Below are 55,031 nucleotides of genomic sequence, written 5' to 3'. Positions count from 1 at the left end.
AATGGAGAACAGTGTCGGGGTGAAGTTGCCAGAACCTACATCTCGTGCCTTAAACGACAGTTTGTACCCCAATGCGAATGGGCTGTTATTTTCAGCCACGGATACCAAGCCTTGGAAGAAACCAGCATAAGATATTCCCGTATTTCCCGACACCCCAATACGCAGGGCTTCTGCCTCTTGTTTCGCTGCCATTGAGTCCGCTTTTGGCGCACCTGCAAGGTACGACACAGAAGAAGTGATACCGTCCTGCGCACGCACTTCGACAAGACTATCAAAACTGGTGCCATTCAGTACCCCTGGAACTGAAGCAGGGCCCGTGCCACGGGAGCGCGGCGAACGGTAGGCGCTGCTAACTTCTGGCCCAACCGAGCTATCCCAGATTAGCGTACCTGTAACAGAACTGACAGCTGCTGGTGCAGCGTAAGTCACGGTCTGCATGCCCATCATTTGTAATGATGCCTGTGCATAAGATCCCGCTAAAAAGAAGAGATACACTGAAATTTCACCATTGGCTTCCTTGTAAGCAACAAAACGGACGTTGCTCGCCACAAAACGAGTAGTGTTCCAGTCTACCGACAAACCAGTAGCATCGTTACGGCTACCCAGAACAATAGTCATGGCTGTAAGTTCCGAGCCCAGCCAATTACCGATCATGGCGTCGATACGTAAGGATGCATATGTACTGAGGCCATTCCCCAGCATCGTTGCGAGCTTGAACAGACGCTGGCCTTGGCCACCTTGCATGAAGGTGTATCCATACTTGTTGACTGCTCCCACCGAAAGAGGTGAGGCAAGCGGCAAGCTCGGATCAAGCCAGGCTGGGTCAAATAAACCATTTGCATTCCCGACGGGCGATTTCCCGGGTGTCGGCACGATCGCGCCCTGGACGGTGACGCCGGCGATGGCCGCTTTTGCCGCCGCGTCGAGGTAGGATTTTTGAACGTTGACGGCTTTGATTAGCTCCGTGGTGGCTTGTGTCAGTTTACTGACGTCTTCTTCGAGGGACATGGTGGCTCCGGCTTGCGCGCAATAATAGGGAGCCGATTGTAACAATTTATTGTAATGTGCAATACAAAGTTGTAATGCTTTGCGCGTAAAAATGCGCGATAAACCCGCCATGGGGGCGTCTTGGGTAGGAAGGTGGGAGTCAGGCTGGCGAAAGGGCTTGCCTGCTAGATGGGTGCGGGCACAGCAGATCGCTGCACGGCGGCTGCGTGCAGCGATCTGAAGAGGATCATAAATAGTGCGGCGTGCGCGCCGCTGGCATTAACGAATGCGGATGAAGCGTGGTCCGGATTGCCTGTCGTCGTAGATATGCAAAATGGTCACGATCTCATCGACCGTATTGAGCTCGTAGACGACGATGTAATGCAAAGGATTCATCAACAGCTCACGGCTGCCAGGAATGCGGCCGACTCTTCCCATGCCGGGAAAGCTCGCCAGCGCGCCGACTTGCTTGTCGAATTCCTCATCGATGCCGAACGCGGCAACGGGGTCGCGCCGAGCGATGTAGAAGACAATTTTGTTTTTGTCTTCGACAGCCTCATCGAGCCATTCGATGGCCCAATCAGCCATCGACAGGCGCAGTCAGCATGTCCATCAGGCGGGCACGCGATTGCGCGAAGGCTTCGCCGTGCGATACGCGGGCGGCGCCTGGCTGACGCGCGCGCGCCATGCGTTCTTGAATTGTGGTGCGGATGTTCTCGTCATGGATACGCGATTCGATATCTTCAATTTCGCGTTCCAGTTCGTCGCCGGTTGGGCGGCGCAAAGTAGCGGTATTCATAGTGGTTGTCCTCCTGTGTACTGATGTCCATTGTAGCCCTAATCGACAACATGTTCAAAAAATGTGCAATTTAATAGTGCTGGCGCATAGTCAGGGCGATGCGTTGGCGCCACGCGCGGCTAGTTGAGGCGGCGGGCGACGCGTGCCAGGCGGCGAGGCCTGATGTACGTGGACGCTGTGCCCTCCCCTGCTCACAGCATATCGGCCGGCCATCTGGCGGCCGAATTTGGCTTAACGGGTGATTACTCTCCTAATCACCTGTTTACCATCGGGCCGGAAAACTGCGTAAAATTGACCGCATGGAAACTTCCCTTCGCCCTTGCCCCGCACCATTCCATAACGTAACATAACAAAAAATAACATAACATAACGTAACAATCACCTTCAAGGAATGGTATGGGCCGGGAATCGAGCATCACCTATGTACAAGTCGCCGCCATCGCCGACGCCATGAAAGCGGCCGGTGCCAATCCCACCTCGCGCGCCGTGCGTGAACGGCTGGGCAACATCGGCAGCATGGGCACCATCAATAAATTGTTGCAGACCTGGAAAACGGGTGAAGAGCATGCGGTCAACGCCTCCCTCACCCTGCCGGCGCCATTGCAGCGCGCCATCCTCGAATTCCTCGCGCAAGAACTGGCCGCTAGTACAGCCACGATCGAGGCCGAGCTGGTGGACCAATTGCAGGAAGCCGCCGACCTGGCCACGGAGAACGAGGCCCAGGCGAAGGAGCTCGATGCGAATGCAGAAGCGCTGCACGCCGCGCGTAATGAACTGGCCATCTTGCAGGGGCGCATACTCCAGGTCGAAGCCGAGTCGCTGACGACGCAGACGCAATTGGACAACGAGCGCCGCGCGGCCGAGGCGGTGCGTGCCGAGTTGACGAAGGCGCGTCACCAGTTGGAAGTGGTGCCGCGCATCGAGGCCGAACTGGTGGCGCTGCGCAATGAGGCGGCCAGCGAGCACGCCGGCCGGGTGGCGGCCGAACAGCAGGCAGCGGTATTGACCGCGCGCCTCGATGCCGCTGACACGCGCGCCGGCGACATCGAGGCGCGCGAGAAAACCGCCCTCGCCCGCATCGTTGAGCTGGAGCGGCAATTGAGCGGCGCCACGCGCGAGCTGGCCAACGCCAACTTGTCGGTGCAAGGCTGTCAGGCCCGGCTGGAAAGTGCCTCGCGTGAACTGGAGTCGTCGCGCAAGCTGTCGGCAGACGCGCGCGCCAATGAGCGCAAGGCGACGGAAGAGGCGGCCGAACTGCGCGGCATGCTGCTCAGCGATCGTACTGCCCTGGCCGACGTGCGCGCCCAGTTGGCCAAGGTACTCGCCCAGGGCGATGCTAAAACCTAACTGACCTACCTTGGGGAGGGCTATGGCTACCGAACTGACAACGTCGCAGGACCAGTCTGGAACCCGCCTTGTCACATCGGAGCCAGCTCCCCCTGCCCTCCCCCCTGGTGCCCTGACGCGCGCGGCCGACGATGATGGCATCGTTGCCTTGTGGCTGCGCCGCCCCAACCTTTCCCCGCGTACCGTGCGCAACGCCCGCAAGGAAGCCGAGCGCTTCGTGCTGTGGTTGCGTGCGCACGGCCTGAGTTTGCGCACCACGGCCTACGAGGACCTGCTCGCCTATGCCGCCTTTCTTGCCGACCCGGCGCCGGCGGACGACTGGATCAGGGCCGAGCGCTATCCGCGCAGCGATCCGCGCTGGCGCCCTTTCTGCGGTCCGCTGTCGCCGGCGTCGCAGGTCCAGGCGCTGACCGTGCTCAAGGGTTTATTCAGCTGGGCGCGCGCGGCGCAGTATCTCCCAACCAACCCGGCCAAGCTGCTGGGCAGCATGCGTGTGGTGTCGAATGAAGCCATCGAGCGCTTCCTGCCGCCGGCGGCCATCGCCTTCATGCTGCTGGCCGCCGAGCACATGCCAGCGTCGACGCCGTCAGCGGCATTGCGCCGCGCGCGGGCGCGCTTCCTGGTGCAGGCGTTTTACCTCACGGCCGTGCGCTTGTCCGAGCTGGCCGGCGCCGACATGCGCAGCGTGCGATGCGATGATGCCGGCGCCTGGTGGCTGCACGTTCTGGGCAAAGGGCGCCGCCACGGCAAGGTGCCGGTGCCGGCGGCGTTGCTCGATGAGTACCGTTGCTATCGGCTGGCTTATGGCCTGGCCGCCATGCCGGCGCCTGGCGACACTGTCCCCCTGGTACTGTCGTCGCGCGGTTCGCTGCGGCGCGCCAGTCACAACGCCGTGGCCGCCGCCATGAAGGTCATCATGCGCCGCGCGGTGCAGCTGGCGAACGAACACGGCCAGCATGAAGTCGCGCACCGGCTGGGTCAGGCTTCGACGCACTGGCTGCGCCATTCATCGCTGACGCACCAGCTCGACCGTGGCGTGCCGCTCAAGACGGTCCAACTGAACGGGCGCCATGCGAACATCGGCACGACCGGGCGCTACTTGCACAAGGAAGACGCCACCCGGCACGCCGAGACTGCGGCCGCCATCACGATAGTGCCCTTGCCGGCATCTTGAGCGCCGCGCGTATCAGCGCCAGGTTCGCCGCCGGCCCGCGCGGCAACTGCTTGCTCGCCAGTTCCGCCTGCCACTTCCTTTCGCTCGATGCGCGCTGGCGCGCTTCCATTGCCGTCGCCGCTTCGCGCTGCAACTGGGCGCCGGCAGCTTCCATGGCTGCCTTGATTGCCAGGCCCGGGCCGGTATCGTAGCCGAATGCCGAAATGCGCACCAGCGCCGCATAGGCCGCTTCCATGCTCGTGATCGGCGTGTGCCGGTGTTCTGCCTCGTAGGCGAACAGAAAGGCGGCTTGCAGCGGCAAGGGCACTTGGGCAAAACGCACCTGGTGCGACTGCCAGAATCGGCGCTGTTCACGCGCGCTCCAGTCGATCGCATCGAACAGTCCCGGGATGGCCATGCCGGCGGGCGTGAAGCGCCAGTAGCCTTGCTGATGTAGCTGGCGTTCGCGGTCCATTATTCGATTACCTCCGTCAACTTGCCCTTGGCCACGTCCGCGTACAGCACCTCCAACTGGCGCCCTGCGAGCGTTTCAACCTGGCCGGCGCATGATACCTCAGCCACCCCATCGAAGAAGCGGACCAGCAGGCCGGGTTTGGTAGCGTGGACGAATTTCTTGTGGCGGCACTGCTTGGCGATGGCGAGCATTGCCTTCGCTGGATCTGGTTCGTCACCACGCTCCAGCTGGGCAGCGCGACCCGCGTAATCAACCTTCTTCGGATTCGTCAGCATCGCCTGCAGGTAGCGGAATGCTCGACCCGGGCTGGCTGTACCGATCTTGGCCAGGTAGGGCTTGGCAACCAGAATGACGTGTTCGAGCTGGTAGCCGGCTTTGCGGGCAATGCCCAGCAGCTTGCAAATGCCGGTTGGGCTGATGCCTGTTTCGCCTGGGACGTGTTCAACGGCAGCGGGTAGCTTTGGGGGTTCGCCGTTTCGATTCTCAATCGAAATCTTCCGGAGATCTTTTTTCAAACTAAGATCAACGTATATAGCACCGTCGGACAATTCTGTCTCTTGCTCCAGTTCGGAGGCGGTCTTTTCCTTGGTCGGCAGATGCACCAGGGCGCACAAGTCGGGGGAGAGGCGATAGCGCTTTGCCTCGAACACGCCCCATTCGGATCGACCTTCACTCGCAGGGCTGGCCCATTTGAATTCATGAAACTGGCGCAGTGCACGTTGCACCGTTTTGTAGCTGACGTTCGCTTCCTCGGCCAGTCGATCGAGGCGTGCATGGATGATGCGCGTGCCGTTGGTTGCCGATGCGCGGGACACAAGCGCCTTCAGTACCAGCAGGGTGCTTTTGGTGATCGAGCGAAAAGTAGGGTGCGTTTCAACACGGACCAGGGCCGTTTGAATGGCTGTTGGGAGGTGCAAGTATGGTTTAATAACATCATCTAGGGTTTGAGCGCGCACAAGTATCTCCACATGGGCATAGATGCCACAAAGTGTTTGACGGTCGTACCACATGGGGATAAGATGAAGTTCTCAGGCATCACCTTGTCACCTTGAAGTACGAAATTCGTAGTCCAAAAAGCAAAAAACCCCGGCCTGCAAGCTGGGGTTTTTTCATTAGGGGGCTAGGTTTTCATAGCCGCGCCTCCTTAAACTCAATCATCTGAGAATTATTCCAGTAGAATAATTTATAAGTCATTGATTTTAATGGATATTTTAAGTATTTCATTCTTTGCTTTTTCCTTTTGCTGCGGCCTGGAAATACTCGACCATGGCATCGAGGGTGACGCTCGGGTCCAGCTCTGCCGCACTGACGCGGAAGGTAATAACACGGCCTTCAAGTTTTGCTGTGTACAGCTGGCGCCCTGCTGGGTCTGTAATTACCTTGGGCTTGGTTTTGCCTGGCTTACCAGATAGTAGTTTGGTGCGTGACTGAACCATCTGCAAAACCCACCCGCGAATTGAGTTCTCTTTCGCGTTTTCGTGCTTGATGCGAGCAACCGCCTTGGTAATTAAATCCGTCTCCGATGGGAGCTCAGCTAACAATTCATGAATCGCAGCAGATGCATTCATGCCGAAAAGGTCGAATTGCGATTCAAGTAAATTTAGGATTGGAGTTGGTAACTCAAGCATCGCAAGCCGTTTAGAAACTGACGCCTGTTTCGTCGCAAACATATGGGCGATATCGGCTTGGGTCTTGGCGAAACCTCTCTGTTTTGCGCGCTGATAAAGTTTAGCTTTGGCATAATCACTGTTGCCTTGAGTACCCTCGTTGTGGACCATTACCGATTTTTCGGCTTCAAGGTCGTCTTTCATTCCGACAACGAGTGCTTTAATTTTCGCCCAGCCAAGTGAGCGAGCGGCACGGATGCGACGATGGCCCGCGATCAGTTCAAAGCGACCATTGACCACTCGAACAATAATGTTTTCTTTTTGACCTGCACTGGCCATCGTATGCGCCAGGTCATCAATTCCTTCGCTGTTATAGCGATCGCGAGCTTCATCCTCTGGTTGAAATGGGCTGTCATCAACCATGTCAACATCGATCAGGCGAACGCTTTCATTTTCAACAAGCTCCCATTCTGCCTTCTGGGTAGCGTCAATGGTTAAAGCAGCCACAGGCCTATCCGCTAATGGCTGCAACTGTTGGGGCGCGGCCGCCCCAGATAATGTGTTAGCAAAATGAGGGGGGCTATTGATGTCCGGCGTGGGGGATATCACGCCGGCATTGACCAGGCCGGAAAACTTGACCTGCCTGCGCGCGCTTGCAGGTGGTTTTTCAGCATCTTGCGCCGTATCTGGAGTCAGGGGGGTGTTGCCTGTCATGCTGCTGCTGCCAATTCCGCCGATGGGGCTGCACTCATTTTTACATTGTAGAGTTTGATCAGCGCTTTTGTCACATCGATAATGTCACGGGCGCCTACGCTGTTTGGTTCTTTTTCAAGGACTGGGGCTGACTTAGAGAAGTCGCTCATATCCGTTTCACGTAAAAACCCAGCAAAGTCGCGGATAATGGTGTCGTTGAGATAGGGGGCATATTTTGAGCCCAATTTCTCAAGTGCATCATTGTGTGATTTATAAGTTTGGCGGTATCGATTTGCAATAATATGAAGGCCCAGTTTGGGCCCGGTGCGGCGGATCGATTGATTAATTTCCTCAATGTTGCCTTCAAGCACTTCGAGCGCAAGCACTGACTGAGCTTCTGGAATGACCACGGCCGTAATAATATTGCTCGCTGCCATAAAGGTAGTCGTCAGCAAGGAGGCGCCCGGGGCGGAGTCAATAATGATCACTTCATACTGTTTAAAGAATCCCGATTCTTGCTCCATTAGTCGCTGTAAAAGTGCTTCGCGGCCCATGGTCGAAATCATCCATGAATCATTTGCAAGCGTAATGTCAGCTGGGATAAGGTCAAGCATTCCGCCGGAATATACAGGAACGACCGCGTCATGGATTTGTGTCGGCTGAGCTTTAGATAGGCGCTCTAACAGGGTGCCAATATGGGTCAGCGAACGATTGATATCAAATCCTAGTTGCATGCTCAAGGACCCTTGGGGATCGCCGTCGATCACCAAAGTCTTGTAGCCGCACTGGGCAAAGCAAGTGGCTACGTTAGCGCTGACTGTCGTTTTACCCGTCCCGCCCTTTGACATGCGGAAGTTGATAATTGGCGGCAGCTCTCGGAACGCTTCTGCTACCAGGCCCGGTAAGATTTTTTGACGGATGCGTCGAATCTCAAGGGCGTGATATGTTTTGTGAGCACTGGTCGAGCCCACCGGAATGAGATCGCCGATTGCTTCTTTTGCAAGCTCGCGGAATTTTTTGTCTGGGCCGATGAAGCCAATGAATTCCTTGGCCAGCTTCAGGCGAACCCCGTGGAAGGGGCGCAAAACATTCTCAGGGGGCATTTTCCGCTTTCAAAAAAACTATTGTTTCAGCATATTATTCGTCGCAGTGCCTAATTGCAACTGAAATTCCAGAAAATTAGGCAAAACTTACAATTTTGGGTCAATGTTGTGGAATTGGGGCGCCTTCGGATGATTCGTCCAGCCGGCCTTGACGAGGTTGGCATGCCCACCTGGAGTGGAAGAACTTGCCCCCATAGAGCAAGTGTTCCCCTGGTTTCCCGCAAGCAGGGAAGGGGGTTAAACGCAAAAGCAGGCTTGCGAATAAGGAAGAGTGAGCCAAGGTTTTTTACTGTGCGCCCACTGTGGCAACTGCGTTGGCCTGTTGCCCCTTATCTATCGCGGAGCGAAGAGAGTCATGCCAGGTATCACGGCCGAAAATCCGAAACGCAGGCGCGCCACCATCCGTGCCGCGCATAAAGCCGCCGGCGTGCTCAAGCGGATCCAGGCGAGACGAATCCTCCCGACTTGCCGGCGCCTCGTCCGTTCCTGGCCCTGCCTGCAATGTGTCGAGCACGGCCAAAATATTGAATTCATCTTCCGGCGGGATGCCGGCGATTTCTGCCACCTTGGCATATACCAGCCCCAGGTTGTGCTCTACCGTCGTTTGTCCAATGTCGTTAAATATGCCGCGGATCTGGTCGATGCAGGCATCGGCCTGTACCGGGTCAATGCCGTCTTCCGACACGGTCCCTTCCAAAAGGATGGAGGCCGCCTTATCCATGATGGACTGTTGGAGCCGGTTGCGCTCTTCTGCCTGCTCCAGGTGACGGATGATTTCGGTTGCAGGCGGCAAGTGGCCGGCCCGCAGCAGTTCGATGAGATTTGTCATGAAGTGCAGTCTTTGAGGTAGTTGTCGAAGGTGGCGAGCAAGTCGCGGCGGTAGCCGGCCAGCGTGAGCGCCGTCATGGCGTAGCCTTCACTGGCGACCAGCTCGCGCAGTTCCAGGAGGGCATTAAGGGCGGGGTTGTCAGGCGGGGTGCGTGGCCTGGTGCGCGGCACTTTGCCGCGCACGCTTGCTGTTGCTGGCATGCGCTAAGCCAGCATATCGCTGCGGCAGCCTAGAGGTGCTGGGTACGGATACATGATATTCAGGCCGACGAGGGCGATGCCGACGACAAGCAGCACCTGGGTGTAGAGGCGTTTCATTGCGGGTTCCATTGGTTGAGCGCTGGGTAGGGTGGGTTTCCCCGCGTCGGGGGATGGGAAATGCTGTACGGTCATTGGCTTTGCCTAAAGTGTTGAGCGCCTGGCCGGCGGCTGGGCGCGGCCCATGGCACCAACAGTCAAGGCAACGTCCCCATGCTTCCCTGGCAAGTAAAGCGGCAAGCGGAATGCCTGACCGCCACTACGTGGTGAGCTGCCTTGACTGTTGGCCCTCAAAAAGAGGTGGCCAGAGCAATTTATTGCCAGCAGGATACTACAATTAAAAATTACAATGACGCAAGCGTTTAGCAATAAAATATTGCAATTCTCACCAATAATCACGCTCTGCGGATCAGGTTTTACAACGACTTGGAATAGGTCTTGATGGAAACGATTGGATAGTGCAAAGTAAGCGCCCGTTTCTTTGTATTAACTATTTTGTAGAAAAGGCAAGACTATGCGGCGCAGTATTTTGAATGGGCACAGCCACGGTGCCATCGATATTTCTCGTATGACAGTTGCAGAAGCACGGGCTACTCTGCTTGGTGCTTTTGACAAAGCATCACTGTCATCGAGGTTGTACCTGGTCAACGTGGCATTGACGCTGAACGCTGGCGACGAGGCGGCGCCGGCGGCGCCAGTACGGGAAATTATTGCGAAGAGCGCAACGCCAAAGCTGCGCCTGGTCTAGCGTTAGTGCGTGCCATTGGCCTTGTGTGGCAGGGCTTCCGGGGGTAGTTTCTCGGCATTTATCAGAGAGGCGCGCAATTGCTTGCGGCCCGTTTCACTCAGTTCGCGGACATGAGTGATGAACTCAGCCTCATCGGCTTGAAGGTACATAAGAAAAAACTTGGGTGGAGGCGGCGGCGGTGGTTCATTGGGGGTGCCAAATTTCAAATACTCTGGCGTTACCCCTAAGTAATCGGCGACAACACGCAGGATACGGTCGCGGGGAAACTGACTGCCTGCGAGCCATTTATTTACTGCTTGCGGTGTGCAATTGACATTGCGCGCGAGATCGGATTGATTACCTCCGTTCTTGCGTTCTAAGGCAGCTGCAAGTCTTTTCGAGAACTCGACGGTCGAGTCATTTTCATACTTAGTCATTATGGATAGTTTACAACGATAGTTGTCAGTTTACGCTACAACAATTCGTTGCAGTTTCATGGGTATAACTGTAATATTTCGGTTAACTCATTTACATAGGGAAACAATGCTTGAATCTGGGATAGCAACAGCGGCAAGACTGGCCAAGGCGCAGTCGGCCCAGGAAAAAGGCGTGTCGGCGTTAGACAAGGGGCAGTCTGCGCTGGCGCGATTGTTGGGCTGCACGCCGCAGTGTGTGCAGCGATGGGTAGAGCAAGGTTTTGCCACGCCGAAGCGCTGCAAAGACATCGTGAAGGTACTCGATGGGCGCGTCACGCTGGCTCAACTCAACCCGGCCATTTTCGGCGATTTGAAACTCGCTTAATTTCACAGATATCACTACTACGCATTAAATAGGGACGCAATGATAGACCAAAGCGAAACAAGCGACGCCGATTTGGCATTCAGCCGGGTGCTCAACTTCAACTCGTGCTCAGTATCGCCGGAAATTCTGGAGCAGTCACGCAAGAATAACGCCCATTTCTTGCAGGCCATCGACAAAACAACAGCGGTGGCCATCGCCGAAATGATGGGGGTTCATGAATCCACCATATCGCGCCTCAAGTCGAGCGGAACCCTGTCGCTGGTGTGTTTGGCGATGGCATGTGCGGGGATGAAGGTGGTGCCGGCGGAAGCGATCGTCTACCTACAGCCAGAGCAGTACAAATAAAACATCGGCAGGAAGACTGCCCGCTCTACAGCGTGCGTAAACGCTGGACAAAAAAAAGCCCGGCGGCAACCGGGCTTCTTCTTACATTTCTTAACTACCATGACAAAAAGAACTTTACCACAGCCCGTTGATCGGTGCCAGAAACTCGTCCTTGATCAACTACTGGAAGTGGCTACCCCGCTGACGGCCGCGCAAATCGGCAATGCCGTCCGCGCGTCGCATGCTTTCAAGGCGATGGAGATTCGCGGGGCCCTGCAGGCTTTGGAGGAAACTGGCCACATTGCCAGTGACCTGTCGCCAGGCGCACGGTCGATCGTCTTTTTTATTGCAGGCCGGCCACCGTCGTGCTGCTCCGTTATTCCCGCCACCCAGGCGCCGCCAATCGGCATGCCAGTTCGTACCTGGTTTTCGGACTTGGGAGTGGCGGCATGAACGCGTTTGAACATTTCATTGCTCAGCAGGATGTCATGGCAGCACGCGGTGGAGGCAGGCCGAAGCGCGCCGCCGTCTTTACTGGTGTCCGTGCGGACTCTTCAACGGAGGTTTCCGCCCTGGAGCTGGTCAAGGAAAATCCCGATATTGCCGTCGGCGATATTGCCACTGCCCTTGGCGTTGAATCCGAATCGCTCTATCCCGTACTGCAGCGGCTGCGCCGTAGTGGAAAAATCGTCTCTGCTGGTCGGTGCACGCGCGGAAACAAGTGGAGGGCGGTGTAATGCGCATGGGATACGTGAGTACCACGGACAGGTATCGGGAGCGCACCGCTGCCATGCGCCCGTCCGTTAGAAGTAAGCAGAAATGTGCCTGCGGGAAAGAGGCGCCGGCAAAGCAATTGCACCAGTACGGCAAGTGCGTGGTGTGCGCGCGCCGCCCAACAGCAGCTGCGGGAGGCGTATGAAGCGTTCTTCCATGGCGCTCGGCACGACCGGCCTGACCCGTTCGCCGATGCCCTCCCGCAATACTCCCCTCAAGCGTACCGCGATGGTCGCCAGTTCAACCCCCCTCGTGCGTTCCCCCTTCCCATCGACGGGCGGCCAGCTGGCCCGCACGAGCGCCATGAGCTGGTTAAAGACCGACGGCACGGCAACGGCGCCGCGCATGCGACGGATGCGCACGCGCGGTCCAAAAATGACACCCATCAGGCGTTCAGCCAAGGGCGAGGATTGCACACTGAATTTCGCCGGCATCTGCCGGAACAACACCGACACAACGGTCTGGTGCCATTCCAACCGGCTGATCGACGGGAAGGGGATGGGCATCAAAGCAAAGGACGAGGCCGGGTGCTATGGCTGCGCGCAATGCCACGCGTTCCTCGATGGCGGCTGGGCGTCTTTCCCAGATTGGACCTATGACCTGGTCCAGGATCATTTTGAAGTAGCGCGGGCAAAAAGCCGGCCGATTTTGAAGCACAAAGGATTGATTGCAGATGAGTATAGCAAGTAGAAATAGCGCCCATTGCCGTAAGGATGGGCGACGATGAATCATAGTTTCGATATTGAACATGCTTCAAGCTACGGGGTTATCGAGGCTATTTTGATCGGCAACTTCCAATTCTGGATTGCGAAAAATAAGGCGAACGGCGTCAATTTCCGTGACGACCGGACCTGGACCTACAACAGCGTGGAGGCGTTCTCGCAGCTGTTCCCGTACCTGACAAACAAGCAGATTCGGTACTCCCTGGAAAAGCTCACCAAGCTGGAAGTATTGGTGACAGGCAACTACAACGAGCGTGCTGTCGACCGCACGAAATGGTATGCCTTTTTTGACGAATGCAAATTCCTTCCGGGGCAACTGCATTTGCCGAAATTGGCAAATGGAACTGCCAAACGTGGCAAATCACTAGATACAGATGTAAACAAAGATGTAAACGCAGATGGTGGGCGCGCAGAGGGGAACATCGCAGCGAAGGCAGTCCGCGCTACGCGCCTCCCCCCCACCTTCGTTCTTCCCAAGTCATGGGGGGAATGGGCGCAGGCCAAGTATCCGGACTGGAGCGTCGAGTACATCCGGGAAGTGGGCGAAAAATTCCGCGACCACTGGAGCGGTGTCGGAGGACAGAAGGGAGCCAAGACCAACTGGGATGGCACCTGGCGCAACTGGTGCCGTAACGAAGGCGGCCCGAAGTCCGGCAGCAAGCGGGGCGATCAGGCTTGGCGTGCAACGGACGAAATGAAGCTGGCCAAGGGCCGGGAATTGAACATGGCCCCGCTGGTGGGCGAGTCGATGTATGCATTCGAGCAACGACTGTACGCGGCGATCGACAACGGCGGCGTGCCGCCCGCGCCGCCGCGCATGAGCAGGGTAGGGATTGCTGCCGAAGCACTGCCACCGGCCGGCACACTTCCCGATGACGTGCGCGCCCAGCTGCGCTCGCTGACGGGTAAAGCAGGACCTGTAAAACGAGAAGCAAAACCAACCACTGAGGAGGAACGAACAGCATGAGCACCACATCACAGGATCTGCCGGACACCACCGGAGCTAACCAACTGCTCGACTGCGTCCGCGAACGCATGGGCGTGAAAAACGATGCGGCCCTGTGCCGCGCCTTGGAGGTGGCGCCGGCTGTCATCAGCAAGATTCGTCACGGCAAGCTGCAGGTGACATCGCGCATGATGATCCGCATGCACTTTCGCTCCGGCCTGTCGATCGCTGAAATCTTTGCCCTGCTGGGCTTGGAAGCGAAGTGAACTGCGAGTTCTGCCTCTTCCTGACCGGGCGCTTTGACGCCCATCGGGAGTGCTGCCAGCGACGACTTCTGGCCGGCGCGCCAGCGCATGCCCGTCAAGCAGTGTACGACCGGGTCCGAAATGCGGAGGGGGAAGCAGCATTGGCAGAACTCAAGCAACAGGTTCGGGCCGAGTACCAGCGGCAGCTGGCTTACAAAGCTCGAATTGCCCAGCAGCAGCACGACCAGGTAAAAGCGAAGGGACGCGAGGAATCGGCGGCCCTGCTCAAGAAAATCAAGGAAATGAACATGAAGCCATCTACGCCCCAGCACCACGGCGCCAACCAGGCCCCCAAGGAGTTTGCTTAATGGCTATGCGTGCGCGTGCCATCGCGCCACCGGCGCCGCCGCCGGCGCCGAAGAAACGGGTCCGCCATGGCCTTGCGTGTAACGTCGTCAGCATTTTGTCGAAATCAGCCGCCGTGCAAGAGGAAATTGACCACGCGATGCGCCAGCCGCTGACCGACTTGCACCGCATCGAATCATGCCTGCGCTACTGGACGGCCTTTGTGCAGATCAAGTGCCACCAGGCACCACATGAGGCATGGTCGCCGTTGTGCGAGGCCATCAACATTGGGCTGCTGCTGTGTGAGGACGGGATTGGGGCCGAGTACCAAGAGCTGTTCATCGAAGCTCAAGAGGCCATATTCCGGGCGTCCGCGCGAGGCTTCCGTCTTGGCACTTTCCGGCTTGATGGCCCTGCCATCGCCACGATACCGCAAGCTCTTGTGGTGGCTGACGCCCAGCTTGAGGTGGCACTCCGCGGTGATTTAGCGCGGGCAGAGCGCACCATGATAGAACGCATCAACGAAGGCAACTTTTTCAAAGCCGCGCCCCTTGCGGCTTGACCGACAGACCATTTCACCTCACAAGCACAACATGGCATTTGACGAGAGTTTGAAACGATTACGTGAAGCGGCCCAGGAACATCCTGTGGATGGCCGCCATCGCCATCACTCCCACCCTGACGCCTGCATTGTTCGCCGGCGTGACTTGGATGAGTTGCTGCGGCACTTTGATCGTGTTGACGCTGAATCGCGCATGACTTATCCGCCGCACAGGGCGCAGCTGGCCCAGGCGCTCGCCCACCTAAGCCCAGTGATGGACGAACTGGAGCAAGCACTACACCGCATGGGTCCACCACGATGAAGCTGCCGGAATCCAATTCGCGCGGCGAGGCCATCCTGATCGCCTTCTTGCGCCGAGGGCCGATGACGATTTACCAGGGCGCCGAAGCCCATGGCGAGTTTCCCAACCGCACCCTGCCGATGGGGATCAACCACGCTAAGATGGTCGAGCTGTACACCAGCCTAGTGACGAAAGGTTGCCTGGTGAAGGAGGGGATCATGTACCGGATCACCGACCTTGCCCGCTCGTTGCTCGAGCAGAAGCTGCGCGAACCACAAGCACCAAGTTCGATCGTGCCGGCGCGCGTGCGCAATTTCTTTGCCAAGCCCCTGTTCCTCGGCTATTCCCCCATGTTCCCATGGCGAATCAGCCTGTAGCTGCCGATAATCTAAGTTTTTCAAGAACCGCATTTAGACTGCCCTCCGTTGATAATGGAGGCGGGCTGAATGAAATCGAAGGATCCGGTTGTACAACATTGCTGGGATTGGGTGCGCTGGTGCGAGACGCGCCACTTCTACATCAAGTCCGTGAGCCATGGCGTGCTGGGTGCTGTCGCTTCAGGCGGCGGCTCCGGTCGTGAGCCAAACGCCCGCAATGACCCTGACATGCAATATTTCAACATGGCCGTGCACACGCTGCGCGACGTGGCGAAGTACCAGCGCGAGTGGCTGGCCTTCGAATGCTTCTACCTCAAGCCACATCAGGTGGTGAAACGCACGGCGGACCAGCTGGGCGTCGGCTTGCGTACCTATTACGACCTGGTGCGGCGCTTCGGCCACCGTGCATTCAAGCTCTACCCCAGCCTCAAGCGGGCGCACCAGGATATGCAAGCGAGCACCGCCAAGCACGTTGCCCTTGCCATCGCTGACGAGGACTGACCGCGTCATGCCCGGCCACCATCTCATCCACGCCAATCGCCAACCATGACCTGCACCGTCTTCCTGCGCGGCCGCCTGTACCACTATCGGTTCCGTCTCGCGCCATTGCCCCGCGTCCAACGCAGCACCCGCGAGCGAGATAAGCGGCGCGCGCAGGCCATCGCCAATCTGGCCTACGCTGCTGCGCTGATCCGTGTGAACGGAGGGCACATCATGCCCACGCTCGATGCGCTGATCGCCGAGTGGGAAGAGATACGCGGCCCTGTGGCCAGCGCATCACATCGGCGGGGAATCAGCACGTTCAAGCGCAACCACCTGTACGGCATGGGCCCGCTGCCGATCGACCAGCTCAATACGCTTCGGGTCGAGGTAGCCCGCAATAAGCACCTGGCCACGCGCAAGCCCGCATCTGGCAACCACTGGCTGCGCATTTTGCGGCTGCTGGTGAACTGGGCCGTCAAGCGCAATGTGTTGCCGTCCTTGCCATGGGATATAGCGATGCTGCCTGAGCAAAAAACGCCCCGCAAGATTCTGCCCCTGGCGCTGACCGATGCATGGTTCAGCGCCTTGGATACCGCCACCGGCCGCAATTCCTCCGTCGGCATTGCCGTGCGGCTCATGTACGGACTGGGCCTGCGCGAATCGGAAGCGGCCAGCGCGCGCTGGGAGTGGGTGGATTGGGAGCGTGGCACCTACACGCCCGGTATCACCAAGGGCAAGGAAGCAGTGCCGATCCGTATGCCTGGCTGGCTGGCGGAGTACTTACAGGCTCGCCGCAAGGTAGAAGGGCTGGTAGCGCCATCTCGTCGACGCGGACAACTTCCAGAGGGATATGCGCGTCACGCGATGCGCAAGGCCAATGCGATCACCGGGCTCACCGGTATCACACCGCACCGGCTGCGCGGGACGTGCGCAACCCTGTTGTCCGAGGAAGGCACGCCCATTCAAACCATCCAGGCAATGATGCGGCACAAGGATTCGGCCACCACCATGCGTTATCTGGAAATCAACATGGACACCGCTGGGGCCGCACAGGACCGCATTGAATCGAAGATACGTTTCGGTGGGCGCGAATCGGGCGCGGACCTTCCCGGAGAGCCTGTAGCCACATGAAGAACCCGACAATACGAAATCATCAGTGTCAATTTCCCGGTTGCGCGCCGCTCCTGGGAAATTCGGCAGTTGCGCCGCTGGTTGCACAGCGGTTGCGCAACCAAAATCGCAACCATCAAGTTGATGCGAAGGCAATTGTTCCACGGCCCGGCGACCGCGCACGAATGCTTGCATCGAAAAGCACGAATCATAAGCAATATCAATGGGTTAGCTCTGCGCCAGGGGTTCATGCAGAACAGCTGCAGGGCAGGCCGCGCGGCGCCGTCTTCATCGAAAAATCGGACCTGTTGGAAGACCCTCTAAAAGTTACACAAACCACGGTTACACAAAAAGTTGCACAAGCGCGAACTGTGCAACCTGCCCACTTCACCAACCCCCTTCGACAGGAGATAACAATAATGCAACCAAACCCGCAACCGGACCCTGACGGCGTTCATGCCTCGGCGATTGTCCGCGTAGAAGAGGGCGCGCCTCGCCGCTTCTTTTCCGCACTTGCCGACGGGGGCATGCTCGCCTCGGCCGACAAGCCTACTGTTGGCGACATTGCTGTCTCGCCCAACTTGGGCGGCAGCTTCACCATGACCAAGGAAGCGTTTGACCTCGCCTATGAGGAATGCAACCCGGTCATCAAAGCGCGCACCACCCACAGGAAGCGGCCGCCATGCAAGTAACCCACCACCTAAAGCCGGCGGGGGTCATGGCGACGCCCATCACTTGGGTCAACTACCAGAGCGGCGGGTCGGTCTACGTTCAATTCGCCGATGGGCGGGGCCGTCTCAAGTACGGTAGTGCATCTCCTGGCGACTTCTTCCTCGAACACCCGGGCGGCGAAACAGAACTGATGAGCAAGCATGATTTTGAGCGCCGTTACGAGGTGTGCGACCCTGACCTGCGCCCGCAATTTCACCCAATGCCGCCAGCCGATGTCATCGCCGCCGCTCACCTGGTCGACCGCTACTTCGCCAAGCAAAACATTGACCAATGGGAACTTGGGCCGTGCATGTCCCGCTTCCCACGCGCGGAGCTGCAAATCAAACTGGCGGTAAATGACCACGGCCCGCGTGGGCTGTTTGAGCAAACCATCCTCTATGGCGGCCATGGTTCCGTTGATCGGCATCCAGGGGGACGGTATCGCAATAGGGACGTTGAATGTGCTTGGCAGGGCTGGAACGCACGCCCTATACCTCGCCGCGTTCTCGACAGCAGCACAGCAACGGCGAAGGGGGCCAGCGCATGACGGCCGCCAATCCCCGCGACCTGTGCATCATCGCGTGCGTGTTCTGCCGCGACCCGCAATTCTGGCAGTGGGCCGACTTCAACAGCCCTGCCGTGATCGCTTCCGCCGATGCCGCCAAAGACTTCATCACCACCACCTGCCAGGTGAAGTCGCGCGTGGAACTCGACACCAATGAAGCGGCTGGCCAGCGCTTCCATACCCTGGTGCGCGCGCCATTCCTCGCATGGAAGGAATCCCTGTGACCGCCACGACCATCCTTATCTCCATCGATGAGGCCGCCGCGCGCGGCATCAATCGGCTGCGTATGCCACGTTGGGCGAACAAGCTCGATCACCTCAAGCTCGACATAATTGATGGCCAGCCTGGGCCGTGGACGCACCTGTTTGCACCATTCAACAAAGAATGCAACGGCCACGACCCTGTCGATGTGCTGTTCACCAGGATGGACTACACCGCGCGGGTGTATCTGCCCTACGAGGGCGCGCTACCGGATTCCGATGAGTACAAAGCAGCTCAGGCAGCTTTCGAAGGTGCCATGCGCTAAACGGGAAGCCGCGCCCCGATCTGCGCGGCATCAAAAGAAAGTAATTAATGAAATTTGCACAACGCTATACCAAGGATGTTCCTGCCGGCGACTACACGCCAGCCCATAAAGCTCTCAACTCCTTTGCCATCGCGCGCGACGTTATCGGCGCGCTGCTCATCCTGGTGATGCTGCTGGCTTATTGGCCATTCCGCACCGTGCCTACCGGCTCGCGCGGCGTTGTCACCCAGTTCGGCGCCATCAAAGGTATCCAGAACGAAGGCCTGGTCATTTTGGCGCCATGGGAAAAGCTCGCACTGTTCAGCGTGCGTGCCGAGACGGCCAGCATCGAGAACGCGGATGGCAATACGTCAGATACCCAGCCGGTCAAGGTCAGCATGACCGTGCGCTACAGCATCAAGGTAGCGAAGGTGGCCGAGGTCTACGAGAAGTATAGCCATGACGGCGATCTGTCTTCCTACGTTCAAACTGCCACGCAGGAAGCGTTTAAGGCCGTGACGGCCCGCTACAACGCGCCTGACCTGATCGCCAAGCGCGCGCAAGTATCGGCTGATATCGCAACCGCGCTGTCGGTCAAGTTGGAAATGTACGGCGCCCAGGTGATCAACATCGATATGCGCAATTTCTCGTTCGGCGGCGATTACATGAAGGCGATCAGCGAAAAAGTTACCCAGGAACAGCTGCGTCTGGGCGCCGAAAACAAGTTGCGCACCGTGGAATCGGAACAGAAGCAGAAGGTGGCGATTGCCGAAGCCGAAGCGAGCGCGCTCAAGGCCAAGGCGGATGGCGAAGCGTATGCGAACTTGAAGGTAGCAACCGCCCAAGCCGATGCCCTGCGTATCCAGAACTCCGCTCTGGCCCAAAGCAAGGATGTGCTCGAACTGCGCCGCATTGAAGTCGAGAAGGTCAAGGCCGAGCGCTGGGACGGCGCCTTGCCACAGAACATGTATTCGGGCGCTCCGATCCCTTTCCTCAACATGAGCAAGTAAAAACAGTGCCGTGCGCATTGTGCGCGGCACGTCGAAAGATAACTCCATGACCAAATCCGCATCCTTCCCATTCGTCTGGCCGCACGCGATGATCTACGCCCGCCCGTCGCCGGCGATCTTCACCCGTCAGGGCTTCCATAGCTACTTCGCCAAGGCCCTGTCCGGCTTGGCGTGCCACGGGCAGACCTTCATCGATTGGCGCGGCCTGCGCCTGCCTTGTTACCTCAAGCGCAGCACCACAGCCGTGCGCCAAGCATTCCCCTTCGCCTAACCCCCTGGATTGATAATCATGCGCCTCACTCACTTCGGCATTACCACCGCCTTACTCGTCCTGACCGTTCTTCATGCGGCGGTAAGTTCCATGCAAGCAGCTCACCAGTTGCCCGTGTTCAGCTACCTCAACCTGGCGATCTTTATCCTCCCCGCCGTAGCATTGATGGTGCATGCCTACTTGCTGGTGAAAACGAAAGCAAAAAAGACTCAAGGCGCCCTGATCAAACCTTTGGCAACCTGTGCGGTTGACCCGGAACTGATAGCCATTGGTAAGGCGATGATGGAGCGCGCCGAGCGCACGGATGCGAACCACATGCGCGACGCACTGGCTTATGGCCTGTCCGTCCGCAAGGTGACTATCTCTCCTGGGGGAATGGTCGCTATCGACAACGTTGCGATCAAGGATCTCTTCAAGCAAGCGGATGTAACACCCACAAGCAAATGCGATACGAGTACCGCTGCCGAATTTATCGCCCTTGCGCACGGACAGGCCCGATTGTGGGCGGAGCTCCAGCGGCCTGACAGCGAATCAATAAACCTGGCAATTCCGTCTAAAGCGGTAATTATCGGCACGGACCTGGGGAAGGTGGGCGGCGATCACTCGGCAACTGTCAAGATCGATCGGCAAGGCCATGTTCTTGACCTCCGAACTGTTCCCAGTAAGCGGCAAGGCCATGGCGGTGCACGCAAGCGCGCCAAGGCACGCCGTGCAGAAGTCGCCGCATGAGCAGCCAGTACCGTATCGGCATACCCACGGACGTTCTTGCCGCCGGTTCGATTACGATGGGACAGCCCATCATCCACGACTTCGTGTTTCATCCGGGTCCGAACGAACTGCGCCTCACCGCAAAGGGCATGATGTACCAGGGCGAGCTGGTGGAGGACGCCGGCGCCGCATATGCTGCCCTGATGAAAGTGATGAACGCACTACAGGGTAGTCCACTGCGTGAGGACTGCGCTGTGGGGCCATTCGAGCCGCCAGCACTCATTAACGCTGTCGATGTCCTGCAGACCTCTATTGACCAGGTATGGAGTGAGGCAATGCAGGTGGCATCTCGTCTGGTCATCAAAATGACCGGCATCCCCCTTGATGCGCTGCTGGCTGGCCGTGGCGTGCGGGATCGGATGGTGGACGAAGGCGAGAACATTGCACGGGCTCTCCTCAAACTGCGGCGAGACTCCATATCACCATGCCCGGCATCGAGCGCGCTGAGTATTCATCCGTCCGTGTGGACAGACCCGGCGCTTAACTTGTTGCGGGAGGCGCGCGACACGATTGTGGACTTCGGACCGCGCGGAACGCAGGCCGAAATCATCGCTGACATCGACAAGATGCTGAAACGTGGGGTGCAAGCATGAGGGTATCCCTGCTTACCGATGCGTTGCTCGATTACTGGGTAGGGCGTGCCGAGGGCATCCCGGCCGACCAGCTGCGCATCCAGCTGGTGCCGCGCACCGATATGCTGATCTGCGTGCGCGGCGGCAAGCAGCGGTTCGACCCATCGACCAACCCGGCCGTCAGCTGGCCCATCATCGACCGCATTGGCGTGCGCATCGGCCCCTACCTGGGCGGCTGGGAAGCGACCTACTGCGGATGGCAGGCCGGCGCAACCGGGCTGGAAGCGGCCATGCGGGCCTACGTGGCGGCCGTCTTCGGCGCCGACGTGCCGGATGTGGCCCAGTCAACCTTGGGCGAGAACGTCCCAGCATGCGAAGGAACATTGTGAGCGACATCAAGATCAATACCAGCGTCAGTATCACGGCCAGCATCGAGCTCACCGAGGGCCAGCTGCGCGCACTGGATGCCTTGGCCGGCTACGGGCCTGACAATTTCTTCAAGGCCTTCTACGTGAAGCTGGGCAAGGCCTACATGCAGCCCTTCGAGCGCGATATGCGGGAGCTGTTTTCGCTTATCCGTGCACAGGTGCCGCCGGCACTGGCTGGCATCAAGGAGGCGAGGAAAGCGCTGGGCCTTAAATGATTCCAGCTACTTTTACAATGGGTAGCGCTTTGGCTATGCTGTCAGCCCGAATTGACAAACTTGTGGGCGTGGATTCGCTTCAAACCAGTGTCATGCGTCAGGTGAACAGGCTCGAAAGCGCCAGAGAACAGCTGGCCACCGCGACCGAGATAGCCGGCGCGATGCATGGCGATTACCGGATCGAGATTTTGTATCGCCGCCAGCTAGGGAAGAGCAGCATGGTACCGGTGTTGAAATGATGGGGAACTCTGGTGCCGTTTGGGTGGCCACTCATCTGGCATTGGCTTTTGGCAACTCGTCCCACCTGGTTGTATAGCAGGGCGTCTTATTGCCGGAGCGCATCGCCCAGCGCGGGGCCAGGCCTGCCGACGCGAGCGTCACCGAGTCCCGCCCGAACCGATCGTTCAGCGCATCGAGCGCCGCCATCACCTTGACAGCGGGTTCGCGCGGGCGCGCTTCATCAAACAGCACGCCCTGTAGCATGCTCTTGGGCGACAGGTCCAACAGCATCACGCCAGCCTTCTTGTAGCGGAAGCCTTCGATGAATATCCGTTCCAAGCCATGCAGGGCGGCGCCGGCCAGCACGCGACTATCGTCCGTCGGCACAATCAAGGGCACGGTCAGGCCATTGCTGTACTGCAAGTCCATTTTGCGAAAAGGGTTGGTCTGTATAAAGACGTGGACGGCCCCACAGACCGAATCCTGCGACCGCAGCTTCTCACTGGCGCGCGTGACATAGGACGTCACGGCCTGGCCCAGTTCGTCGATGCTGGCCACCATGGCGCCGAAGGACTTGGAGCTGACGATTTCCTTGCGTGGTGGCGCCACCTCTTCCAGGGCCAGGCAGGAAATGCCCCGAATCTCGTTGCATGTGCGCTCCATCACGACCCCGAACTTAGCACGCATGTCGCGCGGGCTGGCTTCTTTCAGGTCCTGCACCGAATTGATACCCATGGCGCGCAGCTTGTCGCCGATGCGCCGGCCCACGCCCCACACCTCGCCGACGTCGATGCGGGAGAATAGCCAGAACATGCGGGCGGCCGACATCGTGGAAAGATCGCACACGCTGTTGAACAGGGCAAACTTCTTGGCGATGTGGTTGGCCAGCTTTGCTTGCGTCTTCGATGCGCCCACGCCCACGCACACCGGCAGGCTGGTCCACTGGAGTATCTTGGCGCGGATATCCTGGCCCATGGCCGTAGGCGTGTCCCACAGCCCGCCCATGCCGTTCAGGCTCAGGAAGGCCTCATCGATGCTGTAGACCTCGACGTGCGGGCTGTAGGTGCGCAGGATCGTCATGATGCGGTTGCTAAAATCGGCATAGAGCGCGTAATTACTGCTCAACGCCACAATTCCGTGCTGGCGCGCCAGGTCCTGTAATTTATGCCACGGTTCCCCCATGCTCACCCCGAGCGCCTTCACCTCATTCGACCTGGCCACGGCGCATCCGTCATTGTTCGACAGCACCACCACCGGAACATCACGCAGCCGCGGATTCATCGCCCGCTCACATGACACGTAGCAATTATTGACGTCCACCAGGGCGAACAGCTGGGCGCGCGCATCAGCCATGGCTAGACCCGCAACTTGCGCACCACGCCAGTGACGACACCCCACACCTGCAGTTCGTTGCCTTCCACCAAGCGTATCGGCTTGAATGCGGGATTTTCAGGATGCAGTTCGATGACCCCGTGCTGGCGGTACAGGCGCTTGAGCGTATATTCGCCATCGATGACGGCCAGCACGTAGTGGCCGTGCGCAGCTGTAACTGAACGGTCCACCAGCACGATGTCGCCATCCAGGATGCCCACCCCGGACAAACTCATGCCCACCACCTTGAAAAAGAACGATGCTTCCTTGTGCTGGACCATGAAGGTATTCAGGTCCAGGCCCTTTTCCGTATAGTCGGCCGCCGGCGACGGGAATCCAGCGGGAATTTTCTGGCAGAACAGCGGCCGTGATGCCAGCGGCGCGAGTTGCGCGGCGGGCGTGCCGGGCTGGAGTACGCCAGAACTAGCCGGAATGGGGGGGAAGATGGTCATTTTGGTTACTTTATACTGTGTTTTTATACAGTATAGCGGTTTACTTTGGATACCGGAAGGAGCCTGTGCGGGAAAATCCGCGCGATTTTGTTCTGGCGAAACCCGCACAAATGGCCGTAAAATTCGCCTCAATTCGATAGTCTGAATAACTGTCTCTTGCGTAAAGAGGCCTGAAATAGGCACTTTCAAGGGGTCGAAGGATGGTGAATCGCTGCCCGCAAGCTGGGGCAGGGAGTCGCATGCTATATGCGAGCAGGGGACGCAGAGCGTTACGGACACTACCCTTCCGGGGGCGGGCCACTCCCGCTCTATAGGCTGCAAGCCGATATCAGCAATCGGCCATCATCAAATGGCGGTAGTCCGCCACGGAAAGCCCAGTCGATGACAAGTCGCCTGGGCTTTTTTAATGGTCGGTCCACACAGGCGCCGCCCATTCCCCCGAATTCAACGCGGAAACGTACATGTCGAAAAGCAAAGTTACCATCAAGCCGTCTTCCTTGCCGATGGCGTCGCCCCTCGGCTTCATCATCCTGCTGGGATTGCTACTGGACCGCCTGGCCGCGCCGGGCTGGGCTTGGGGCGTGTTGGGCACGGTTGCAGTATTGCTGGCCATCGTGTTCCTCCAGCAGCGCGTGTATGGCGTCGAGCGCGACGTTCCCGGCTTTGGCGATGCGACGGAAGAAATTGATCTTCCAGCCAAAGGCTAAATAATCAACGACTTACGGCGATTGGTAAATTTTCTCAGGTAGGACCGGGCATTTATTTACCAGGCATATCTGCCATTCAACCATTTCACCGTTGTGTCTGATCCTTCAGGCACTGGCCCCGGCGCAGCAATGCGTGCGGGGCCTTCTATTTTGGACTGCCGTGAAAACCACCCGTCAATGCCACCACCAGCCCGATGCGCGGCAGGACGAGCGCCCGCTGACGATCGATGAGGCGCGCCACCCGTTGTTGCCCTGGTTGCCGGCTGACGATGCGCCGGATGACTACGAGGACGTCGAGTACGCCGCCCGCTGGGTGCGATCGCATGCGCCAGTCGCCTCGATCGGGACCTTGCAGGTGCCAAGCACGACTGCGGAGAGGCCACGGCAGAAACAACACAAGAAGGCGCAGTAATCCATGGCAGCAGCAGAAAGAAAGGCGATCGACTGGGACCTGGTCGAGGCGGACTGGCGCGCCGGCGTCAAGACCAAGCAGCAGATGGCCGTGCAGTACGGCGTATCGCGCGCGGCCATGGACAAGCGCTTCACGAAGCTGGGTATCACGCGCAACCTGACCGAGAAGATACGCGCCAAGACGCAATCGATCATCGCGCATGCCGCGATGCCGGACCCGGCACCCGATCTGCCGCCGGCGCAAGAGCGCGATATTGTCGAGGCCAATGCCGCGATGCAGTCGCAGATTATCCTGGCGCACCGCACCGACATTCAGCGCGCCCGAAAGCTGTCGAGCAGTCTGCTTGCTGAGCTGGAATTCCAGACGGACAACAGGGACCTGCTGCACCAGCTGGCGGAAGCCATGTGCCAGCCCGACGAGAAAGGCCAGAACAAGCGCCTGGAGCTATTCGAGAAGGTCATTTCGCTGAGCACGCGCTCTTCCACCATGAAGACGCTGGCCGACTCCCTGCGCAGCTTGGTTGCAATGGAACGCCAGGCGTTCGGCATGGATGATAAGGATAACGAAGACCTCGGCAGTGGCGTAGAGGATGCCATCCGCCGTGTGGCGGCCAAGCATGGCGAGTAGCAACCGCCAGGCGGAATTCGATCGGACGATTGAAGCGCTGCGAAACGATATCGAATTGCACTGCGAAACCTGTATGTACGTGCAGGACAAGGAGGGCAAGAAGGTCCCGTTGCGCTTCAATCGGGCGCAGCGCTACATTCACGCCAAGATCGAGGAACAACGCCAGCGCACCGGCAAAGTGCGCGCGATCATCCTCAAGGGCCGTCAGCAGGGCGCTTCGACTTACATCGGCGCGCGCTTTTACTGCATCAGCAGCATCAATTTCGGCCGCAACGCGTTCATCGTAGCCCACGAGCAGAAGGCGACTGACAACCTGTTCAAGATGGTGAAGCGGTATCACCAGCACAACGTTTTCTCGCCGTCCACCAGTGCGACGAACAGCAAGGAACTGGTCTTCAACCGGCTCGACGGCGGCTACAAGCTCGCCACGGCTGGTTCCAAGGACGTGGGCCGCTCCAACACGGCCCAGCTGCTACACGCCTCGGAATTTGCCTTCTGGGACAACGCCATCATGCACATGGCGGGTCTGGGCAATGCGATTTCGGACATGGACGGCACCGAAATCATTATCGAGTCCACGGCCAATGGTGTCGGCGGCCCCTTCCACCAGATGTGGCAGGACGCAGAAGCCGGTATAGGCGAGTACATCGCCATTTTCGTGCCCTGGTTCTGGCAGGACGAATACCGCGCGGCCGTGCCGGCAGACTTCGAGCTGTCGGCCGCCGACACGAAGTACATGGAGACTTATGGCCTGGATATGGCTCAGATGGCCTGGCGTGCTAACAAGATCATCACCTATGGCCAGTCGATGGCCTGGCTGTTCGATCAGGAGTATCCCGCCACGGCGGCGCTGGCGTTCAAGTCGGCCACCACCGACCCGCTGATCAACCCCACCGACGTCATGGCGGCCATCGCCAGCGACTACCGCGCGATGATGGGTCCGCTGATCATCGGCTGCGACCCAGCCGAATACGGCCCGGACCGCACGGCGATCGCGTTCAGGCGCGGCCGCGTGGTGTTCCGCCTGGAGGTGTACGAGAAAAAGGGGCCGATGGAAGTAGCCGGCATCCTGGCGGCGCACTGGAAGCAATATCAGCCTGACGGCATGCTGGTCGACAAGATCGGCATTGGCAGCGGCATCGTGGACCGGCTCAAGGAGTTGAACATTCCTGTCATTGGGGTGAACAGCGCATCGAAGGCCGAGGATAGTGAAACCTATGCGAATAAGCGTGCGGAAATGTGGTATCGCATGAAGGAATGGGTGGAAGACCAACCCTGCACATTGCCGCCGAACCCGGCACTGGTCGCCGATATGTCGGCGCCCAAGTACAAAACCAGCTCGAACGGTCGCAAGCTGGTCGAATCGAAGGATGAAATGAAGGCGCGCCAGGTCCGGTCCCCCGATCTGGCCGACGCAATCGCACTCACCTTTGCGGAGCACATCGCGCCGATCAGCGCGGCATCCGAACATCGAGGCGGCCAGCAGCATTACCGCTCGCCCACAAGCGCCGGGTATTGAGCAGCGCCCCATTCACAGACAGCCACCCTTGAGGTGGCTTTTTTTATGAGCATCCCCATGACAGACAGCACCGTACCTGAGCAAGGCCAGCTCGGCGCCATGGCCCAAGCCATGCTCAACGCGCAGGCCGCAGCGCAGCGCGAAGCCGAGCGGCGGGAATACGAAAGCGCCGCGCAGGAAGCGCTGATGTCCGAAGAGCCCGGCGCGCCCGCATTTAAAACGCTGGCGGGCTTGGGCGCAGTGTGGCTGGCTGAGTTTGCCCAGGCAGAGCAAGAACGTCGCGAGACAGAGTTGCGGTGGTTACAGGACCTGCGCCAGTATCGCGGCCAGTATGACCCCGATATTGAAGCCGAAATGGACGCGGACCGTTCAAAGGCCTTCGTGCGCAAGACGCGCGTAAAGGTCAAGACGGTCGATTCGCGTGTATTTGATCTGCTGTTCCCAGCCAACGCTGACCGCAACTGGTCGATCGAGCCTACGCCTGTTCCGACGGTTGCGCCGGAAACCGAGGCGAAGATCACGGCCGAGTTGACCCAGGTGTTGCAGCGCAAGCCCGGGGTGGACGAGATCAAGGCCGCCATCAAGCACATGGTGGATGCTGCGGCCAAGGCCATGTCGAAAACGATCGATGACCAGCTCACCGAATCGCGCTACAAGAAGTCGGCCCGCGCCGTAATCCATTCCGGTCATCTGTACGGCACGGGAATTTTGAAGGCGCCGCTGATCGAGCGCAAGGTGCGGACCCGCTTCATCCATAAGGATGGCAAGTGGCAGTCGATCACGGAATCGTATGTCGTGCCATTCGTGGATTATGTGCCGCTGTGGCGCTTCTTCCCGGACATGAGCGCGACCGAGCTGGAAAACTGCCGCTATGTGTATGAACGCCACGTCCTGAGCAAGGCGGCCACGCTGGCCCTGGCTGAGCGCAAGAGTTTTGATGCCGACAAGATACGCGAATACGTGCTGTCGAACCCAGACGGCTCGCATCAGCGCAAGGCCTACGACGAAGAGCTGCGCCAAGTCGGCGAGCGCGGCGCCACCAAGAACGCCGACGGCCAGTACGAGATTCTGGAGCGGTGGGGATGGGTCGATGCCGTCCAGCTGGCGGCGTGCGGGGTTGAAGTGCCGCAAGAGCGCATGCATGAAACGTTCTTCGCCAACGTGTGGCTGCTGCCGAACGGTGAGGTGGTGCGCGCCGCCCTGCAGCCCATCAACGGCGTGACCTGGCCTTACCACCTGTACTACTTCGACAAGGATGAGACATCGATCTTTGGCGAAGGCCTGGCCACCATCATGCGCGACGATCAAACCATGATCAATGCGGGTGTGCGCATGATCTTGGACAACGCCGCCCTGACCGCCGGTCCGCAGTTTGAAGTGAATATGGATTTGATGTCACCGACGGAAAAAGCCGATCGCATGCATCCGTTCAAGTTGTGGTATCGCAATGGCAAGGATGCCGCCTCGCCGGCCGTGCGCGTGCTCAATATCCCGGGCAAGCTCGAAGAGTTATATCCGATCGTCAACATGTTCGAAACCAATGCCGATGAGGTCACGGCCGTACCGCGCTACATGGGTGGTGAAAATCCGACCCAAGGCGCCGCCGGCACTGCCTCGGGCCTATCCATGCTGATGGGCAATACGTCGGTCGTCATGAAGGACCTGATCAACGGCTATGACGAGGGCATTACCACCCCGTTCATCAATGCGCTGTATTGCTGGAACATGCAGTTCAATAAGGATAACGACATCAAGGGAGATTACAACATCAAGGCGCGTGGCAGCGCCTCCCTGGTAGCCAAGGAGATCCGCGCCCAGCAGCTCGATGCGTTCTCCGCGCAGACGGCCAATCCGCTCGATGCGCCGTTCATCAAACGCGAAAAACTGTTGCGCCAGCGTGCCGAAGCACACGACCTGGTCGACGTCGTCAAAACGGAAGAAGAAGTCATTGCGGAACAAAGCAACGAATTGGCCAAACAGCAGCAGCAACTGGCCCAGCAGCAGCAGGAGCTGGACATGAAACTGAAAATGGCCAACCTCGACAAGCTGACTGCCCAGGTGCAAGAGGTGCTGGCGAATGCACGCCTGAAAAATGCCGACGCCGCCGCGAAAAATGTGGGCGCCGTGTATGCCGCCACGCAAGCGGCCGGGGTGGCCGCCACCAATCCGACGATTGCGCCGGGCGCCGACAATATCCTCAAGTCGTCCGGCTGGGAAGATGCTGCTGCGCCACAACAGATGCCGCAAGCGCCCCAGGATACCTTGCCGGCGGCACCGCCGCCCGGCAACGATCTGCCGACGCCAGTGCCCGGCAACGCGCCGGAGCCAGAAGCGCCGAATGCTGCCGTACCAGCCATGGCTGGGCCGGGCGAGGGCATGCAGGCGGGTATCGAAACGCAGGCGATCGACTGATGGCCGACCAAACGCAACTGAATGCGGCCGCTGTTGATGCGCTGGTCACGGTGCGGGCCTATCGCGGTACCGATCTGTACATGGCGATGATCAAGTTGCTCGACAGCATAGCTGCACTGCACCTGGAAACGCTTGCCAGCGCTCCAGTGGACGTGGTGCCGAGGACCCAAGGCGCCTTGTCCCAGGTACGCAAGCTGCGCCAGGCCATGGTGAGCACCAATCAGCACGACTCCCCGATCGGGTAACTCCCGACACGATTCTTTGACCCCTGAGTAATCAGGACAGCCAGAGCCACTCCTGACCGGGTGGCTTTTTTTATAAGCCAACCACGGAGATGCACATGGCGATTACTGAAGAGAGCAACAAAAAGGCAGCGGCCGACTATGCGGCCGCCTACGCGGAAGAGCCGCAACGGGTGGAGCAGACCGAAGATGAAGCATTCGGACTGACGCCGGACGAAGCCCCCGGCACGGCCACGCCAACCGGCACTGCGCCCACCGTCTCGATTGACCTGGACAAGAGCCGCGATGGCGGTGAAGGCGAGCCAGCGCCCGCAGCTGCAGGTAAGGAAGCTGCAGGTCCTGCAAGCGACGATCCAGCAGCACAGGAAGCCGGAGCGGCACAGGCCCTCGACGTGGAGAAGGAAAACCAGCGCTTGCGCTCCTGGGAAGGCCGCCTGAAGGCGCAGCAAGCGGAACTGGATCGTGAAAAAGCGGGTGCCGGCACGCCGGCCGCCGGCGATAAGGGCGACCAAGACGATAAGGGCGATGCCGCTGGCAAGGGGGATGAGGAAGGCGTGGACAGCGACGATCCGGACCTCAAGGCGCTGGCGGACGATTTCGGCCCGGAATTCGTCGCGCTCTTGCTCAAAGTCATCAACAAAGTCGCAAAGCGTTGCGCCACCACAGTCGCCGGCGAGCATGCCGGTCCAGTGCGCCAGGACATCGACGCGATCATCGCCGAAATTACCAGCGAGAAAGAGCGGGCGCACTTCGAAAAAATCGCCGATGCGCATCCGGACTTCATGGACATCGCCAATTCCGACGAATTCAAGGCATGGCTGGCCGGTTTGGCACCTGCCGAGAAGGAAGAAACCGAGCGCGTGGCCAGCGCTGGCACGGCCAAGGAAATCATTGCCATGCTCAAAAAATACAAAGCATCGAAGTCGGACGGTGACGCCGATATGGATACGGCCATGGATCAGGCCGAAGGCGTGCGCAGTACGGGCGGCTTGAAATTGCCGGAATCCCCAACCGCCGCGAAGGACTACGAAACGGCCTGGGAAGCGCACTAAACCGCAGTAGCTGCACCTGCGCAGGCTCGCAGGTCGTCAACCCGTCGGCGTCATCGACGGGGCTCACAGGAACGCAACCATAGCGCAAACACCATTCATCGCGCGGCCGCCCATGGCGCCGTGCTGATGGGTCACGTCTGCATACGACTGGTTTCCGAATTTCATGGTGTGAACGGACAGGCCGGCTGGCCCCCGCTCCCGCGCTGAATCGACTGTGTACCCAACTTTTCTATTCGATTTTGCACCCATTTTAGAGGAAATCTCAATGTCCGTTTTCGGCGATATTCAACCACGTACCGCAGCATTTGCGGCCAAAGAACTGCTCAAGCGCGGTATCCCATTCATGATCCTGGAGAAGTTCGGCCAGTCGAAACCCTTGCCGGGCAATTCGAGCAAGACCATGAAGTTCCGTCGTTACAACGCGCTGGACGCCACGCCGACCGCGCTGGCCGAAGGTATCACCCCTGCGTCGCAGCAACTGACCATCACCGACGTCACTGCCACCCTGACGCAGTACGGTAGCCGTATCCAAATCACCGATGTGATCCTCGATACCCATGAAGACCCGGTGCTGAACGAGTCGATCACCCTGCTGGGTGAGCAGGCCGCGCAGATGATCGAGAAAATGCGTTTCGGCGTACTGAAAGCGGGCACCAACGTCGTGTACGGCAACGGCGCCATGCGTAGCGCGGTCAATACTGCGCTGAGCATTGCCGTGCAGCGTAAAGCGACGCGCGCCCTGAAGCGTCAGAACGGTCGCGCGATCACCACGGTGGTCAAGTCCACGCCGGCATTCGGTACGGAAGCTGTTGCCCCTGGCTTCATCGGCCTGACCCACCCGGACCTGGAAAGCGATATCCGTGGCATGCCAGGTTTCGTGCCGGCTGAGAAATATGGCGCGATGACGCCGTTCGAGAATGAATTGGGCAAGGTGGAAGACGTGCGCTATCTGACGTCGACCATCTTCGATTCCTTCCCGGACGCCGGTGGCGACAAGGGCGCCATGCTGTCGGCCAGCGGCGTCAAAGCCGATGTGTACCCCGTGCTGTACCTGGCAGCGAATGCCTATGGCATCGTGGCCTTGAAAGGCATGTACGCGGTGACGCCGATGGTCGTCAACCCGAAGCCTAGCGATTCTGACCCGCTGGGCCAGCGCGGCCACGCCGCGTGGAAGAGCATGCAGACGGCTGTGATCCTGAACGATGCGTGGATGGTGCGCGTGGAAGTTAGCGCAACGGCATAACGGCGTCAGTACGCCCCTTGAAAGGCCCGCATGGTTGCGGGCCTTTTTCATTTCATCCGAATTTATGGAGTAGACGCATGAACGCGAACACCAAAAAAAGCAGCACCTCCCAAGTATCGACACTCGATGATCTGGGCGGCTTCGACCAGGCAGAGGCAGTCTCGACGGCAGTGACAGGCAGTGCGCACGATGACGCGCTGAGCGGCGACAAAGTGAGCATCACCATTTACGAGCAGGAAGGCGAGATGGGCCGCGAAGCCGTTTTCGTCAGCGTCAATGGCGTCGGTTATCAGATTCCGCGCGACGTGCGCTCCAGCATTCCGGTCGAAGTCCTGCACGCCCTCGAAAACTGCGTACAGGACATCCACGAATCGCTGCCCAATGGCGAAATGAAGAAGCGTTCCTTGCGCCGCTTTAACTTCAACGTGCACGGCGCGGCATAAGGCCAGCACCACACCTCGATACCCATAGTCGGGCCACCCATTCACCGGAGAGCGTAATGCCTTCAACTAAAGTAGTCGACGCGCTCTTTCGCGTGTCAACGCAGCTGCAGGACATGGCTCCGCAGTTCACTCGCTGGAATGAAAAGGAGCTTGTGACCTGGCTCAACGATGGTCAGCGTGCCATTGCCAAGTATTTGCCGGCATCGTGCTCCCGTGTGGATGCGATCAAGCTCAAGCCTGGCACCAAGCAATCCATCGAACTGCTGGGCGCCGGCAACCTCTTGCCGGGCGATGGCTCGCCTGCCACTGCCGTGTACGGGAACTATCTCAACGACGTGGTGCGCAATATGGGGGCGGATGGCCTGACCCCTGGTCGTGCGGTGCGCGTTGTATCGCGTGAAGTGCTCGACAGTCAGAATCCTGACTGGCACACCATTACGGGCGCCGGGCGGGTTGAGCAATTCGTATTCGACCCGCGCGCACCCAAGATTTTTTATGTCACGCCCGCCGTCAATGACACGCCAACTTGGGTAGAAGTGTCGTATCTGGCCAATCCAGCCGAGATTCCGAACACGGGAACCAAGGCGGCGCCGCTGTACGGAGTTGACAGCGTCAATCCAGCTGTGATTTCCGTCGATGACAAATACATCGATGACCTGGTGAATTACGTCCTGGCGCGCGCTTACATGAAGGATGCCGACTTTGCATCTTCCCAATCCAATGCGTCTGCCTATTCCGGCATGTTCACCAGTTCGCTTAATGCCCAGGTGCAGGCTTTGACCGGCAACAACCCGAATCTGGCCGCCTTGCCGTTTGCCACCCAGGCACAGATTCCAGCGGCGGCGCACTAACCCATGGCCATTTCCCTCGAAATCTTTTCGCCCTACGTGGTGCCGTTTGTCGTGGGCTGTCCGGACAGCACGATTCGCATGAATCTGCTTGAAGCGGCCATCGAACTGTGTGAGCGTAGCGGCGTCTGGACCGCCAATGTGCCACTGGCCGCCATGGACGGCGGACTGTTCGCGCCGGTCTTGCCGGCAGGTGCGCGGGTCATGCTGGTCAAGGAAGTGTGGCGTTCCGCTGCAAGTGCCTTGCCTGAGAGCGCCTATGACGTCGCGGGCGACTGGAACACGCTCAGCTTCCGCGAGCCGCAGCTGGCCGCACAGGCGGCTGGCTTTACCGCGACTGTTTGCATGGTGCCCACGCGCATCACGGCCGGCCAGCCCACCAGTGATCTTCCCGACTTCCTGGTCGAGCGGTTCCTGAACGGGATTGCGGCCGGCGCCAAGTTCCGCCTGATGTGCATGCCAGGGCAATCCTGGTCAAATCCCGTACTGGGGCTCACCTTCCAGCAGGAATTCAACCGCGCATGCGGCACCGCTGCGATTGAAACGCAGCACGGCCGGGCAGCAAACAGCCCACGCGTTCAGCACCGCCGCTTCCGATAATGAAAGGATCTTCATGAATTTACCTAGAAAAGTTAAACACGCCCTAGCGCGCCGCGCTCTGGGCTTTGCCGCACTGGCGGCCGGTCCCAGCCTGCTATCGATGGCGTATGAGGTGCCAGCATGAGCCACATTCAGGCATTTCTCTTCACCGCGCTGTTCGTGCTGCAGCTGGCGGACGTCGCCACTACCTACTACATCATTTCCCGTCAGATCGGGCGGGAGGCAAACCCGCTCATGGCCTGGTTGATTCGCCAGTTTGGCCTGGCGCCGGGTCTGCTGCTGCCGAAGGCGGCCATGCTCGTTGCTCTGTACCTGGCAGTGCTGGAGCAAGGCATTCCCCACTGGGCGCTTGCAGGCCTCATTGCCCTGTATGTATGGGTCATTTATAACAACGTCGGCGTAATCCGTGTCGGATGGGAGCGCGCCAAAGGATGAGCAGCTGGCCAAATACATGGCTGAGAGCTTGCCAGGTGGGTAGCGCGCGCGGCAAGGGTCCGCGTCTGCGGTGCATACCGCGCCGCATGGTCGTCACCGACCGTCGCGCCACATAACACGGCCCATCACGCCGTGGACAGCCTCACAAGAACCCGCTACGGCGGGTTTTCCATTTTAGGAGCCTTCATGGCAGAACCAGTCTCAACCTTCGCCGCGCTTACCGCCACGCTGCTCAAAATCGCCCTGGCGTCCCTTCCAGGCGCCGCCGGCGCCGCCGTGTCGCTCAAGTTTCTAGGAGACAGCTTGAGCGCATCACAGAAATTTGTCTCCTTCCTCATCGGTTTTGCCTGCGCCATCTACATCGCGCCGGCGCTGATCGACTTCTTCAGCATCGGCGGCGACCGCGTGCATTCCGGCGTGGAGTTCCTGGTAGGGCTCTTCGCACTGGCCACCTGCCGCGAGGTGTTCACGGAAATCAATTCGGCCGACCTGATCGGCGCATTGAAGCGCCGTTACCTGGGGAGTGATAAATGACGATCAAAGTGCTGTCGTTTGCCGTGCTGCTCGGCTGTCTTTTCTGTGTGCTCAACCCCCGGCTGCAAACGCGCACCGTCGGCACGGCCACGCTTTCCTTCATTGGCATTCTCGCTTTGGTGAATTTCTTATGATGACGCTCGCACAATTGGTTCAAATCATGCCGTATGCGCGCTCCCGCGCGTCCGTCTTCCTTCAACCGCTGAACGCAGCAATGCTGGAATTCGGCATCAACACCCCGGCGCGGCAAGCCTCATTTCTGGCCCAAGTGGGTCATGAATCGGGGCAGCTGCTCTATGTGCGGGAGCTGGCCAGCGGCCAGGCCTATGAAGGGCGCGCAGACCTGGGCAATACACAACCAGGTGACGGCGTGCGCTTCAAGGGGCGCGGCCTGCTGCAAGTGACGGGCCGCGCCAACTACACAGCATGCGGCAAGGCGCTTGGTCTGGATCTGCTGGCCAAGCCCGAGCTGCTGGAGCAAGTCGTGCTTGCCTGCCGTTCGGCCGGCTGGTTCTGGCAGATGCGCGGCTTAAATGCGCTGGCGGACACGGGCAACCAGGTGAAAGTTTCGCAGCGCATCAACGGCGGCTCGAACGGCCTGGCGGCGCGCCTTGGTCTGTTCGAAGTGGCGCAGCGGGTGCTTGCATGATGAGCGCGATCGATGTGCGCCCATGGCTGGCAGGCCTGCTGCTGGTCACGCTGGCCTTCTTTGTCGGGGAGTGGGAGGCGCAGCGCAGTTGCGCCGAGCGCCTGAACGCAGCCGATGGCCTGGCACGGGAGCAGCTACACCTGGCCACCTCCAAGGCGAAGCAGGACACAGCGCAGCTGACCGCGCAGCACCAGGCCGTTGACGCGGTACACCTACAAGAGATTCATGATGCAAAAACTACCATCGATACTCTGCGCGCTGACGTGCGCAGCGGCGCTGTCAGCCTGTCAATCGCCACCCGTGCGCTTCGTGCAGGCGCCGCCAGCCCAGATCCCGGCACTGGGTATATCGAAACGCGCTCCGAACTTATGCCAGAGGCTGCTATCGAGCTTATCGACATCGCCGCTGACGGAGACGACGCGGTGCGGGATCTCAACGCCTGCATTGCCAAGTACGACGCCGTGAGGCGCACGGTCAACCCGTAGTCACTGCCAGCACCACCCCGAGAGCCCGCTATATGCGGGCTCTCTTTATTTCAGGACCACATGATTTCCATTTCCAATTTTGGCGGCATGATGCCGCGCCAGAACGCCGCCATGCTTCCCAACGCGGCCGCCCAGGTCGCGCGCAACTGCACACTCTGGCATGGCGACTTGCGCTCGTTGAAAAGCGCCAGAACGGTAGTCACACCCGTGCCGCTGGCGCAGGCGATCAAGAGTATCTACCGCATGGGCATGTCCCTGCCAGAAACCCAGTACTGGCTGACGTGGACCACCGACGTGGACGTGGCGCGCGGGATAGTGGCGGGCGACACCACCGAGCGCACCTACTATACTGGCGACGGCGTGCCGAAAGTGACCAATTTGCAAATGGCAACGCAGGGAGGCACAAGCTACCCCGTCAATGCCTATGCCCTTGGTGTGCCGGCGCCCTTGCAGGCGCCAACCTGTGTCGCCAGTACCTCGACCGCGCCGGCGGAAACCCGCGTCTACATCTATACCTACGTCTCGGCCTGGGGGGAAGAGGGCGCGCCTTCCCCCCCCACCAAGGTAACGGTCACGGAAGGTGGCTCCGTCAAACTCGGCCTGCTGGCGACAGCGCCGACGGGCAACTACAACATCGCTGCCAAGCGTATCTATCGCAGCCAGCAAACGGCCAGCGGATCGGCCGTCTACGAATTCGTGACGGAAATTGCCGATGCCAGCACCACTTTCGAGGACAAGCTATTGCCCACGGAGCTGGGCGAGCCGCTATCGACCCTGTCGTATGCCCTGCCGCCGGCGACGCTGACGGGTTTGGTGGGTTTGCCCAACGGCATCATGGCGGGATTTTCGGGCCACGATCTGTACTTTTGCGAACCGAACTTGCCCTATGCATGGCCCGAAAAGTACCGCCTGACGGCCGATTATCCGATCGTCGGGCTGGGCGTCTTCGGGTCGAGCATCCTGGTGTGCACCAAGGGTTCCCCTTATCTGGTGACAGGCGTGCATCCGGACAGCATGTCGATGGAGCGCATCGAGCTCGACCAGGCGTGCGTCTCCAAGCGCTCGATCGTGTCGATCGGCGGCGGCGTGATGTATGCCTCGCCCGATGGCCTGGTCAATGTCGGTGTCGGTGGCTCGCGTGTTGTCACGCAGGCGCTGTACACCCGCGAGGAATGGCAGGCACTGGTCCCTGAAACCATCGAGGGGTATTTCCATGATGGCAAGTATGTCGCTTTGTATGCCGGCGGCGGCTTCATCCTCAATTCGCTGGAGGATGCCAGTCTGACCATGTTCGATGAAACCGTCACTGCGGGCCATGTCGATGCGGTCAACGATGCCTTGTACCTGGTGATCGGCGGGGAAATCAAGAAATTCAATGCCGGCGCCAACCTGACGTACACCTGGCGGTCGAAGAAATTCCAGTTCGCGGCAAGCCCTGGCCCAGGTTGCGCGCGCGTCGATGCCGACACATATCCCGTCACCTTCAACCTGTATGCCGATGGGGAGATGATCCATTCCCGGCAAGTGCTCGATGAGCAGGTATTCCGCCTGCCAGGCGATTACCGTCCGCGCCAGATCGAGCTCGAACTGATCGGCACCCAGCGGATTCGCCTTCTCGCAGTCGCTGACCGTCCCAAGGAGCTGAAAATTGGCTAATTTGCCCAGCATCCCAGCAATTTCCTCCAAAATTCCAACCGAGGTGAGCGCACTCTTGCGCCCGATGCGTGAAATTCTCAACGCATTTACTGCTGGCGATCATCAAGTAGCGAAACTGAAGGACCTGCGCGCCCTGGGCCTACCACTGCCCGGAGAGAAGGGCAGCGGCACGGACCTCGGCGCGACGCCGCCCAAGCCGACGGGCTTGAACATGTCCGGCGCGCTGGCAACGATCATCCTGGCATGGGATGCGACCAACTTTGACAAGCTGTCGCATACTGAAATCTGGCGCGCACAGTCCAACGATTTCAGTCTTGCCCAGATGGTAGGGCGCTCCGATGGCCGCATTTACGTCGACAACGTCGGCGGTGCGGCGGTGCGCTTTTACTGGATTCGTTATGTGTCGCAGGCCAATGTTGTCGGCCCCTTCAACGCCCAGCTGGGCACGCGTGGCGAAACTGGCGCAGACCCCGCTTACTTGCTGTCATTGTTGACCGGCCAAGTGACCCAATCGCAGCTGTATGCGGACCTAGGAAATAAGATTGAGTTGATCACTGCGCCGGCAAGCACCGCCGGCAGTGTCGCACAACGCATCCTGGCTGAGACGACGGCGCGCGACAAGGCAATTGCAGCGGAAGCAAATTTGCGCATTGCTGCCTTTTTGGCCGAAGCCAAGGACCGGGGCACGGCGATCGGCCAGGAAAGCACCTTGCGCCAGGAAGCGGACAACGCGCTGGCGCAGGAAATCCAGTATTTGGTAGCAGCGAGTGATACCAACCTTGCTGCTTATAAACAGGTCGTTACCGTCATTGCCACGGGCGATTCAGCGTTATCGAGCCGTATCGAATCGCTGGCAGCGCAAACGGCCGACAACATTACCGCCGCTATTCAAAAGGAAGAGACGGCGCGCACCAAGGCCGATAGCGCAGAAGTGGCCGCCCGACAGGTGTTGTCGTCAAAGGTGCTGGGCGTGGCGGACCCGGCGACCGTCGGTGCCGTCGCCAGCCTGTCCAGCGGATTATTGTTCGAGGAACGAAACTTACGCACTACCGCCGATACGTCGCTGGGCACGCGCATTGACAGTCTGACAGCCACGGTAAACGATAACGTTGCCAGTATCACCCGCGAAGAGAAGGTCCGCGCAGACGCGGACACCGCCCTGACGGAATTGGCCCAGTACCTCAGCGCGGCAACCGCGACCAGCCTGGCCGCTTCCCAGGTGGCCTATTCCGCGCAAGTGACGGCCGACACTGCCGTCTCTCAGCGTATCGAGTCGCTGGTAGCGGAAACTGCAGCTGGCCTCAAGGCCGCCATTGTCAGCGAGCAAACCGTGCGCGCTACAGCTGACAGCGCCACCGCCACGGAACTCAAGCAGTTACAGGCTATCGTCAGCGACCCCAGCACTGGGTTGGTCGCCAAGTATGCCGCAGTGAAAGTGCTGGCCGATGCTTCCGTCACGGCGCTGGGCAAAGTCCAGGCGAAGTACACGGTCAATATTGATGTGGACGGCATTGCCGGCGGCTTTGGCATTATCGGCAGTGGCGACGGCCTCACCTCTACAATCGATTTCGGGGTGCGCGCAAGCACCTTCTTTGTTGCGGGGCCAAGCGGCAATGGAATCGCGCCATCAACTCCATTTATCGTGCGCACTACGGCCAGCGTGATCAATGGTGTTAACGTCCCTGCCGGCGTGTACATCGCCGATGGATTCATCGCAAATGGCACCATTACCAACGCTAAAATTGGTAATGCGGCCATCGATGATGCAAAGATCGCCAGCCTCAATGCGGGCAAGATCACCGCTGGAGATATCGCTGCCACGCGGATGCAAGCGAATATCGTAACGGCATTGATCGGCAAGTTCAGCACTTTATCGGCATTGGCCGCCAGCCTGGGGCAGATTGAGATCAATGCCGGCGGATACTTGCGTACCCAAGGCGTCTCGTCGTTTACGGTCGGCGCCGGGCTCTGGATGGGGCAGGTGGACGGTGTCTATAAATTTCGCGTGGGCAATCCTATGGGCAACTACATGCAATGGGATGGCTCCAGCCTAACCATCACTGGCAGCGGGCAGTTTTCGGGGAAGCTGATGGGGGCAAGCGGGGAATTTTCAGGAAACCTCGTCGCGTCGAGCGGTACTCTTGGCGTTATCACGGCCGGTCTGCTCAGGAACACGGCCAATACCAGTTACATGAACTTGAACGCCAGCGGCGCCGAACCGTTTCTTTCGGTCGGCAACGGGGCCATTGTTCTGCGCGCTAACGGGTCTGGTCAATTCTCCCGAGAGTTAATTTCTGAACCAAATGTGATCTCGCGCGGAGTCACTGGGGTAAATGTAGGCTGGGTGGGATACATGGGGGGAGAGCATATTCCGTTCACCGTTTACATCGATACAAATGTAGGCTATCCAGATGGGTGGTACGACGCGCCATCGATCGCCTATATGGCAACAGCCACAATTGCTACAGGGAAGTCCAATAACGGAGGCATAAATGGCTTTACTCAAGCTGAAATCGTGTCAGGGGATGGCCTTGGGAATTTGAATGCCTACCCCATTGATAATCGAATTTATATCAAGTTCACTTGGACACCTACAACGGGGACTGGTCAAATCTTGCCAGAAACCATCAAATGGAAACTAGTAAGGGTTTGATAATTTCCATAATCACCTTTAACCGCCTCTTACAGGGCGGTTTTTTTTTGCCCGATCGGATCATCCGGAAAAATCTAAGTTTTCGGATACCCGGTGATATCGTTCGCGCGCCTTGATAAACCGGAGCTATAAAGCATGAATAATTTCCAACTTATCGCGTCCGACATGGACGTTACACCGCTGCTGTTGGCGATCAAAATGAAGCCGCACCTGTGGCGCGAAGATACTTACCTTCGAAACTACCCGCAGGGACCCTTTGGTGATGTCGAGTCCATCATGCTGCGTTTTCCTGTGAAAAGCGTGCGAGAAACCCAAGCAGAACTGGATGCGCATCTGAGTCAGATCGACCAGCACGAAAGCATCGACTATCCCGCCTACAAAATCTTGAGCGAAGCCCGACCCCTGATTATGTGGCTGATGTCGCGTGTCGGCGGCGAACGCCTGGGTCGCTGCATGATCAACAAAGTAAAGCCGGGTGGAAAAATTACACCCCATGCCGATACGCCAGCGCATGCCGAATATTACAGCCGCTTCCATATCGTGCTGCAGTCGAATCCCGAATCGCGTTTCCGCGCAGGTGAAGAGACGGTCAACATGGCATCCGGCGACATTTGGTGGTTCGACAACAAACAAGTGCACGACGTCATCAATCACGGCAGCACTGACCGCATTCACCTGGTTGTTGATATCCGGACGGCACGATGACAGTTCACTTCCAGGTTGAAAAATGGCGTGATGCGCTGCCGGAAATGGAACCCATCCTGGTCAAGCACTGGCGAGAAATTGCGCTGGGGCACGACAAGGTTCCGCTGGATATCGCGCGTGAGCGCTATCAGCACCTGTGTGATAACGATTTGTTGCACGTCGTCACCGCGCGCAAGGATGGCGTCATGGTGGGCTACCACGTTGCGATTATCAGCGGCCACCTGCATTACGAGAGCACCTTGCACGCCATCACAGATGTCTACTTCATCCTGCCGAAGTATCGCCTGGGGTTCACGGGTATTCGCATGTTCCGCTTTATCGAGTCGCAAATGCGGCAGCGTGGAGTAAAAAAACTGATCACGGGTACGAAGCTGCATCTGGATATCGGCGCGGTGCTGCGTTTCCTGGGTTTTGCGGCAACCGAAACGGTCTACACCAAATACATCGGAGATTAAATGAAACGCTATCTGGTGCGGTGCAAGCGCACCGCTTTTCAGGACCGCCCGCGCTTCTACTGCGTGATCGCCGGTGTGGTTGGGGCGGTAGGTGCCGTAGGTGCCATTTCATCGGCCAGCGCGGCCAAATCAGCATCAAGCAAAGCCGCCGCGTCGGCCAACAGGACTGCCGATGCCTCGGAGCGTGTCGCTAATGCCGAGCTGGAGTTTGCCAAGCAACAGGATGCTGACAACAAGATTCGCTTTGCCAAGGCCGATGCGCTGACTGAAAAAGTCACCAACAAGCAGCTCGAAGCAATGGATACAAATGCAGCCTTGGCAAAGGATTACGACGCCTACAACAAGAGCACGTTCCGTCCCTTGGAACAGAGCATTGTTGAAGATGCCAAGAAATATGATTCACCGGAAGAGCAAGAGCGCGCTGCCGGCGCCGCGTCGGCATCGGTCAAGCAGAACGTTGCCCAGGCGAATGAGTCCACCGCCCGCGCGCAAGCGCGCATGGGTGTCAATCCGAATTCCGGCCGCGCCCTGGTGACACAAAGCGAATCGGCGATCACTGGCGCCCTGGGTGAAGCCAGCGCTGAAAACACGGCGCGCCAGAACGTCAAAACAGTAGGCCAGGCGAAGCGCATGGACGCCGCCAGCTTGGGCCGCAACCTCGCCAGCTCGCAGGCGACCAGCGCGGGACTGGGCATCACGGCGGGTTCCGCTGCTGTCAACGCCACGGCTACCACGAACAATTCGGCCCTCAGCGGCGCCAGCACGGTAGGTGGCTTGTATAGCAATGCCGGTTCCCAGTTCACCAGTGCCAGCAACACCTATACCAAAGTGGCTGACGCGGCCACTGCCTCTGGCGCGGCGCAGGCCGCTGCGTGGGGGCAGCTGGGTGGTATGGGCATGGGGATGATGTCGAAATAATACGGTGCTACCGCTTGAATGAACTGAGAAATGAGGAAGTTATGACGTCTGTACTGGGTGGGTTTGTAGGAGGCATGCAGCAGGGCTACGGTTTTGTTGCTGATATGAAGAGCCGTCGAGCGGATGAAGAGCGCCGCACCAAGGAAGATGCGCGGCGCGAACAGGCGGCCGCATTTCAAGAGGAAACGCGGGGCCGCCAGCGGGCCGACTGGAAGAAGGAAGACCAGTACAAGGCTGATGTAGAAGCGCTGAACACCGATTACTTCCCACCAGCAAAAAAGCCCGCGCCCGCTCCCGCACTGGGCATCCAGGCCCCCAGCGCGGTGCCACAGACCGATATGCCCGCTGCGGAGACTCCTGCCGAAGCGATGCCGGCGCCTGCGAATGCCGCTGCCAGCGCGCCCGCGCCTGCAAGCGCTCCAGCTGTCCAGGCATCGACCTTGAGCGCCGCACAGGCCCAAGGCATGCCACAGGCGGCGCCGGTCCCTGGTGCGCCCGCCGTGGTGCCGCAACCGGCAGGTATGACGACGCCAGCGCCGGCGCACAAGCTGACCAACATGGCTTCCTCGATGGACTACTTTATCCGGCGTGCGGAAATCGACATGCAGCACGGGAAAATCGATGGCCCCGGCATGGCCGTGCTGTACAAGATGCGCAGCAGTGCCGCAAAGGAAGGCTTGAACGAGGCCATTCAGCTGCTCGCGCAGGGCGACAATGATGGCGCGATGCGCAGGTTTAACGAGAACGGCGATATGAAGGGCTGGAGCGTAGCTTCGTCCGTTGATGGGGTATTCGAGCACGCCGGCACCAAGTTGCCGACCAAAATCGTGACGGTCAAGGCCGATGACGGCAGTACCCGTACCCTCAATACCGCACAGGCGCTGGTACAAAACCAGAAGATCGAGGATCTCATTACGCAGGCCCAAAAAGGCACGGACATGGCAGACCGCCGCGCCGATGCCACAGCCGGCCGCAAGATACAGCAGCAAAATGCGGATACGAACGAGAATTATCGTCTCGACCAGGCCGACAATATGCGGGAACAACGCCGCCTGCAGGGCTTGGGCATCGATGCCAAGACCACCGCCGGGACCGCGCCAATCTGGGGAAAAGAAGACGATACTTTCCTCAAGGAACAGTATTCCAGCAAGGATGAGCTGTCAGGCAACAAAACCTTTGATGGCGAAGGGATGCAGTTTGCCAAACAGGTCGCCGTGGCGCGCTCGCGCTCGAATGGTGGCGATGCCGCTACGGCCAGCGCCTACGCCCTGACAGCCGACGCCAATCTGAAAGCCCAGGCCAAGGGTGACCCGGTCAAGTTGCGCCAGTTGCGCAGTGATGCCCTGCAAAAACTGGCGGCACCCTCGCCGAATCGCGCGGCAGCTGGCGATGCCGAATGGGCAGAGCGCACCGCCACCAGCCGCGCCGGCGCGCCGGCGCGCGAGGATGGACGTCGCCAAATCCTGATGCAAGAACTGGCAACGGAGAAGGACCCCAGCAATATTGCGGCCCTGAAACGTGAGCTGGCCGCGCTGGGTCCAGCGTCTGCGCCATCGCAAGGGCGCGGTGATACGGTCACCAATCCATTCGAGGACGCGGCCGGCACCGCTGGCCCAGCGCCTACCGACGCCCGCAAGCCTTCTTTTACTGTCGGCGGCATGTCTATCGCGGAACGTGACAAGCGCATGGATTTGTTCAACAAGACCGTCGGCGGCGGAGCCGATCGCTCGCGCTTTGCCGCCGGCATGGCCGCGCGGCAGGAGGACGTAGCCGCGAACTTCGACGCCAAGCTGGCGGCCATCAGGCCGAACATGCCGCGCGCGGAAGCGCAAGCCGTGCTCACGTGGATTGACGAGCAAAGCCAGGCCGGCACGCTGTCCAATCTGCAATTGGCGCAGGTACGCAAGGCCCGCCGCGCGGCGCGCATGTAGGACCGGCTCCGCCAGACCCATCCCATTTCATAACAAATACAATTCAATGACCACAACCAAAAAAACACAGCCGGCCTACCTGACCCGCGCCGACGATGAGCCAAACTGGGACGCCTTCGATACTTTCGTCGCACCCCAGGCACCAGAAAAAGAAGTACAGCACGCCGGCGTGATGCGCACGACGGGCGATATGGCCATCAAGGGCGCCCAGGGCGTCGTAGGGCTGGGACAGGCGGTCGTCGGCTTGGGTAGCTTGGCCACAGGCGGCCTGGTAGGCAAGGGCATGCGGGCAATCGGCTATGACCCCAAGGCGACGAACGAGTACCTGGGCGAGTACCTGAGCGACGACCAGAAGGCGTCAGATGCAGCCGTACAGAAGGAAGATACTTTCATGGGTGCAGCCGGCGCCATGCTCACGCATCCGCGCGCTCTGGCGGGTAGTATCGTGGAATCGCTGCCAGGCATGATCGCCGGCATGGGTGCCACCAGCGCGGTCGCGCGCGGGATTGGTGCACGGGCGGCCGCAGCCTACGGCGGCATGGGGACCGAGGCAGGCGCCACCGCCGCCAAGGCCGCCATCGAGAAGGCGGGCACCAAGCTGCTCGCCGTCAGTGGCGCCACCGAGGGCGCGCAAAGCGCTGGCCAAATCGCCGACGATGCGCAAGCTGCCGGGCGCAGCTATGGCCAGTACGCGCCGGCGGCCGTCGCTGCCGGCTTGGGCACTGCTGCCATCGGTTTTGGTGCCGGCAAGGTAATGGGCGACGCCGCCACCGATATCGCCACGGGCACGCGCACGCTGACAGGCGGCAAGGCGGCCAAAGTCGGCAAGGAACTGTTCAGCGAGGGCGTGCTGGAAGAAATGCCGCAGTCCGCCCAAGAACAGGCGTGGACCAACGTGGCGCAGGGCGAGAAAGATATCGGCAAGGGCGTGGCCAACGCAGCCGGTATGGGCTTGGTGACGGGCGCGACGATGGGCGCCGGCATGGGCATGTTGCATCGCGCGCCAGAGGCCACCCCAGTGCCGGCGCCGGTGCCGTTGCCGGATACCGGCCCCTTGTCGCGCGCGGCCAATGCTGCTGCGCAAGCCGCAGCGGATGCCAAGGCCGCACAGGCGGCCGCCAATCCACGTCCGGCAGCTGATTTGCCTTCCCTCGCCGACATTGACGCACGCATGGCCGAACTGCTGACGATCGGGCGCGGCACGCCAGCCCAGCGCGATGTCGATGCCGACGGCGGCAAGATTACCGTGCCGGCGACACCTGGCCGTCGCCTGACGCCGGAAGAAGTCAGCGAATTCGATTCGCTCAAGCAGGCGCGCGTTGCGCGCACCACCCTGCCGGCAGACCAGCAGGCCGAATTTGATGCCCTGCTGGCCGAGGAACAGGCCGCGCGCGATGCCAAATTTCAACCAGCCATCAAGGCGGCCGAAGCCAACCGCCTGGCAGCGGAACAAGCCGCCGCGCAGAAGCGCGATGCAGCCGAGCGCGCCGAAATCGAAGCAATGCTGCAAGCCGATGAAGACCAGCGTCAGCAAGACGACCTGGTTCGCCAGCAGCAGGTACTGGAAGACGTGAATACGCGCGTGGAGCGCGATACCCAGGCCCGGTCCCTGTCCAACCGGGCGGCGCTGCGCGATACCGTACTGGCCGATGAGGCCATCCCTGCGGAAGGGAAGAAAGACGCCTTTGCCGCCGCGCTCAAGCGCGAAGGATACCGTGTGCCTGTGCTCAACGAGATTGACCACCAGGAAATTGATGCTGCCAACCTGGCCGCCGCCCCCCTGCCCAGCGCGCCAAATGAGCTGATCGAGGCAGTTCCGGAACGCAAGCCAGCCGTACCCGCGCCCAGTGCGCCCAATACGCAAGCGGTTGATGCCGCCATCGCCGCCGGCATGCGCCTCAAGACCGCGAACGGCACGGTGCTGCACAAGCCGGGCTCAACCAAGATTTTCAAGCTCAGCACCGCGCAAAAATCCCACTACGTGGCCGCCATGGCCAAGCAGACGCAAGCCCAACCTGCCATCACGCCGGCGCTGGTTCCTGCCACCGCCCAGATGCCGGTTGCCACACAAGCCACCGAGGCCGCCGCCCCTCTAGCGTCATCAGCTCCCGTGCAGCAACAGCAGCAGGAAAGCGATATCTTGCTGGCGCAATCCCGTGAATTTGTACGGACCACGGGCAATGCCAGTATTGCGAAGCTGCAACAACACCTGCGCGTCGGGTACAACCGTGCGGCCCGCATGCTGGAAAGCATGGAGGCCGAGGGGCTTGTATCGCCCATGGCGTCGAATGGCGCGCGCAGCGTACTAGCCAGCGCCGCGCCGCTCGACGTGGCAGCGCATGCCGCCGCTACCTCGCCGCTCAATGACGTGGCACCACCGACGGATGCCCAGAAAGAAGCCGGCAACTATAAAAAGGCGCATGTGCGCCTGCATGGCCTGGACATTTCGATCGAAAATCCCGTGAGTTCGACCCGTTCCGGCGTCGATAAGGCTGGCCAGCCGTGGGAAAACACGATGCAGCACCACTATGGCTACATTCGCGGCACTGTCGGCGCCGACAAGGACCACATCGATACGTTTATCGGCCCGAACCACGCCAGCGATAAAGTGTTCATGGTCGACCAGGTGCAGCCCGAGAGCGGCAAGTTTGACGAACACAAGGTCATGCTGGGCTTTGATTCGATCGAGCAGGCGCGCGCTGCCTACCAGGCCAACTACGCTCCGAACTGGGCGGGCGGGCGCAATGTCAGCGAAACCACAGTCGCCGAATTCAAGAACTGGCTGGCCAGCGGCAAGACCAAGAAGCCATTTGCCAAGCTCGCGCCCGCACTTGCACCGGCGCCGGCCGCCGCCCCAGCGGCTGACACCGCGCCGGCGCTGAGCAAGCAGGCGTTGAACAAGATGCTGGTCACGGAAATGAGCGATGCGCAGCTGCTGCAGGCGCGCACCGTCTTTGCCGATGGCCCGCGCGGCCCGAAAATTGAGAAAGAAATCGCCAAGCGCGGCATTCATCCGCCGGCGGCGGCGCCGGTAGCGCAGGCCGCTACCACCTCCGTCCAGCCAGACAATACGGCGGAAGCTGGCATGCACACCAAGGCGACGGCGCCTGAGCACATCGATGTCGGCGTCGACGAGCGCGAGCTGGGCCAGATTGCCACAGAATTCAATACCGCCCAGGCGGAAATGATGGCGGGCGACCATCCCGTCTCCAACGTGTTCCAGCCGCCCAAGAAGGGGGAAGTGGTCCGCCTGGCTGAAAAGTCCAAGGTGTATCACAAAGAGCACGGCTGGATGACGCCCGCCGAGGCTAAAGTCATAATCGCGGAATGGAAGGCCCACGCTCAGGCGCAAGGGCAGGACCAGACCATCCGCAGCGCCAACGCGCAGCGCGTGGTGCTGTCGCTGTTCGATCTATCCGGCGAATGGTCGAAGCCATGGGAAGAGGCCGGCTATCAGGTCTACCGCTTCGACATTCAGGCCGACCCCAATGTCGGCGACGTGAACAATTTCTCGACCGGCTTTTTCGGCGACTGGTTCGGCGACTTCGACGGCATGGACATTTACGCCATCCTGGCGGCGACGCCATGTACTGACTTCGCCGTCAGCGGCGCCCGCCATTTCGCAGCGAAAGATGCGGACGGCCGCACGGTGGCCAGCGTCAAGCTGGTGCACCAGACCCTCAATACCATCGAATACTTCAAGCCGGCCGTATGGGCGGTTGAAAACCCCGTCGGGCGCATCGAGCGCCTGGGCGGCTTGCCACCATGGCGCCTGTCGTTCGACCCGAACCACCTGGGCGACCCGTACACGAAGAAAACCTTGCTGTGGGGCCGATTTAACGGCGATCTGCCTGTCGCGCCAGTCGAGCCGACCGAGGGCAGCAAGATGCACAAGCTGTATGGCGGCAAGAGCATGGCTACCAAAAATGCGCGCAGTGTCACCCCGGAAGGCTTTTCCTACGGCTTCTTCATGGCCAATAACGCCCATGATCAACCTGTCATGGCGATCGCCAACAAATACGATCGCCTGGACCGCACCGTGATCGAGCAGGCGGTGGCCGCCGGCGTGACCGAAGCCGAAATCAACCAAGCCGTTGAAGACCACTACTACATGGATATGGACGACGCCGCGGCGAATGAGGCCATCCGTGATTTGACGACCGGCAACATTGACCCGGACCTTGACCCAGACCCAGCGCCGACCAAGCCCAAGACAGCGGCCAACAAACCAGCTGAGAACGCACCGCCAGCCAAGAAGGACAGCGCCGCGCGCGCCACGCCGGACGATATGAAGCGCCATTCGGCGCAGGAAGCGCAAGCTGAATGGGCGGATGCGCGCGACGCCAAGCGCCGTATGCTCATGGCCCGCGTCGATCGGGCAGATCTGGCCGCGAAAGCGTGGGACGACATGACGCCGCGCGAGCACGCGCTGGTGCGCGAGGCGTTGGATGGCGATTTCGACGCCCCAATGTGGTATATCAACAACAAAGGCGACAAGGTCAACAAGTCCAGCATGCCGGTGGTGACCGAGAAGTCAGCCGCGCAGGTGGCCGACGAGCACGGCGCCAAGCACTGGGCCGATATGCAGCCGGCTGAACGTCACCACGCCCTGTTGAATCTTGGCCTGGGCATCGGTAAGGACGCCGATCAGGGCCAGTACAGCGCATGGGACCAGCTGGGCGGGAACGTGCGCACCGCCCTGGTCGCCCAGTTCGAGGCCAAAGCCCAGGCGCCGGCCGCCGCCGCGCCTTTTGCCGGCAACAAGCTGTTTACCGCCGACGCGGTCGAGAAGGCGCGCGCGCGCCTGAAGGCGAAACTGGGCAATATCAATGCCGGCATCGATCCCGAGCTCATGATGGACGGCATTACCATCGCCGGCGCCTATGTCGAGGCCGGTGTGCGTTCGTTCTCCGCATTCTCGAAGGCGATGGTCGAAGACCTGGGAGAGGCCGTGCGCCCCTTCCTGCGCAGCTTCTACGAGGGCGTGCGCCATTACCCAGGCCTCGACACCACGGGCATGAGCTCCACGAGCGACATCGATGCCATGGAGCAGGCCGGTACCGCGCCGCATACCCAGCCTACGAACGTGCAGAACGCCACGATCGGCGAAACGGTCAAGGTCGCGCCCAAGGCCAAGCAGGCGACCGATAAGGTCCTGCGTGCTGACTGGGGCGTGAGCCATATCGATGGCTGGGCGGCAATCGCCGGCGGCAAGAATGAGCAAACCGATTACGGCCTGCGTGGCGGCTTGAAAGACGCCTTCCTGAAGGATGCGCAAGCCTATCTGCGCGCCGTCTCCGGCGCCCTGCAGGCCCAAGGGTTCGTACCTTACCGGGACGACAAGGGCAAGCTGATCAAGGCCGTGAGCATCAACGAGTCCGGCGTGGCCGGTTCCGGTGACGTGCGCCTTGTTATGTTCCATCCAGAGAAAGAGCGCGGCATTTTCCTGCATATCGGCGATACAGCAATCCGTGGCATGGTGCCAAGCACCCCGTCCGGCATTGCGCTGATGATGCGTGTCGGCAACCAAGCCGACAAACATGGTGCCATGGGTCAAAACCGCTGGATGCCGGTGGACCTGCCGGCCGTCGATCTGGCCGATCATGCCGCCAAGGCCGTGCATGCTACCGCACTTTCCCGTTCAGCACTTGCCGTGCCGGCAACAATCAACGATACTGAAACCATTCCCGCGCCAGCGGCAACGAAGGAGCAACACCATGATTCCACCCCTACAGCCAGTACGCCTGCGATCGATTCGCCGGTGGCTGAAGGACAGCGACCCGCAAGCGGCGACGCTATCGTCCGAGGCGCTGGAAAGCCGCGCGCTCGCGCTGGACGAGACAATGCTCGAAGCGTTCGAGAGTCAGGAGGACGAGCTCAAGGCCAAGATGATGCGCGACAAGACGTGGGGCACGAGCGAGGGAATGACGCAGTTCCCGACCGATCGCCTGACGCTGTGGAGCGAAGTGACCAGCGAGTTCCTGCCGACTTCCGCCCCAGCCCTGGCGGACTGACCCGTGAAGGCTCCTGGTTCGACACGGCCAAGCGCAATGTCGACCTGATCGAACTGGCCCTCAAGATCGAGGGCGAAAACCGCCCGGCCACCCCGGCCGAGCAGGCGCAACTGGCGAAATACGTCGGCTTTGGTGCCTCGACCATTCGCAACAAGCTGTTCCCAATTCCGCCGGCCTCTTCCAAACAGCAGGAGCCGACGCGCCTGATCTGGCCAAGCCTGATTCAAGAAGCAAACTGGCGCAGCCTGGCCAGCCGCATGGAGGCCCTGCCGGCCGCGTGGCAACGTTCGGTGCTCCAGTCCTCGCAATATGCCCACTACACCAGCGAAGGCATCATCCGTTCGACGTGGGAGGGCATGCAGCGCCTGGGCTTTACCGGCGGCAAGGTGTTCGAGCCCGGTATGGGCATCGGCTCGTTCTCGATGCTCATGCCCGAGAACGTGCGCAACACCTCGCGCTATACCGGCGTGGAGTTCGACGGCCCGACCGCCCTGATCGCCCGCTTGTTGTCGCCTGAGCAAAACATGCTGCATGACGACTTCATCAAGCGCAAATTCCCGAAAGACTACTTTGACGTGGCGATCGGCAATCCGCCGTTCTCGCAAACGCAGATTTTCGCCGATCCAGATTACGAAAAGCATGGCTTCATGCTGCATGATTTCTTCTTTGCCAAGTCGATCGACCGCGTGCGCCCGGGCGGCCTGCTGGCGTTCGTGACCAGCAAGGGGACCATGGACAAGCAGACCGACAAGGCGCGCAAGTACCTGGCGGCGCGCGCCGACCTGGTAGGCGCCATCCGCTTGCCGTCGACGGCATTCGAGGATAACGCCGGCACGTCCGTCGTCACCGACGTCATTTTCCTGCGCAAGCGCCATGACGGCGAGACGCCAGCCGGCCAGCCCTGGGCCAAGGTGGCCACCATCGATACCCAGGATGGCCCGGTTGTAGTCAATGAGTATTTTGCCAACAATCCAGACATGGTCCTGGGCCAGAATCGCATTTCCGGCTACATGGACGATGCGGGCCGCCGCATCAACGCCAACGGGCGCGGCGGCGAGCAATACACGGTCGTCGCCTATGACAGCACGCCTGCCGAGCTCGATGCCAAGTTTGCGGCCGCCGTCGGCCGCCTGCCTGCCAACGTCTATTCCGTGCTGTCCCAATCGCCCGAAAGCGTGCAACGCGAGACGGCGAAGGTTGATTTCGACCCGAGCATCAAGCGCGAGGGCGTGGTCTACCTGGCCGAAGATAGCACCATCATGCGCGTCGAGAACGGCGTCGGCCATCCCCTCGATGCCGGCATGAAAATGAGCGCTGCGGACAAAGCATGGTTTTCCGGCTACGTGGGCATGCGCGACCTGGTGCAGGAAACGCGCCTGGCTCAGGCCAGCGATGGCAAGTGGGAAGTGGCGCTTGCCAAGCTCAATAAGGCCTATGACGCCTTCCGCGCGGAACACGGCCCCATCAATGATTTCCGCGTGCAGGTACGCAAATCGACTGACGAAGACGGCAAAACCGTCGAAACCGAAACGCGTATCTTCAAAAACCGCCGCCGTTTCCGTGAAGACTACGATTCGGCCATCCTGACCCAGATGGAAACCATCAATGAGGCTGGCGAGATCGTCAAGTCGCCATTCTTGCTGGGCCGCACCATCGGCAAGCCCATCAGCCGCGATGTGAAGACCATCGGCGACGCCCTGGCGGTATCGCTGGATAACACGGGCCGCCTGAATCTGGAGGATATCGGCCGCCGTATCGGCCTGTCGCGCGAGGAAACCATCGAGGCGCTGGGCAATCAGGTCTACAAGACGCCGGCCGGCGCATGGCAGCTGGCCGATGAATACCTGTCCGGTGACGTCGTCAGCAAGCTGGAGGAAGCAGAACAGGCCGCGCGCCTCGATGCCAGCCTGGCGCGCAACGTGGAGGCGCTGAAGGCCGCCCAGCCGGAAAAGCTGGGCCCGTCGCAAATCTCAGCCAAACTGGGCGCCTCGTGGGTGCCAGTGTCGCACGTCAACGCCTTTGCGGAGGAAATTGACGCCGGCGCAGTCACCTTCGACCCGAAAACCGAAACCTGGCAGGTCGACGGCGGCAACCTGCGCAGCCAGCGCCGCGCCGGTGCCGAATACGGCACAGCCGCGCGCTCGCCGTCCGAATTGCTGGAATCGGCGCTCAACAGCCGTTCGGTCAAGATCAGCACTAAGATTGATGACAAGGTGGTGACCGACCAGGAAGCGACGACGGCCGCCAATGAAATGCTCAAGAAGATCAAGGATAAGTTCAAGGGCTGGGTCTGGACCGATTCCGAGCGTGCCAGCGAGCTGGTCGAGCTGTACAACGCCCGCTACAACAACATCGCCCCTCGCCGGTTTGATGGGTCGCACCTGACGTTGCCGGGCGTCTCCATGCGCTATACCCTGCACCCGCACCAGAAGCGGGCGATCTGGCGCGTAGTACAAACGGGTGACACCTACTTGGCGCATTCGGTGGGTTCGGGCAAGACAATCGAGATGATTGCCGCTGGCATGGAGCAAAAGCGCCTGGGCCTGATCAACAAGCCGATGTATGTGGTCCCAAATCACATGCTGGAGCAGTTTTCCAACGAGTTCATGGAACTGTATCCGCTGGCCAACATCATGGTGGCCGACGATGAGAACTTTTCGGCCGAGCGCCGCAAGGCCTTCATCGCCAGCGCGACCCTGAACAACCCCGATGCCGTGATCATCACGCATGATGCCTTCCAGCGCATCGGCGTGAAAGAAGAATCCGTGGCGCCCATCCGTGACGAGATCCTGGCCGATCTGGAAATCGAACTGTCGAACACGGCAACGGATAGCGGCGCGCGCGTGCGCCGCAGCCAGCTCGAACAGCAGATTGAGGCAGTCACCCAGCGCTTTGACCGCATCATCGGCGCCGGCGGCAAGGATTCGACCCTGAAATTTGAAGATATCGGTGTCGATTTCGTATTCGCAGACGAAGCGCATGTGTACCGCAAGCTGGACTTCCACACTTCGCAGCAGATCAAGGGCATCGACCCGAACGGCTCGAAGCGTGCCCTCGATATGTACGTCAAGACGCGCTGGCTGCAGCAGCAGCGCCCTGGCCGTGCGATGGTCTTTGCCTCCGGCACGCCCGTCACGAACACCATGGGCGAGTTGTACACGATCATGCGCTACTTCGCCCCGGAAGAAATGGACCGCGCCGGCATCGCCTCCTTCGATGCGTGGGCGCGCCTGTTCGGTGAAGTCGCGCCGGCGCTAGAACCCAACGCCGCCGGCCGTTACGAGCTGGTCGAGCGCTTCGCCAAATTCGATAATGTGCCCGAGCTGATGAGCCGCGTGCGCCAGTTCATGGACGTGCTGACGTCCGAGCACCTGGGCGCGCTGGTCAAACGCCCTGACTTGATCGGCGGCAAGCCGAACCTGAACATCGTGGCACCAAGCGATGCCCTTGAGCACTACATGGCCAATGTGCTGGGTCCGCGCATCGAGAAGTCGAAGCGCTGGAAACCGTCGAAAGACGAACCAAACAACCCTGACCCGATCGTCTCGATTATCACGGACGGCCGCTTCGCCGCCATCGACCCGCGCTTCTTTGGCGGCCAGCTGGGCGAAGAGGGCAGCATCATCACGGATATGGGCGACAAGGTCGCGGCCAGCTACCATGCCGGCAAGGACAACGTCTATCAGGACCGCAGCGGCAACGACGAGCCCGTCAAGGGCAGCACCCAGCTGGTGTTTTATAACATGGGCTTTGGCGAGCAGTCGCAGAAGAATCGCGGCTTCAATTCGCGCGCCGCGTTCACCAAGCGCCTGACCGATGGCGGCATTCCGCGCGACGAGATCGCCTGGTTTGACGACGCCAACAGCGATGCAAAGAAAGAAGGCATGTTCAAGGACATGCGCAGCGGCAAGCTGCGCGTGCTGATCGGCTCGGCCAAGAAGATGGGCACGGGCGTGAACGTGCAGAAGCGCCTGGCGAAGTTGCACTATCAGGACCCGCCCTGGTTCCCGGCCGACGTCGAGCAGCCGCACGGGCGCATCATCCGCCAGGGCAACCAGAATGCCGAAGTGGGTATCGAGTGGTACACCACCAAGGGCACCTATCAATCGACCATGTGGCAGATGGTGGGGCGCAAGCAGCGTTTCATCGATCAGGCCTTTTCCGGCGACAAGACGTTGCGCAGCATGGACGACATGGGCGAGGCCTCGCTGTTCGAGCAAGCGGCGGCCGTTGCCTCGGGCGACCCGCGCGCCATCGAACTGGCAGGCCTGAAACAGGAAGTCGAGCGCTTCGAGCGCCTGCAGGCGGCGCACGCCAGCGAGCAAATCAACGTGCGCTCCGCGCTGCGCAGCGCCGAATGGCAGGTGGAATCTGCTCAGCGTGCCCTGAGAAGCTACGAGCCAGCGTTTGCCGCGATCGGCAAGCGACTCTATGCCTTCAACACGGCCAAGGTAGGCA

At 60.0% G+C, this 55,031-nt stretch carries 62 protein-coding genes (1 of these 62 running past the window's edge); 50 read left to right on the top strand and 12 right to left on the bottom strand.

The features are described 5' to 3' along the window. The 3 genes from HDE72_RS25430 to HDE72_RS25420 all read right to left on the bottom strand — a co-directional run. Positions 1-1,119, bottom strand: the 5' portion of a protein-coding gene (locus tag HDE72_RS25430; protein WP_183747826.1) for a hypothetical protein. It extends 891 nt beyond the left edge of the window; only the first 1,119 of its 2,010 coding nucleotides appear in the window; it begins with the start codon at positions 1,117-1,119; its stop codon lies beyond the left edge, outside the window. A 147-nt stretch (positions 1,120-1,266) separates the two neighbouring features. Beyond that, positions 1,267-1,575, bottom strand: coding sequence for a type II toxin-antitoxin system RelE/ParE family toxin (locus tag HDE72_RS25425; protein WP_183747824.1), 309 nt, complete (start codon positions 1,573-1,575; stop codon positions 1,267-1,269). Beyond that, entirely contained in the window at positions 1,568-1,786 is a 219-nt protein-coding gene (locus HDE72_RS25420; protein ID WP_183747822.1) for a hypothetical protein, read from the bottom strand. Before HDE72_RS25420 ends, HDE72_RS25425 begins: the two co-directional genes overlap by 8 nt. Positions 1,787-2,182: 396 nt before the next feature. Between HDE72_RS25420 and HDE72_RS25415 the strand changes: the two genes are divergently transcribed. Both HDE72_RS25415 and HDE72_RS25410 read left to right on the top strand, forming a co-directional pair. Beyond that, positions 2,183-3,133: a DNA-binding protein gene (locus tag HDE72_RS25415; protein ID WP_183747820.1), complete on the top strand. Its 951-nt coding sequence runs from the start codon at positions 2,183-2,185 to the stop codon at positions 3,131-3,133. A 148-nt stretch (positions 3,134-3,281) separates the two neighbouring features. Continuing rightward, positions 3,282-4,307, top strand: a complete 1,026-nt coding sequence (locus tag HDE72_RS25410; protein WP_183747818.1) for a tyrosine-type recombinase/integrase — start codon at positions 3,282-3,284, stop codon at positions 4,305-4,307. Here the strand turns inward: HDE72_RS25410 and HDE72_RS25405 are convergent. From HDE72_RS25405 to HDE72_RS25380, 6 genes are all read right to left on the bottom strand, one after another. Then, complete coding sequence (locus HDE72_RS25405; RefSeq protein WP_183747815.1) at positions 4,279-4,761, bottom strand: hypothetical protein; 483 nt, start codon at positions 4,759-4,761, stop codon at positions 4,279-4,281. The two genes, HDE72_RS25410 and HDE72_RS25405, sit on opposite strands and share 29 nt — an antisense overlap. Beyond that, a complete protein-coding gene (locus HDE72_RS25400) occupies positions 4,761-5,771 on the bottom strand; it encodes a hypothetical protein (RefSeq protein WP_183747812.1) in 1,011 nt (336 codons plus the stop codon). The genes HDE72_RS25405 and HDE72_RS25400 overlap by 1 nt, the downstream gene beginning before the upstream one ends. A 210-nt stretch (positions 5,772-5,981) precedes the next feature. Beyond that, positions 5,982-7,082, bottom strand: coding sequence for a ParB/RepB/Spo0J family partition protein (locus HDE72_RS25395; RefSeq protein WP_183747809.1), 1,101 nt, complete (start codon positions 7,080-7,082; stop codon positions 5,982-5,984). Further along, the gene (locus HDE72_RS25390) at positions 7,079-8,164 is read right to left on the bottom strand and encodes a ParA family protein (RefSeq protein WP_183747806.1); all 1,086 of its coding nucleotides are present in this window, start codon (positions 8,162-8,164) and stop codon (positions 7,079-7,081) included. Before HDE72_RS25390 ends, HDE72_RS25395 begins: the two co-directional genes overlap by 4 nt. Before the next feature lie 286 nt (positions 8,165-8,450). Further along, the gene (locus HDE72_RS25385) at positions 8,451-8,993 is read right to left on the bottom strand and encodes a hypothetical protein (protein WP_183747803.1); all 543 of its coding nucleotides are present in this window, start codon (positions 8,991-8,993) and stop codon (positions 8,451-8,453) included. Beyond that, positions 8,990-9,193, bottom strand: coding sequence for a hypothetical protein (locus HDE72_RS25380; protein WP_183747800.1), 204 nt, complete (start codon positions 9,191-9,193; stop codon positions 8,990-8,992). The genes HDE72_RS25385 and HDE72_RS25380 overlap by 4 nt, the downstream gene beginning before the upstream one ends. A 571-nt stretch (positions 9,194-9,764) precedes the next feature. On the opposite strand from HDE72_RS25380, the gene HDE72_RS25375 reads away from it, so the two are divergent. Beyond that, entirely contained in the window at positions 9,765-9,998 is a 234-nt protein-coding gene (locus HDE72_RS25375; protein ID WP_183747797.1) for a hypothetical protein, read from the top strand. 2 nt (positions 9,999-10,000) lie between these two features. Here HDE72_RS25375 and HDE72_RS25370 read toward each other — a convergent pair whose 3' ends face one another. Further along, the gene (locus tag HDE72_RS25370) at positions 10,001-10,414 is read right to left on the bottom strand and encodes a helix-turn-helix domain-containing protein (RefSeq protein WP_183747794.1); all 414 of its coding nucleotides are present in this window, start codon (positions 10,412-10,414) and stop codon (positions 10,001-10,003) included. A 106-nt stretch (positions 10,415-10,520) separates the two neighbouring features. Here HDE72_RS25370 and HDE72_RS25365 point away from each other — a divergent pair, with 106 nt between their 5' ends. The 24 genes from HDE72_RS25365 to HDE72_RS25250 all read left to right on the top strand — a co-directional run bounded on the left by HDE72_RS25365 (position 10,521) and on the right by HDE72_RS25250 (position 22,230). Beyond that, a complete protein-coding gene (locus tag HDE72_RS25365) occupies positions 10,521-10,778 on the top strand; it encodes a YdaS family helix-turn-helix protein (protein WP_183747791.1) in 258 nt (85 codons plus the stop codon). A gap of 39 nt (positions 10,779-10,817) precedes the next feature. Beyond that, the gene (locus HDE72_RS25360; RefSeq protein WP_183747788.1) at positions 10,818-11,123 is read left to right on the top strand and encodes a hypothetical protein; all 306 of its coding nucleotides are present in this window, start codon (positions 10,818-10,820) and stop codon (positions 11,121-11,123) included. Positions 11,124-11,222: 99 nt separating this feature from the next. Beyond that, a complete protein-coding gene (locus tag HDE72_RS25355) occupies positions 11,223-11,555 on the top strand; it encodes a hypothetical protein (protein ID WP_183747785.1) in 333 nt (110 codons plus the stop codon). Then, entirely contained in the window at positions 11,552-11,839 is a 288-nt protein-coding gene (locus tag HDE72_RS25350) for a hypothetical protein (RefSeq protein ID WP_183747783.1), read from the top strand. The genes HDE72_RS25355 and HDE72_RS25350 overlap by 4 nt, the downstream gene beginning before the upstream one ends. 178 nt (positions 11,840-12,017) lie before the next feature. After that, a complete protein-coding gene (locus HDE72_RS25345; RefSeq protein ID WP_183747780.1) occupies positions 12,018-12,566 on the top strand; it encodes a nuclease domain-containing protein in 549 nt (182 codons plus the stop codon). Positions 12,567-12,599: 33 nt separating this feature from the next. Continuing rightward, the gene (locus HDE72_RS25340; protein WP_183747777.1) at positions 12,600-13,565 is read left to right on the top strand and encodes a hypothetical protein; all 966 of its coding nucleotides are present in this window, start codon (positions 12,600-12,602) and stop codon (positions 13,563-13,565) included. Then, positions 13,562-13,810 carry a hypothetical protein gene (locus tag HDE72_RS25335; protein WP_183747775.1) on the top strand — a complete coding sequence of 83 codons (249 nt, stop codon included), beginning with the start codon at positions 13,562-13,564 and terminating at the stop codon, positions 13,808-13,810. The genes HDE72_RS25340 and HDE72_RS25335 overlap by 4 nt, the downstream gene beginning before the upstream one ends. After that, positions 13,807-14,157: a hypothetical protein gene (locus HDE72_RS25330; RefSeq protein ID WP_183747772.1), complete on the top strand. Its 351-nt coding sequence runs from the start codon at positions 13,807-13,809 to the stop codon at positions 14,155-14,157. Before HDE72_RS25335 ends, HDE72_RS25330 begins: the two co-directional genes overlap by 4 nt. Then, positions 14,157-14,696, top strand: a complete 540-nt coding sequence (locus HDE72_RS25325) for a hypothetical protein (protein ID WP_183747769.1) — start codon at positions 14,157-14,159, stop codon at positions 14,694-14,696. Before HDE72_RS25330 ends, HDE72_RS25325 begins: the two co-directional genes overlap by 1 nt. A 31-nt stretch (positions 14,697-14,727) precedes the next feature. After that, positions 14,728-14,997: a hypothetical protein gene (locus HDE72_RS25320; protein WP_183747765.1), complete on the top strand. Its 270-nt coding sequence runs from the start codon at positions 14,728-14,730 to the stop codon at positions 14,995-14,997. Continuing rightward, positions 14,994-15,353, top strand: a complete 360-nt coding sequence (locus HDE72_RS25315; protein WP_183747762.1) for a hypothetical protein — start codon at positions 14,994-14,996, stop codon at positions 15,351-15,353. The genes HDE72_RS25320 and HDE72_RS25315 overlap by 4 nt, the downstream gene beginning before the upstream one ends. Before the next feature lie 69 nt (positions 15,354-15,422). After that, complete coding sequence (locus HDE72_RS25310; protein ID WP_183747759.1) at positions 15,423-15,854, top strand: hypothetical protein; 432 nt, start codon at positions 15,423-15,425, stop codon at positions 15,852-15,854. Between the two features lie 45 nt (positions 15,855-15,899). Beyond that, the gene (locus HDE72_RS25305) at positions 15,900-16,967 is read left to right on the top strand and encodes a tyrosine-type recombinase/integrase (RefSeq protein WP_183747756.1); all 1,068 of its coding nucleotides are present in this window, start codon (positions 15,900-15,902) and stop codon (positions 16,965-16,967) included. Then, complete coding sequence (locus tag HDE72_RS25300; protein ID WP_183747753.1) at positions 16,964-17,638, top strand: hypothetical protein; 675 nt, start codon at positions 16,964-16,966, stop codon at positions 17,636-17,638. Before HDE72_RS25305 ends, HDE72_RS25300 begins: the two co-directional genes overlap by 4 nt. A gap of 26 nt (positions 17,639-17,664) precedes the next feature. Continuing rightward, positions 17,665-18,204, top strand: a complete 540-nt coding sequence (locus HDE72_RS25295) for a hypothetical protein (protein WP_183747750.1) — start codon at positions 17,665-17,667, stop codon at positions 18,202-18,204. Continuing rightward, on the top strand, positions 18,201-18,446 hold the full coding sequence (locus HDE72_RS25290) for a hypothetical protein (protein ID WP_183747747.1): 246 nt from the start codon (positions 18,201-18,203) through the stop codon (positions 18,444-18,446). Before HDE72_RS25295 ends, HDE72_RS25290 begins: the two co-directional genes overlap by 4 nt. Then, the gene (locus HDE72_RS25285; protein ID WP_183747744.1) at positions 18,443-18,748 is read left to right on the top strand and encodes a hypothetical protein; all 306 of its coding nucleotides are present in this window, start codon (positions 18,443-18,445) and stop codon (positions 18,746-18,748) included. Before HDE72_RS25290 ends, HDE72_RS25285 begins: the two co-directional genes overlap by 4 nt. Before the next feature lie 47 nt (positions 18,749-18,795). Next, on the top strand, positions 18,796-19,737 hold the full coding sequence (locus HDE72_RS25280; protein WP_183747741.1) for a prohibitin family protein: 942 nt from the start codon (positions 18,796-18,798) through the stop codon (positions 19,735-19,737). A 46-nt stretch (positions 19,738-19,783) separates the two neighbouring features. After that, entirely contained in the window at positions 19,784-20,008 is a 225-nt protein-coding gene (locus HDE72_RS25275; RefSeq protein ID WP_183747737.1) for a hypothetical protein, read from the top strand. An 18-nt stretch (positions 20,009-20,026) separates the two neighbouring features. Then, positions 20,027-20,737, top strand: coding sequence for a hypothetical protein (locus HDE72_RS25270; RefSeq protein ID WP_183747734.1), 711 nt, complete (start codon positions 20,027-20,029; stop codon positions 20,735-20,737). Beyond that, entirely contained in the window at positions 20,734-21,369 is a 636-nt protein-coding gene (locus tag HDE72_RS25265) for a hypothetical protein (RefSeq protein WP_183747731.1), read from the top strand. Before HDE72_RS25270 ends, HDE72_RS25265 begins: the two co-directional genes overlap by 4 nt. Then, entirely contained in the window at positions 21,366-21,737 is a 372-nt protein-coding gene (locus HDE72_RS25260; RefSeq protein WP_183747728.1) for a phage protein NinX family protein, read from the top strand. Before HDE72_RS25265 ends, HDE72_RS25260 begins: the two co-directional genes overlap by 4 nt. After that, complete coding sequence (locus HDE72_RS25255) at positions 21,734-21,991, top strand: hypothetical protein (RefSeq protein ID WP_260176923.1); 258 nt, start codon at positions 21,734-21,736, stop codon at positions 21,989-21,991. The genes HDE72_RS25260 and HDE72_RS25255 overlap by 4 nt, the downstream gene beginning before the upstream one ends. Beyond that, a complete protein-coding gene (locus HDE72_RS25250; RefSeq protein WP_183747725.1) occupies positions 21,988-22,230 on the top strand; it encodes a hypothetical protein in 243 nt (80 codons plus the stop codon). Before HDE72_RS25255 ends, HDE72_RS25250 begins: the two co-directional genes overlap by 4 nt. 31 nt (positions 22,231-22,261) lie before the next feature. Here HDE72_RS25250 and HDE72_RS25245 read toward each other — a convergent pair whose 3' ends face one another. Together HDE72_RS25245 and HDE72_RS25240 are read right to left on the bottom strand one after the other, a co-directional pair. Beyond that, positions 22,262-23,563 carry a Y-family DNA polymerase gene (locus tag HDE72_RS25245; protein ID WP_183747723.1) on the bottom strand — a complete coding sequence of 434 codons (1,302 nt, stop codon included), beginning with the start codon at positions 23,561-23,563 and terminating at the stop codon, positions 22,262-22,264. Between the two features lie 2 nt (positions 23,564-23,565). Then, on the bottom strand, positions 23,566-24,033 hold the full coding sequence (locus HDE72_RS25240) for a LexA family protein (RefSeq protein WP_183747721.1): 468 nt from the start codon (positions 24,031-24,033) through the stop codon (positions 23,566-23,568). A gap of 461 nt (positions 24,034-24,494) precedes the next feature. Between HDE72_RS25240 and HDE72_RS25235 the strand changes: the two genes are divergently transcribed. The 23 genes from HDE72_RS25235 to HDE72_RS25125 all read left to right on the top strand — a co-directional run. Next, complete coding sequence (locus HDE72_RS25235; RefSeq protein ID WP_183747720.1) at positions 24,495-24,740, top strand: hypothetical protein; 246 nt, start codon at positions 24,495-24,497, stop codon at positions 24,738-24,740. A 160-nt stretch (positions 24,741-24,900) separates the two neighbouring features. Further along, a complete protein-coding gene (locus HDE72_RS25230; RefSeq protein WP_183747718.1) occupies positions 24,901-25,152 on the top strand; it encodes a hypothetical protein in 252 nt (83 codons plus the stop codon). 3 nt (positions 25,153-25,155) lie between these two features. Beyond that, positions 25,156-25,779 (top strand): hypothetical protein, encoded by a 624-nt coding sequence (locus HDE72_RS25225; protein ID WP_183747716.1) that lies wholly within the window; start codon positions 25,156-25,158, stop codon positions 25,777-25,779. After that, entirely contained in the window at positions 25,769-27,298 is a 1,530-nt protein-coding gene (locus HDE72_RS25220; RefSeq protein WP_183747714.1) for a hypothetical protein, read from the top strand. The genes HDE72_RS25225 and HDE72_RS25220 overlap by 11 nt, the downstream gene beginning before the upstream one ends. Positions 27,299-27,355: 57 nt before the next feature. Next, positions 27,356-29,710, top strand: a complete 2,355-nt coding sequence (locus HDE72_RS25215; RefSeq protein WP_260176913.1) for a portal protein — start codon at positions 27,356-27,358, stop codon at positions 29,708-29,710. Then, on the top strand, positions 29,710-29,955 hold the full coding sequence (locus HDE72_RS25210) for a hypothetical protein (RefSeq protein ID WP_183747708.1): 246 nt from the start codon (positions 29,710-29,712) through the stop codon (positions 29,953-29,955). Before HDE72_RS25215 ends, HDE72_RS25210 begins: the two co-directional genes overlap by 1 nt. A gap of 95 nt (positions 29,956-30,050) precedes the next feature. Continuing rightward, complete coding sequence (locus tag HDE72_RS25205) at positions 30,051-31,004, top strand: hypothetical protein (RefSeq protein WP_183747705.1); 954 nt, start codon at positions 30,051-30,053, stop codon at positions 31,002-31,004. A gap of 265 nt (positions 31,005-31,269) precedes the next feature. Next, entirely contained in the window at positions 31,270-32,247 is a 978-nt protein-coding gene (locus tag HDE72_RS25200) for a N4-gp56 family major capsid protein (RefSeq protein WP_183747703.1), read from the top strand. A 77-nt stretch (positions 32,248-32,324) separates the two neighbouring features. After that, complete coding sequence (locus HDE72_RS25195; RefSeq protein ID WP_183747700.1) at positions 32,325-32,690, top strand: hypothetical protein; 366 nt, start codon at positions 32,325-32,327, stop codon at positions 32,688-32,690. A gap of 56 nt (positions 32,691-32,746) precedes the next feature. Continuing rightward, positions 32,747-33,541 (top strand): phage adaptor protein, encoded by a 795-nt coding sequence (locus HDE72_RS25190; protein WP_183747697.1) that lies wholly within the window; start codon positions 32,747-32,749, stop codon positions 33,539-33,541. Positions 33,542-33,544: 3 nt separating this feature from the next. Next, positions 33,545-34,138, top strand: coding sequence for a hypothetical protein (locus HDE72_RS25185; protein ID WP_183747694.1), 594 nt, complete (start codon positions 33,545-33,547; stop codon positions 34,136-34,138). A gap of 120 nt (positions 34,139-34,258) precedes the next feature. Beyond that, entirely contained in the window at positions 34,259-34,573 is a 315-nt protein-coding gene (locus tag HDE72_RS25180) for a DUF5658 family protein (protein ID WP_183747691.1), read from the top strand. 186 nt (positions 34,574-34,759) lie between these two features. Further along, a complete protein-coding gene (locus HDE72_RS25175; RefSeq protein ID WP_183747688.1) occupies positions 34,760-35,107 on the top strand; it encodes a holin in 348 nt (115 codons plus the stop codon). Further along, on the top strand, positions 35,104-35,241 hold the full coding sequence (locus tag HDE72_RS25170; RefSeq protein WP_183747685.1) for a hypothetical protein: 138 nt from the start codon (positions 35,104-35,106) through the stop codon (positions 35,239-35,241). Before HDE72_RS25175 ends, HDE72_RS25170 begins: the two co-directional genes overlap by 4 nt. Then, the gene (locus tag HDE72_RS25165) at positions 35,238-35,756 is read left to right on the top strand and encodes a glycoside hydrolase family 19 protein (RefSeq protein ID WP_183747682.1); all 519 of its coding nucleotides are present in this window, start codon (positions 35,238-35,240) and stop codon (positions 35,754-35,756) included. Before HDE72_RS25170 ends, HDE72_RS25165 begins: the two co-directional genes overlap by 4 nt. Next, complete coding sequence (locus HDE72_RS25160; protein WP_183747677.1) at positions 35,753-36,241, top strand: lysis system i-spanin subunit Rz; 489 nt, start codon at positions 35,753-35,755, stop codon at positions 36,239-36,241. The genes HDE72_RS25165 and HDE72_RS25160 overlap by 4 nt, the downstream gene beginning before the upstream one ends. 60 nt (positions 36,242-36,301) lie before the next feature. Further along, on the top strand, positions 36,302-37,897 hold the full coding sequence (locus tag HDE72_RS25155; RefSeq protein ID WP_183747674.1) for a hypothetical protein: 1,596 nt from the start codon (positions 36,302-36,304) through the stop codon (positions 37,895-37,897). Continuing rightward, a complete protein-coding gene (locus HDE72_RS25150) occupies positions 37,890-40,550 on the top strand; it encodes a phage tail tip fiber protein (protein WP_183747671.1) in 2,661 nt (886 codons plus the stop codon). Before HDE72_RS25155 ends, HDE72_RS25150 begins: the two co-directional genes overlap by 8 nt. Before the next feature lie 135 nt (positions 40,551-40,685). Then, the gene (locus HDE72_RS25145; protein WP_183747668.1) at positions 40,686-41,255 is read left to right on the top strand and encodes an aspartyl/asparaginyl beta-hydroxylase domain-containing protein; all 570 of its coding nucleotides are present in this window, start codon (positions 40,686-40,688) and stop codon (positions 41,253-41,255) included. Continuing rightward, positions 41,252-41,710: a GNAT family N-acetyltransferase gene (locus tag HDE72_RS25140; protein WP_183747665.1), complete on the top strand. Its 459-nt coding sequence runs from the start codon at positions 41,252-41,254 to the stop codon at positions 41,708-41,710. Before HDE72_RS25145 ends, HDE72_RS25140 begins: the two co-directional genes overlap by 4 nt. Next, a complete protein-coding gene (locus tag HDE72_RS25135; RefSeq protein WP_183747662.1) occupies positions 41,711-42,628 on the top strand; it encodes a hypothetical protein in 918 nt (305 codons plus the stop codon). Positions 42,629-42,732: 104 nt separating this feature from the next. Continuing rightward, positions 42,733-44,559, top strand: a complete 1,827-nt coding sequence (locus HDE72_RS25130; RefSeq protein ID WP_183747659.1) for a hypothetical protein — start codon at positions 42,733-42,735, stop codon at positions 44,557-44,559. Positions 44,560-44,605: 46 nt separating this feature from the next. Continuing rightward, positions 44,606-55,031, top strand: a 10,426-nt coding sequence (locus tag HDE72_RS25125) for a DNA translocase FtsK (protein WP_183747656.1), incomplete at its 3' end; no start/stop codon positions are given.

Source organism: Janthinobacterium saanense (assembly GCF_014200675.1).
GTDB lineage: Bacteria > Pseudomonadota > Gammaproteobacteria > Burkholderiales > Burkholderiaceae_D > Janthinobacterium.
The sequence above is the reverse complement of the archived record's forward strand: the minus strand, read 5'-3'. Positions and strand labels throughout refer to the sequence as shown.

Excerpts from the sequence above, each read along its gene's own strand:
- HDE72_RS25360 (WP_183747788.1), top strand. The coding sequence starts at position 10,818 with ATGATAGACCAAAGCGAAACAAGCGACGCCGATTTGGCATTCAGCCGG.
- HDE72_RS25390 (WP_183747806.1), bottom strand. The coding sequence starts at position 8,164 with ATGCCCCCTGAGAATGTTTTGCGCCCCTTCCACGGGGTTCGCCTGAAG.
- HDE72_RS25365 (WP_183747791.1), top strand. The coding sequence starts at position 10,521 with ATGCTTGAATCTGGGATAGCAACAGCGGCAAGACTGGCCAAGGCGCAG.
- HDE72_RS25130 (WP_183747659.1), top strand. The coding sequence starts at position 42,733 with ATGAAGAGCCGTCGAGCGGATGAAGAGCGCCGCACCAAGGAAGATGCG.
- HDE72_RS25220 (WP_183747714.1), top strand. The coding sequence starts at position 25,769 with ATGGCGAGTAGCAACCGCCAGGCGGAATTCGATCGGACGATTGAAGCG.
- HDE72_RS25250 (WP_183747725.1), top strand. The coding sequence starts at position 21,988 with ATGATTCCAGCTACTTTTACAATGGGTAGCGCTTTGGCTATGCTGTCA.
- HDE72_RS25205 (WP_183747705.1), top strand. The coding sequence starts at position 30,051 with ATGGCGATTACTGAAGAGAGCAACAAAAAGGCAGCGGCCGACTATGCG.
- HDE72_RS25420 (WP_183747822.1), bottom strand. The coding sequence starts at position 1,786 with ATGAATACCGCTACTTTGCGCCGCCCAACCGGCGACGAACTGGAACGC.
- HDE72_RS25170 (WP_183747685.1), top strand. The coding sequence starts at position 35,104 with ATGACGATCAAAGTGCTGTCGTTTGCCGTGCTGCTCGGCTGTCTTTTC.
- HDE72_RS25405 (WP_183747815.1), bottom strand. The coding sequence starts at position 4,761 with ATGGACCGCGAACGCCAGCTACATCAGCAAGGCTACTGGCGCTTCACG.
- HDE72_RS25135 (WP_183747662.1), top strand. The coding sequence starts at position 41,711 with ATGAAACGCTATCTGGTGCGGTGCAAGCGCACCGCTTTTCAGGACCGC.
- HDE72_RS25350 (WP_183747783.1), top strand. The coding sequence starts at position 11,552 with ATGAACGCGTTTGAACATTTCATTGCTCAGCAGGATGTCATGGCAGCA.
- HDE72_RS25380 (WP_183747800.1), bottom strand. The coding sequence starts at position 9,193 with ATGCCAGCAACAGCAAGCGTGCGCGGCAAAGTGCCGCGCACCAGGCCA.
- HDE72_RS25345 (WP_183747780.1), top strand. The coding sequence starts at position 12,018 with ATGAAGCGTTCTTCCATGGCGCTCGGCACGACCGGCCTGACCCGTTCG.
- HDE72_RS25155 (WP_183747674.1), top strand. The coding sequence starts at position 36,302 with ATGATTTCCATTTCCAATTTTGGCGGCATGATGCCGCGCCAGAACGCC.
- HDE72_RS25180 (WP_183747691.1), top strand. The coding sequence starts at position 34,259 with ATGAGCCACATTCAGGCATTTCTCTTCACCGCGCTGTTCGTGCTGCAG.
- HDE72_RS25300 (WP_183747753.1), top strand. The coding sequence starts at position 16,964 with ATGAAGAACCCGACAATACGAAATCATCAGTGTCAATTTCCCGGTTGC.
- HDE72_RS25385 (WP_183747803.1), bottom strand. The coding sequence starts at position 8,993 with ATGACAAATCTCATCGAACTGCTGCGGGCCGGCCACTTGCCGCCTGCA.
- HDE72_RS25190 (WP_183747697.1), top strand. The coding sequence starts at position 32,747 with ATGCCTTCAACTAAAGTAGTCGACGCGCTCTTTCGCGTGTCAACGCAG.
- HDE72_RS25245 (WP_183747723.1), bottom strand. The coding sequence starts at position 23,563 with ATGGCTGATGCGCGCGCCCAGCTGTTCGCCCTGGTGGACGTCAATAAT.
- HDE72_RS25270 (WP_183747734.1), top strand. The coding sequence starts at position 20,027 with ATGCGCCTCACTCACTTCGGCATTACCACCGCCTTACTCGTCCTGACC.
- HDE72_RS25160 (WP_183747677.1), top strand. The coding sequence starts at position 35,753 with ATGATGAGCGCGATCGATGTGCGCCCATGGCTGGCAGGCCTGCTGCTG.
- HDE72_RS25310 (WP_183747759.1), top strand. The coding sequence starts at position 15,423 with ATGAAATCGAAGGATCCGGTTGTACAACATTGCTGGGATTGGGTGCGC.
- HDE72_RS25200 (WP_183747703.1), top strand. The coding sequence starts at position 31,270 with ATGTCCGTTTTCGGCGATATTCAACCACGTACCGCAGCATTTGCGGCC.
- HDE72_RS25290 (WP_183747747.1), top strand. The coding sequence starts at position 18,201 with ATGACGGCCGCCAATCCCCGCGACCTGTGCATCATCGCGTGCGTGTTC.
- HDE72_RS25400 (WP_183747812.1), bottom strand. The coding sequence starts at position 5,771 with ATGTGGTACGACCGTCAAACACTTTGTGGCATCTATGCCCATGTGGAG.
- HDE72_RS25280 (WP_183747741.1), top strand. The coding sequence starts at position 18,796 with ATGAAATTTGCACAACGCTATACCAAGGATGTTCCTGCCGGCGACTAC.
- HDE72_RS25195 (WP_183747700.1), top strand. The coding sequence starts at position 32,325 with ATGAACGCGAACACCAAAAAAAGCAGCACCTCCCAAGTATCGACACTC.
- HDE72_RS25225 (WP_183747716.1), top strand. The coding sequence starts at position 25,156 with ATGGCAGCAGCAGAAAGAAAGGCGATCGACTGGGACCTGGTCGAGGCG.
- HDE72_RS25425 (WP_183747824.1), bottom strand. The coding sequence starts at position 1,575 with ATGGCTGATTGGGCCATCGAATGGCTCGATGAGGCTGTCGAAGACAAA.
- HDE72_RS25305 (WP_183747756.1), top strand. The coding sequence starts at position 15,900 with ATGACCTGCACCGTCTTCCTGCGCGGCCGCCTGTACCACTATCGGTTC.
- HDE72_RS25295 (WP_183747750.1), top strand. The coding sequence starts at position 17,665 with ATGGCGACGCCCATCACTTGGGTCAACTACCAGAGCGGCGGGTCGGTC.
- HDE72_RS25275 (WP_183747737.1), top strand. The coding sequence starts at position 19,784 with ATGACCAAATCCGCATCCTTCCCATTCGTCTGGCCGCACGCGATGATC.
- HDE72_RS25145 (WP_183747668.1), top strand. The coding sequence starts at position 40,686 with ATGAATAATTTCCAACTTATCGCGTCCGACATGGACGTTACACCGCTG.
- HDE72_RS25325 (WP_183747769.1), top strand. The coding sequence starts at position 14,157 with ATGGCTATGCGTGCGCGTGCCATCGCGCCACCGGCGCCGCCGCCGGCG.
- HDE72_RS25415 (WP_183747820.1), top strand. The coding sequence starts at position 2,183 with ATGGGCCGGGAATCGAGCATCACCTATGTACAAGTCGCCGCCATCGCC.
- HDE72_RS25140 (WP_183747665.1), top strand. The coding sequence starts at position 41,252 with ATGACAGTTCACTTCCAGGTTGAAAAATGGCGTGATGCGCTGCCGGAA.
- HDE72_RS25335 (WP_183747775.1), top strand. The coding sequence starts at position 13,562 with ATGAGCACCACATCACAGGATCTGCCGGACACCACCGGAGCTAACCAA.
- HDE72_RS25395 (WP_183747809.1), bottom strand. The coding sequence starts at position 7,082 with ATGACAGGCAACACCCCCCTGACTCCAGATACGGCGCAAGATGCTGAA.
- HDE72_RS25340 (WP_183747777.1), top strand. The coding sequence starts at position 12,600 with ATGAATCATAGTTTCGATATTGAACATGCTTCAAGCTACGGGGTTATC.
- HDE72_RS25240 (WP_183747721.1), bottom strand. The coding sequence starts at position 24,033 with ATGACCATCTTCCCCCCCATTCCGGCTAGTTCTGGCGTACTCCAGCCC.
- HDE72_RS25355 (WP_183747785.1), top strand. The coding sequence starts at position 11,223 with ATGACAAAAAGAACTTTACCACAGCCCGTTGATCGGTGCCAGAAACTC.
- HDE72_RS25165 (WP_183747682.1), top strand. The coding sequence starts at position 35,238 with ATGATGACGCTCGCACAATTGGTTCAAATCATGCCGTATGCGCGCTCC.
- HDE72_RS25210 (WP_183747708.1), top strand. The coding sequence starts at position 29,710 with ATGGCCGACCAAACGCAACTGAATGCGGCCGCTGTTGATGCGCTGGTC.
- HDE72_RS25315 (WP_183747762.1), top strand. The coding sequence starts at position 14,994 with ATGAAGCTGCCGGAATCCAATTCGCGCGGCGAGGCCATCCTGATCGCC.
- HDE72_RS25175 (WP_183747688.1), top strand. The coding sequence starts at position 34,760 with ATGGCAGAACCAGTCTCAACCTTCGCCGCGCTTACCGCCACGCTGCTC.
- HDE72_RS25235 (WP_183747720.1), top strand. The coding sequence starts at position 24,495 with ATGTCGAAAAGCAAAGTTACCATCAAGCCGTCTTCCTTGCCGATGGCG.
- HDE72_RS25370 (WP_183747794.1), bottom strand. The coding sequence starts at position 10,414 with ATGACTAAGTATGAAAATGACTCGACCGTCGAGTTCTCGAAAAGACTT.
- HDE72_RS25215 (WP_260176913.1), top strand. The coding sequence starts at position 27,356 with ATGACAGACAGCACCGTACCTGAGCAAGGCCAGCTCGGCGCCATGGCC.
- HDE72_RS25320 (WP_183747765.1), top strand. The coding sequence starts at position 14,728 with ATGGCATTTGACGAGAGTTTGAAACGATTACGTGAAGCGGCCCAGGAA.
- HDE72_RS25265 (WP_183747731.1), top strand. The coding sequence starts at position 20,734 with ATGAGCAGCCAGTACCGTATCGGCATACCCACGGACGTTCTTGCCGCC.
- HDE72_RS25185 (WP_183747694.1), top strand. The coding sequence starts at position 33,545 with ATGGCCATTTCCCTCGAAATCTTTTCGCCCTACGTGGTGCCGTTTGTC.
- HDE72_RS25260 (WP_183747728.1), top strand. The coding sequence starts at position 21,366 with ATGAGGGTATCCCTGCTTACCGATGCGTTGCTCGATTACTGGGTAGGG.
- HDE72_RS25375 (WP_183747797.1), top strand. The coding sequence starts at position 9,765 with ATGCGGCGCAGTATTTTGAATGGGCACAGCCACGGTGCCATCGATATT.